Annotated in this window: 61 protein-coding genes, 2 pseudogenes and 1 riboswitch; of the genes and pseudogenes, 8 read left to right on the top strand and 55 right to left on the bottom strand. The window is 45.8% G+C overall.

What is annotated here, in order from left to right:
- The 13 genes from truB to CI597_RS07590 all read right to left on the bottom strand — a co-directional run bounded on the left by truB (position 1) and on the right by CI597_RS07590 (position 13,296).
- Positions 1-891, bottom strand: a complete 891-nt coding sequence (truB, locus tag CI597_RS07650; RefSeq protein ID WP_024727556.1) for a tRNA pseudouridine(55) synthase TruB — start codon at positions 889-891, stop codon at positions 1-3.
- Between the two features lie 8 nt (positions 892-899).
- On the bottom strand, positions 900-1,844 hold the full coding sequence (locus CI597_RS07645) for a DHH family phosphoesterase (protein WP_024727557.1): 945 nt from the start codon (positions 1,842-1,844) through the stop codon (positions 900-902).
- Between the two features lie 11 nt (positions 1,845-1,855).
- A complete protein-coding gene (rbfA, locus tag CI597_RS07640) occupies positions 1,856-2,206 on the bottom strand; it encodes a 30S ribosome-binding factor RbfA (protein WP_034549369.1) in 351 nt (116 codons plus the stop codon).
- A gap of 23 nt (positions 2,207-2,229) precedes the next feature.
- Positions 2,230-4,566 (bottom strand): translation initiation factor IF-2, encoded by a 2,337-nt coding sequence (gene infB, locus CI597_RS07635; protein ID WP_024727558.1) that lies wholly within the window; start codon positions 4,564-4,566, stop codon positions 2,230-2,232.
- 14 nt (positions 4,567-4,580) lie between these two features.
- The gene (locus CI597_RS07630) at positions 4,581-4,895 is read right to left on the bottom strand and encodes a L7Ae/L30e/S12e/Gadd45 family ribosomal protein (RefSeq protein ID WP_034549372.1); all 315 of its coding nucleotides are present in this window, start codon (positions 4,893-4,895) and stop codon (positions 4,581-4,583) included.
- Positions 4,885-5,154 (bottom strand): RNase P modulator RnpM, encoded by a 270-nt coding sequence (gene rnpM / locus CI597_RS07625; protein ID WP_024727560.1) that lies wholly within the window; start codon positions 5,152-5,154, stop codon positions 4,885-4,887. The genes CI597_RS07630 and rnpM overlap by 11 nt, the downstream gene beginning before the upstream one ends.
- Before the next feature lie 18 nt (positions 5,155-5,172).
- Positions 5,173-6,348, bottom strand: a complete 1,176-nt coding sequence (gene nusA, locus CI597_RS07620) for a transcription termination factor NusA (RefSeq protein ID WP_024727561.1) — start codon at positions 6,346-6,348, stop codon at positions 5,173-5,175.
- A gap of 18 nt (positions 6,349-6,366) precedes the next feature.
- Positions 6,367-6,831, bottom strand: coding sequence for a ribosome maturation factor RimP (gene rimP / locus CI597_RS07615; RefSeq protein WP_024727562.1), 465 nt, complete (start codon positions 6,829-6,831; stop codon positions 6,367-6,369).
- Positions 6,832-6,985: 154 nt separating this feature from the next.
- Complete coding sequence (locus CI597_RS07610; RefSeq protein WP_024727563.1) at positions 6,986-10,084, bottom strand: UvrD-helicase domain-containing protein; 3,099 nt, start codon at positions 10,082-10,084, stop codon at positions 6,986-6,988.
- A gap of 289 nt (positions 10,085-10,373) precedes the next feature.
- On the bottom strand, positions 10,374-10,769 hold the full coding sequence (locus CI597_RS07605; RefSeq protein ID WP_024727564.1) for a hypothetical protein: 396 nt from the start codon (positions 10,767-10,769) through the stop codon (positions 10,374-10,376).
- A 55-nt stretch (positions 10,770-10,824) separates the two neighbouring features.
- Positions 10,825-11,646 (bottom strand): metal ABC transporter permease, encoded by an 822-nt coding sequence (locus CI597_RS07600; protein WP_024727565.1) that lies wholly within the window; start codon positions 11,644-11,646, stop codon positions 10,825-10,827.
- A complete protein-coding gene (locus CI597_RS07595) occupies positions 11,633-12,346 on the bottom strand; it encodes a metal ABC transporter ATP-binding protein (RefSeq protein WP_024727566.1) in 714 nt (237 codons plus the stop codon). Before CI597_RS07595 ends, CI597_RS07600 begins: the two co-directional genes overlap by 14 nt.
- A complete protein-coding gene (locus CI597_RS07590) occupies positions 12,343-13,296 on the bottom strand; it encodes a metal ABC transporter substrate-binding protein (protein WP_081723832.1) in 954 nt (317 codons plus the stop codon). The genes CI597_RS07595 and CI597_RS07590 overlap by 4 nt, the downstream gene beginning before the upstream one ends.
- Before the next feature lie 138 nt (positions 13,297-13,434).
- Here CI597_RS07590 and CI597_RS07585 point away from each other — a divergent pair, with 138 nt between their 5' ends.
- The gene (locus CI597_RS07585) at positions 13,435-13,863 is read left to right on the top strand and encodes a hypothetical protein (protein ID WP_095142906.1); all 429 of its coding nucleotides are present in this window, start codon (positions 13,435-13,437) and stop codon (positions 13,861-13,863) included.
- A gap of 54 nt (positions 13,864-13,917) precedes the next feature.
- Here CI597_RS07585 and CI597_RS17760 read toward each other — a convergent pair whose 3' ends face one another.
- The 26 genes from CI597_RS17760 to CI597_RS07465 form a co-directional block, all read right to left on the bottom strand.
- On the bottom strand, positions 13,918-14,103 hold the full coding sequence (locus CI597_RS17760; RefSeq protein WP_024727570.1) for a hypothetical protein: 186 nt from the start codon (positions 14,101-14,103) through the stop codon (positions 13,918-13,920).
- A 76-nt stretch (positions 14,104-14,179) separates the two neighbouring features.
- Positions 14,180-14,719, bottom strand: a complete 540-nt coding sequence (locus CI597_RS07580; protein ID WP_024727571.1) for a DUF1697 domain-containing protein — start codon at positions 14,717-14,719, stop codon at positions 14,180-14,182.
- Between the two features lie 203 nt (positions 14,720-14,922).
- Positions 14,923-15,387, bottom strand: a complete 465-nt coding sequence (locus CI597_RS07575) for a VOC family protein (RefSeq protein ID WP_024727572.1) — start codon at positions 15,385-15,387, stop codon at positions 14,923-14,925.
- Positions 15,388-15,465: 78 nt separating this feature from the next.
- Positions 15,466-16,347 (bottom strand): class I SAM-dependent methyltransferase, encoded by an 882-nt coding sequence (locus CI597_RS07570; protein WP_235824572.1) that lies wholly within the window; start codon positions 16,345-16,347, stop codon positions 15,466-15,468.
- Positions 16,348-16,375: 28 nt separating this feature from the next.
- Positions 16,376-16,933, bottom strand: coding sequence for an IbrB-like domain-containing protein (locus CI597_RS07565; RefSeq protein WP_024727574.1), 558 nt, complete (start codon positions 16,931-16,933; stop codon positions 16,376-16,378).
- Entirely contained in the window at positions 16,908-18,203 is a 1,296-nt protein-coding gene (locus tag CI597_RS07560) for a phosphoadenosine phosphosulfate reductase (RefSeq protein WP_369882330.1), read from the bottom strand. Before CI597_RS07560 ends, CI597_RS07565 begins: the two co-directional genes overlap by 26 nt.
- Before the next feature lie 161 nt (positions 18,204-18,364).
- On the bottom strand, positions 18,365-18,610 hold the full coding sequence (locus tag CI597_RS07555; protein ID WP_051405207.1) for a hypothetical protein: 246 nt from the start codon (positions 18,608-18,610) through the stop codon (positions 18,365-18,367).
- Positions 18,611-18,634: 24 nt separating this feature from the next.
- A complete protein-coding gene (locus CI597_RS18125) occupies positions 18,635-18,889 on the bottom strand; it encodes a hypothetical protein (RefSeq protein ID WP_330607090.1) in 255 nt (84 codons plus the stop codon).
- Positions 18,795-19,007 (bottom strand): DUF3788 family protein, encoded by a 213-nt coding sequence (locus CI597_RS19705; RefSeq protein WP_420313786.1) that lies wholly within the window; start codon positions 19,005-19,007, stop codon positions 18,795-18,797. The genes CI597_RS18125 and CI597_RS19705 overlap by 95 nt, the downstream gene beginning before the upstream one ends.
- Positions 19,008-19,274: 267 nt before the next feature.
- Positions 19,275-19,622, bottom strand: coding sequence for a TIGR04076 family protein (locus tag CI597_RS07550; RefSeq protein WP_024727576.1), 348 nt, complete (start codon positions 19,620-19,622; stop codon positions 19,275-19,277).
- An 851-nt stretch (positions 19,623-20,473) separates the two neighbouring features.
- Complete coding sequence (locus tag CI597_RS07540) at positions 20,474-20,737, bottom strand: metal-sensing transcriptional repressor (RefSeq protein WP_024727577.1); 264 nt, start codon at positions 20,735-20,737, stop codon at positions 20,474-20,476.
- 9 nt (positions 20,738-20,746) lie between these two features.
- Positions 20,747-23,278, bottom strand: a complete 2,532-nt coding sequence (locus CI597_RS07535) for a heavy metal translocating P-type ATPase (RefSeq protein WP_186992442.1) — start codon at positions 23,276-23,278, stop codon at positions 20,747-20,749.
- A gap of 423 nt (positions 23,279-23,701) precedes the next feature.
- Entirely contained in the window at positions 23,702-28,129 is a 4,428-nt protein-coding gene (locus CI597_RS07530; protein ID WP_024727579.1) for a PolC-type DNA polymerase III, read from the bottom strand.
- Positions 28,116-29,192, bottom strand: a complete 1,077-nt coding sequence (gene ispG, locus CI597_RS07525; protein WP_024727580.1) for a flavodoxin-dependent (E)-4-hydroxy-3-methylbut-2-enyl-diphosphate synthase — start codon at positions 29,190-29,192, stop codon at positions 28,116-28,118. Before ispG ends, CI597_RS07530 begins: the two co-directional genes overlap by 14 nt.
- A gap of 12 nt (positions 29,193-29,204) precedes the next feature.
- Positions 29,205-30,236, bottom strand: a complete 1,032-nt coding sequence (gene rseP / locus CI597_RS07520; RefSeq protein ID WP_024727581.1) for an RIP metalloprotease RseP — start codon at positions 30,234-30,236, stop codon at positions 29,205-29,207.
- Positions 30,237-30,240: 4 nt separating this feature from the next.
- Positions 30,241-31,380: a 1-deoxy-D-xylulose-5-phosphate reductoisomerase gene (locus CI597_RS07515; RefSeq protein ID WP_024727582.1), complete on the bottom strand. Its 1,140-nt coding sequence runs from the start codon at positions 31,378-31,380 to the stop codon at positions 30,241-30,243.
- Positions 31,377-32,192 carry a phosphatidate cytidylyltransferase gene (locus tag CI597_RS07510; protein ID WP_024727583.1) on the bottom strand — a complete coding sequence of 272 codons (816 nt, stop codon included), beginning with the start codon at positions 32,190-32,192 and terminating at the stop codon, positions 31,377-31,379. The genes CI597_RS07515 and CI597_RS07510 overlap by 4 nt, the downstream gene beginning before the upstream one ends.
- A gap of 4 nt (positions 32,193-32,196) precedes the next feature.
- Positions 32,197-32,895, bottom strand: a complete 699-nt coding sequence (locus CI597_RS07505) for an isoprenyl transferase (protein ID WP_024727584.1) — start codon at positions 32,893-32,895, stop codon at positions 32,197-32,199.
- 78 nt (positions 32,896-32,973) lie between these two features.
- Positions 32,974-33,519: a ribosome recycling factor gene (gene frr / locus CI597_RS07500; RefSeq protein ID WP_024727585.1), complete on the bottom strand. Its 546-nt coding sequence runs from the start codon at positions 33,517-33,519 to the stop codon at positions 32,974-32,976.
- Positions 33,520-33,530: 11 nt separating this feature from the next.
- Complete coding sequence (gene pyrH, locus CI597_RS07495; protein WP_024727586.1) at positions 33,531-34,229, bottom strand: UMP kinase; 699 nt, start codon at positions 34,227-34,229, stop codon at positions 33,531-33,533.
- 97 nt (positions 34,230-34,326) lie between these two features.
- On the bottom strand, positions 34,327-34,773 hold the full coding sequence (gene dtd / locus CI597_RS07490; RefSeq protein ID WP_024727587.1) for a D-aminoacyl-tRNA deacylase: 447 nt from the start codon (positions 34,771-34,773) through the stop codon (positions 34,327-34,329).
- Positions 34,774-34,789: 16 nt separating this feature from the next.
- A complete protein-coding gene (locus CI597_RS07485) occupies positions 34,790-36,073 on the bottom strand; it encodes an amidohydrolase (protein ID WP_024727588.1) in 1,284 nt (427 codons plus the stop codon).
- 38 nt (positions 36,074-36,111) lie between these two features.
- Positions 36,112-36,945, bottom strand: a complete 834-nt coding sequence (locus tag CI597_RS07480) for a purine-nucleoside phosphorylase (protein ID WP_024727589.1) — start codon at positions 36,943-36,945, stop codon at positions 36,112-36,114.
- Between the two features lie 13 nt (positions 36,946-36,958).
- Positions 36,959-37,522, bottom strand: coding sequence for a M48 family metallopeptidase (locus tag CI597_RS07475; protein ID WP_024727590.1), 564 nt, complete (start codon positions 37,520-37,522; stop codon positions 36,959-36,961).
- Positions 37,507-38,109, bottom strand: coding sequence for a SanA/YdcF family protein (locus CI597_RS07470; RefSeq protein ID WP_024727591.1), 603 nt, complete (start codon positions 38,107-38,109; stop codon positions 37,507-37,509). The genes CI597_RS07475 and CI597_RS07470 overlap by 16 nt, the downstream gene beginning before the upstream one ends.
- 13 nt (positions 38,110-38,122) lie before the next feature.
- On the bottom strand, positions 38,123-38,524 hold the full coding sequence (locus CI597_RS07465) for a hypothetical protein (protein ID WP_024727592.1): 402 nt from the start codon (positions 38,522-38,524) through the stop codon (positions 38,123-38,125).
- A 249-nt stretch (positions 38,525-38,773) separates the two neighbouring features.
- Here CI597_RS07465 and CI597_RS07460 point away from each other — a divergent pair, with 249 nt between their 5' ends.
- Positions 38,774-39,970 (top strand): FprA family A-type flavoprotein, encoded by a 1,197-nt coding sequence (locus CI597_RS07460; protein ID WP_024727593.1) that lies wholly within the window; start codon positions 38,774-38,776, stop codon positions 39,968-39,970.
- Positions 39,971-40,034: 64 nt separating this feature from the next.
- On the opposite strand, the gene moaA is transcribed toward CI597_RS07460, so the two are convergent.
- From moaA to cobA, 16 genes and pseudogenes are all read right to left on the bottom strand, one after another.
- Positions 40,035-41,009, bottom strand: coding sequence for a GTP 3',8-cyclase MoaA (gene moaA, locus CI597_RS07455; RefSeq protein ID WP_024727594.1), 975 nt, complete (start codon positions 41,007-41,009; stop codon positions 40,035-40,037).
- A gap of 15 nt (positions 41,010-41,024) precedes the next feature.
- Positions 41,025-42,395: an aldehyde dehydrogenase gene (locus CI597_RS07450; protein WP_024727595.1), complete on the bottom strand. Its 1,371-nt coding sequence runs from the start codon at positions 42,393-42,395 to the stop codon at positions 41,025-41,027.
- Positions 42,392-43,000 carry an SOS response-associated peptidase gene (locus CI597_RS07445; protein ID WP_024727596.1) on the bottom strand — a complete coding sequence of 203 codons (609 nt, stop codon included), beginning with the start codon at positions 42,998-43,000 and terminating at the stop codon, positions 42,392-42,394. The genes CI597_RS07450 and CI597_RS07445 overlap by 4 nt, the downstream gene beginning before the upstream one ends.
- A gap of 16 nt (positions 43,001-43,016) precedes the next feature.
- A complete protein-coding gene (locus CI597_RS07440; protein ID WP_024727597.1) occupies positions 43,017-43,637 on the bottom strand; it encodes a V-type ATP synthase subunit D in 621 nt (206 codons plus the stop codon).
- 28 nt (positions 43,638-43,665) lie between these two features.
- Positions 43,666-44,814 (bottom strand): annotated as a pseudogene (locus CI597_RS19395) (V-type ATP synthase subunit B).
- Between the two features lie 45 nt (positions 44,815-44,859).
- Positions 44,860-46,512, bottom strand: a complete 1,653-nt coding sequence (locus CI597_RS07430; RefSeq protein ID WP_024727601.1) for a V-type ATP synthase subunit A — start codon at positions 46,510-46,512, stop codon at positions 44,860-44,862.
- Between the two features lie 25 nt (positions 46,513-46,537).
- Positions 46,538-46,663: pseudogene (locus CI597_RS07425) on the bottom strand (V-type ATP synthase subunit F); the annotation flags it as partial.
- Positions 46,664-46,818: 155 nt separating this feature from the next.
- Positions 46,819-47,241 (bottom strand): hypothetical protein, encoded by a 423-nt coding sequence (locus CI597_RS18430; protein ID WP_024727602.1) that lies wholly within the window; start codon positions 47,239-47,241, stop codon positions 46,819-46,821.
- Positions 47,242-47,243: 2 nt separating this feature from the next.
- Positions 47,244-47,498 carry a hypothetical protein gene (locus CI597_RS18425; protein WP_024727603.1) on the bottom strand — a complete coding sequence of 85 codons (255 nt, stop codon included), beginning with the start codon at positions 47,496-47,498 and terminating at the stop codon, positions 47,244-47,246.
- Positions 47,495-47,620 (bottom strand): V-type ATPase subunit, encoded by a 126-nt coding sequence (locus tag CI597_RS19390; RefSeq protein WP_243167425.1) that lies wholly within the window; start codon positions 47,618-47,620, stop codon positions 47,495-47,497. The genes CI597_RS18425 and CI597_RS19390 overlap by 4 nt, the downstream gene beginning before the upstream one ends.
- A gap of 144 nt (positions 47,621-47,764) precedes the next feature.
- Complete coding sequence (locus CI597_RS07410) at positions 47,765-48,427, bottom strand: HAD family hydrolase (protein ID WP_024727604.1); 663 nt, start codon at positions 48,425-48,427, stop codon at positions 47,765-47,767.
- Between the two features lie 8 nt (positions 48,428-48,435).
- Positions 48,436-49,095 (bottom strand): viroplasmin family protein, encoded by a 660-nt coding sequence (locus CI597_RS07405; RefSeq protein ID WP_024727605.1) that lies wholly within the window; start codon positions 49,093-49,095, stop codon positions 48,436-48,438.
- A gap of 114 nt (positions 49,096-49,209) precedes the next feature.
- On the bottom strand, positions 49,210-49,464 hold the full coding sequence (locus CI597_RS07400; protein ID WP_009289659.1) for a hypothetical protein: 255 nt from the start codon (positions 49,462-49,464) through the stop codon (positions 49,210-49,212).
- A gap of 110 nt (positions 49,465-49,574) precedes the next feature.
- Complete coding sequence (locus CI597_RS07395) at positions 49,575-49,913, bottom strand: helix-turn-helix domain-containing protein (RefSeq protein WP_024727606.1); 339 nt, start codon at positions 49,911-49,913, stop codon at positions 49,575-49,577.
- A 421-nt stretch (positions 49,914-50,334) separates the two neighbouring features.
- Positions 50,335-50,619: a cysteine-rich small domain-containing protein gene (locus CI597_RS07390; RefSeq protein WP_024727607.1), complete on the bottom strand. Its 285-nt coding sequence runs from the start codon at positions 50,617-50,619 to the stop codon at positions 50,335-50,337.
- Positions 50,616-52,130: a uroporphyrinogen-III C-methyltransferase gene (gene cobA, locus CI597_RS07385; protein ID WP_024727608.1), complete on the bottom strand. Its 1,515-nt coding sequence runs from the start codon at positions 52,128-52,130 to the stop codon at positions 50,616-50,618. Before cobA ends, CI597_RS07390 begins: the two co-directional genes overlap by 4 nt.
- Positions 52,131-52,197: 67 nt before the next feature.
- A riboswitch (cobalamin riboswitch) is annotated at positions 52,198-52,378 on the top strand.
- A gap of 148 nt (positions 52,379-52,526) precedes the next feature.
- Here cobA and CI597_RS07380 point away from each other — a divergent pair.
- From CI597_RS07380 to CI597_RS07355, 6 genes are all read left to right on the top strand, one after another.
- A complete protein-coding gene (locus tag CI597_RS07380; protein WP_024727609.1) occupies positions 52,527-53,288 on the top strand; it encodes an energy-coupling factor ABC transporter permease in 762 nt (253 codons plus the stop codon).
- Positions 53,278-53,610, top strand: a complete 333-nt coding sequence (locus CI597_RS07375; protein ID WP_024727610.1) for an energy-coupling factor ABC transporter substrate-binding protein — start codon at positions 53,278-53,280, stop codon at positions 53,608-53,610. The genes CI597_RS07380 and CI597_RS07375 overlap by 11 nt, the downstream gene beginning before the upstream one ends.
- Positions 53,600-54,373, top strand: a complete 774-nt coding sequence (gene cbiQ, locus CI597_RS07370) for a cobalt ECF transporter T component CbiQ (protein WP_081723837.1) — start codon at positions 53,600-53,602, stop codon at positions 54,371-54,373. Before CI597_RS07375 ends, cbiQ begins: the two co-directional genes overlap by 11 nt.
- A complete protein-coding gene (locus CI597_RS07365; RefSeq protein WP_024727612.1) occupies positions 54,370-55,212 on the top strand; it encodes an energy-coupling factor ABC transporter ATP-binding protein in 843 nt (280 codons plus the stop codon). Before cbiQ ends, CI597_RS07365 begins: the two co-directional genes overlap by 4 nt.
- A gap of 26 nt (positions 55,213-55,238) precedes the next feature.
- Complete coding sequence (locus CI597_RS07360; protein ID WP_024727613.1) at positions 55,239-56,024, top strand: sirohydrochlorin cobaltochelatase; 786 nt, start codon at positions 55,239-55,241, stop codon at positions 56,022-56,024.
- A gap of 176 nt (positions 56,025-56,200) precedes the next feature.
- Positions 56,201-57,535, top strand: coding sequence for an MATE family efflux transporter (locus tag CI597_RS07355; protein WP_186992537.1), 1,335 nt, complete (start codon positions 56,201-56,203; stop codon positions 57,533-57,535).
- Positions 57,536-57,671 lie beyond the last annotated feature (136 nt).

The raw sequence follows: 57,671 nt of genomic DNA, 5'->3' as shown, positions 1-57,671 counted from the left end.
TCAGTAAAATATTTTATCCGGAAAGTACATGCTCTTTTGGTCTTTCCAGTCATAAATCCCGATGAAATGGCCGTCCTCATCATAGATTTTAAGACGCTGTTCTGTGCTTACAGGCAGTGTAAAGCAATCCTTTTTCAGCGGATTTCCATTATACAAAATCTTGGCATACTGTTTTTTCACTGTGCGTTCAGGAAGATCTGAAAATATCTGGTCCGGAGGAATGACCACCTCCATGATCCTGTCCTCCCTCATGAGTTCTTCGATCTCTTCCAGTGTATGGCTGCCTGATTTATAAAAACCGCTGGCTGCTGTGCGCTCCAGTGCAGTCATGCAGGCTCCGCATTCAAGCTTTTCCCCTATATCGCGTCCGAGACTGCGGATATAGGTGCCTTTGCTGCAGACCACAGTCATGTGGATGTCCGGAAGATCGAGCCTTAAATCGTTGATCTCAAAAATGGTGACAGGGCGTGTCTTCCGCTCGATCACCTTGCCTTCTCTGGCAAGCTCATACAGCTTTTTACCGCCCACTTTCAGGGCAGAATACATAGGCGGCACCTGCTCATAGTCTCCCACAAACGAGAATACGGCGTCCTCAACCTGTTTTTCGGAAACATCGGCCTCTGACTCTTCGGTGACCGTCCCCCATATGTCTTCGGTGTCTGTTTTTAATCCGAGGCGGAACGACGCCCGGTACTCTTTTTTTGTGTCGGTGAGCATGTCGCAGAGCCTGGTTGCTTTGCCCAGACAGACGGGAAGCACACCGGTGGCCTGCGGATCCAGGGTACCGGTGTGTCCTATTTTCTTTTGTTTTATGATGCCTCTGAGCTTGGCCACCACATCGTGGGAGGTAAAGCCGGGCTCTTTGTATACATTTAAGATACCATTTATCATAAGCACCTCTATAATTGTTTTTGGATTCTTGAAAGAACGGTATCGGTCACTTCAGCCAGATCCGCTTTCATGCTGAAGCCGGCGGCACGGACATGTCCTCCGCCCTTAAATTCTTCGGAGATAGCAGCCACGTTTACCTTTCCGTTGGAACGCATGCTGACTTTATATGTGTCAGCATCCAGTGCATATAAAAAAACTGCGGCCTCCACGCCTTTTGTGACTCTGAGCTGGTCGATGATACCGTTGGTATCTCCGGAATCAGCTTCCAGCTGCTTCATCTCTTCGCCCGTAAGATAGGAAAGGATGACCTGTCCGTCTTCATACAGACAGCTGTTTAATAAAGCCTGTCCAAGAACCCTGTTTTGGGTAAATGTCTTTTGGTAAAAGGTCTCGTCGATCACTTTGGAAGTGTCGATCCCCCTGGAGATCAGATCTCCCGCATACTCCATCGTCTGTTTTGTCGTATTGGAATGTTTGAATACACCGGTGTCATGTACAATGCCCGTATACAGACAGTAAGCACAGTCCAGTGAGATGTGTTCAGGGTCAAACAATTCATACAGCACTTCGCAGGTGGCGCTGGCCTGGGGTTTTAAGATATATTCCTGTCCTATGCCTTTGCTGCTGATGTGATGATCAATACAAAACGTTTTTGTTGCATTTTCATACATGGAGATAAACGGTTCGATCCGATCCAGCGAACTGCAGTCTAAAACAAAGAACAAATCATAGCGGACCACTTCTGCCTCGTGTCTGACAGAACCGGCGCCGGAAAGAAACCGGAATTCCGGTGCCGGTGATTCAAGATAAACAGTCACAGATTTCCCGCGGAAATTATCTAAAATGTACTGCCGAAGCCCCAGACAGCTCCCAATGCAGTCACCGTCCGGGTGTATATGGCCGGTGATGGCAATGGAATCTGCAGCTTCGATGGATGATATGAATTCATTCATGATCGCTTCTCCTATTTGTTCAATTCGTCAATCTTTTTTGACATTTCCACTCCGTATTCAATGGAATCATCCAAAACAAAAGTGATTTCCGGGGTATTTCTGAGATTGATGGAATGAGCCAGTTCTCTTCGGATATAGCCGACAGCGCTGTTAAGGCCTGCTAGTGTATCGTCCTTTGCTTTTTGGTCACCGAGGACACTGATATAGGCTTTGCACTGTTTTAAGTCGGAAGTGACCACGGCATCCACTACGGAAGTCATAGGTGCGATGCGCGGATCTTTGATCTCCCGGCTGATGATGCGGCTTAACTCCCGCTGTACTTCCCCATTGATTCTAGTATTCTTAATGCTGTTCTTTCTCATTGTTTTCCTCCTGTCAAGAAGGCTTATCTAGGGATCTCTTCCATAATATAGGCTTCAATCTGATCGCCTTCCTTGATATCATTATAATTTTCAAGTACAAGTCCGCATTCAAATCCGGTCTTGACTTCTTTTACGTCGTCGTTAAAACGCTTAATGGATGCAAACTCACCCTCATGGAGGACGACTCCGTCACGGATAAGTCTTGCGGTGCTTCCTCTCTGGATCACACCGTCCAGGATATAAGAACCTGCAATAGTTCCAACTCCGGATGCTTTGAATGTCTGGCGTACCTCGGCATGGCCGATGACCTTCTCTACATATTCCGGCTCCAGCATACCCTTCATGGCTGCCTCGATATCTTCGATGGCATTGTAGATGACACGGTATAACCTGAGATCTACTTTTTCGCCCTCAGCGGCATCCTTTGCGGCAGGGTCCGGACGCACGTTGAATCCAATGATGATGGCGTTGGATGCAGATGCAAGCATAACGTCAGATTCTGTGATGGCACCGACTCCGCCGTGGATGACCTTGACTGCGACTTCCTCATTGGAAAGCTTGGAAAGGCTCTGTTTTACAGCCTCCACAGATCCCTGAACATCCGCTTTTACAATGATATTCAGATCTTTTACGCTTCCCGCCTGGATCTGGTCAAACAGATCATCCAGTGACAGCTGTGATTTTGTCTCAGAGAGCATTTTCTCACGGCCGTAGGCAATGAACTTCTCTGCAGTGGATCTGGCTTCTTTTTCATTTTCCATTGCCATGCAGACTTCCCCTGCAAACGGCACTTCACTCAATCCAAGGATCTCCACAGGAGTTGACGGTCCTGCCACTTTGACACGTTTTCCCTTATCATCGATCATGGCGCGGACTTTTCCGTGGGCGCTTCCTACCGCAATGGCATCTCCAACGTGGAGGGTACCCTTCTGTACCAGCACAGTTGCCACAGGGCCGCGTCCTTTGTCAAGCTCTGCCTCGATGACGATTCCTCTCGCTTTACGGTTTGGATTTGCTTTTAACTCCAGCACTTCCGCGGTCAGGGAGATCATGTCTAAGAGATCGTCGATTCCTTCTTTGCTATGTGCGGATACCGGACAGAAGATCGTTGTTCCGCCCCAGTCCTCAGGGATCAGTTCATATTCTGTAAGTTCCTGTTTTACGCGCTCAATATTGGCGCTTTCTTTATCAATTTTGTTGATGGCTACGATGATTTCAACACCTGCGGCTTTGGCATGATTGATCGCTTCAATTGTCTGTGGCATGACACCGTCATCTGCTGCTACAACAAGGATCGCGATATCGGTGGACTGGGCACCTCTCATACGCATGGATGTGAAAGCCTCATGTCCCGGTGTATCCAGGAAGGTGATGGTCCCATTGTCCGTCTGTACGGTATAAGCACCGATATGCTGTGTGATCCCGCCGGCTTCACCTGCGGTGACACGGGCAGAACGGATGGCATCCAAAAGGGATGTTTTACCGTGGTCAACGTGTCCCATAACGCACACAACCGGAGGTCTGGTCACAAGATTTTTTGTATCTTCTTCGTCATCATCCTTAAGCAGCTCTTCAATGACATCCACAGTTTCTTCTAATTCCACAATGCGGTCATACTCTAAAGCGATCTCTTCTGCACGCTCAAAATCCAATTCCGTGTTAAGGTTCACAAGGCCGCCTCCGGAGATCAGAAGCTTTTTAATGATATCGTTTGCAGGAATATGGATCGCTTCCGCAAACTCCTTTAAAGTGAGGAGCTCAGGAATCTTTACTGGCTCATTTGGATCATATTCTGGTTTCTTTACTGGATCCGGCTTGATGAAAGCACCTGGTCCTGTCTTTTTCTTCTTCTGTGTATTTTGGTTTTTATTATTGAATTTGTTGTTTCTGTTCTTTCTGTTCTTTTTGTTAAACTTATTGTTTTTATTCTTCCCATTCTGTCCGTTATTATTATTGGAGAATTTCTGAGAATTCTGAGGATTCTCTTTTTTCAGGACTTTCTTATGAGTTCCCTGATTCTGACCCACTTCTTTTTCCTTCGGCTGCCTTTCCGGTTTTTTACCGGCACGGTTCTGATTCTGAGTATTCTGAGGTCTCTGCTGCCCCCTGTTGCCGCGCTGCTGGTCTCTCCCCTGCTGATTCCTTGGCTTTTCCTGGCGGTTCTCTGGTTTATTCTCTTTTTTCGTCGTTTTTTCTTCCTTTTTTACTCCAAGAGCCTTTTCAATGACCGCGATCTGGGAATCTTCTACCGTACTCATATGGTTTTTTACTTCGACATTATTTTTTTTCAAAATTTCTATGATTTCTTTGCTTTGTTTTTTATATTTCTTTGCTATCTCATGGATTCTAGTTTTTGCCATAGATTGCACCTCCATTATTCAATTTTACTATTTTCGAGTTTCCCGCGAATGGCCTTTGCAAATCCCTGATCTTCTACAGCTACCGCCGCACGGAATTCTTTTCCGATGGCGTGGCCCAGTTCGCTTCTGTCACTGAAAAAATACAGCGGCACATGATAGTATTCGCACATATTCTGGTACATCTTTTTCGTATTTTCGGAAGCATCTTTGGCCGCAAGGACCAGATATGCATGGCCGGATTTCACAGATTTTTCTACCGCAAATTCTCCGCTTACCAGATTTCTCGATCGGGCTGCCAATCCGAGAAGAGACAGAATTTTATGAGTCAAGATCCATCATCTCCTTTTCCAGCGCGTCATAGACTTCCTCGGAAATCGACGTCTTAAAAGAACGGTCAAGACCCTTTGACTTTCTCGCTTTTTTCAGGCAGGAGAGAGAACGGCAGATATAAGCGCCGCGTCCGTTGGACTTTCCGGTGGGATCGATGAAGATATCTCCATCCTTGGGCTTCACCATTCTCACAAGGTCTTTTTTCGCTTTTGATTCCTGACATCCAATGCATTTTCTCATCGGAATTTTCTTGTTCATACGATCACATCCTAAATTTTATTCGTCAATATATTCAGATTCTTCTGAAAGGAGTTCTTCCTCCACAGCATTTTCATCATCATAAGCCATGGACTCATCTGCCATTTCCTCGGATTCGTACTCTTCGTAACCGCGGAGTTCCTCTTCCTCCTCAGCCTGAGATTCGCTCTTGATATCGATTTTATAGCCGGTCAGCCTTGCCGCGAGCCTTGCGTTCTGACCCTCTTTTCCGATAGCCAGTGATAACTGGTAATCCGGAACGACAACCTGAGCGCTTTTTTCTTCCATGTCTACCGATACAGATACAACCTTAGACGGACTCAGCGCATTTTCGATGTAGACACAAGGATCTTCATTCCAGTTGATGATATCAATCTTTTCGCCCTTTAAGTCATTAACAATCGCGTTGACTCTGGCACCGTTCATACCGACGCAGGCGCCGACAGGATCTACGTTTTGATCATTGGACCAGACGGCAAGCTTTGTTCTGGAACCGGCTTCGCGGACGATGTTCTTAATCTCTACGATGCCGTCCTGGATCTCGGCTACCTCTTTTTCAAAAAGGCGCTTTACAAGATCCGGATGTGTACGGGACACTAAGATCCGGGGTCCGCGGTTGGTATCTTTTACTTCTACGATATAAAGTTTGATCCGTTCCGTGGGCTGGAATACTTCGCCTCTGATCTGCTCGGACTTCATCAGGAGTGCATCTGTCTTGTCATCTAAGCTGACGCTGACATTCTCGCCGACATAGCGCTGTACCACGCCTGTGACAATGTCTTTTTCTTTGCAGTAAAAATGGTCAAAAACAACTCTTCTCTCTTCTTCTTTGATCTTCTGTACAATGACGCTTCTGGCGTGCATAGCAGCAATTCTTCCAAAATCTTTCGGAGTAATCTCCACGCGGACGATATCACCCAGCTCATATTTAGGGTCCATTGCTTTTGCTTTGGCAAGACTGATCTGGAGCGCCGGGTCAAAATCTTCCCCGTCTGCGGTTTCCACGACTTCTTTTTCTGCATATACGACAATATCTCCGGTCTCTCGGTCCATATTGACCACCACATTGTCTGCATTTCCAAAGTCTCTTTTGCATGCAGCAACCAGGGAATTTTCAATCGCTTCCATAATGACGTCTTTATCAATATGCTTTTCTTTTTCTAACTGGTTTAATGCATCAATTAATTCACTCATTTTTTCTGTTGTCCTCCTTTAAAAATCTAATGATAAACGGGCGGATGCCACACTTTTTGTTTCAAATTCCTGATCGGTGCCGTCGATCCAGAGAATTATTCTTTCCTTTGAATATTCTTTTAAAATACCGGTAAACTCTTTCTGTTTGTCGATGGCCTTATATAATTTAATGTCCACAGACTGCCCGATACTTCTCTGAAAGTCTTTTCCCTTTTTTAAAGGTCTTCCGAGTCCCGGGGAGCTGACTTCCAGAATATATGCGTCTTTGATGAAATCATCGGCGTCCAATTTGGCCTCCAGTGCCCGGCTGATCAGCACACAGTCATCGATACTGATGCCTCCCTCTTTATCCGCGTAAATCCGCAGATACCAGTTGGCACCTTCTTTTACATACTCCACATCAACAAGTTCAAAGTGGTTTTCATCGATGATCGGTGTCACAAGTTCTTCTGTTTTCTGTTCAATCTCTGCTTTTCCTGCCAAGTTGCCCTGCCTCCTTTTCTGCGCAAACAATAAGAGTGGACTTACGTCCACTCTTTAAGTTAAGCTTTATGTTATTGATAATTATAACACTTTCGTTTACAGAATACAAGGGTTTGTGTCGGAATCTTGTTTTTATCTTGAATCTTGAATGAAATCACAGATCAAACAGCGACAGCTGGGTAGCCTCAGGCTGTTCTTTTCCTGCGGTTTCTTTTGCCGTATACTTTTGCGGCAGGTCCGCAAGAAATTCAGAAGATTCTTTTCTCGTGAGCAGGATCAGTTCTTCTTCTGCCCTGGTCATCCCTACATAGAACAGACGCCTCTCCTCTTCCTTATCCGCAGGATAAACAGGTGATTCCAGCGGTATGCTGCTCTGTTTTGCGCCGGCGATGAACACGACCGGAAATTCCAGTCCTTTGGACCCGTGGAGAGTCATCAGGGTGACGGCATCCGACGTATATTCCTTTTCACCGCTTCTTTTTAAGTCTCCTTCTGTTCCCAGCAAAAGATTAGACAAAAAGGATGCCATATCGTTATAAAACAGAGTCATCTTGTACAGGCAGAGAAGGGATTCATCTTCCAAAAGACCGTTCTTTTCCATCCAGAGCTTTAAAATCTTTCCGGGGGACTCCTTTTTTAGAAGCTGTTTGAATTCTTTTTCCAGGCTTCCACAGTCAGGAAAAGCGCTCAGTGCGATCTGGAGAGCCTTCGTGTCCTTTTCATCGAGAAGAAACCGAAAGAATGAAGTCGTACCTTTTACCTTGTCCTCCTCAAGAAAACTGTCCCGCCCTGTGATGACGCATGGAATACTCTCCTGTCTGAGACATTTTTCTATGGCTCTGGCCTGATGGTGGGTTCTGTATAATACGGCAATTTCTCCAAAGCCTCTGGGATGTTCCGTTTTTACGGCATAATTCTGGGCATCCATCATATCCATGCCGCCGGTGAGCCTGTTAATTTCCTTTGCAATAAAAATGGCCTCGGACCAGTCATTTGAGACAGTGACCAGACGGACTGGTTTCCCGGGTTCACGGACGGCCGAAAGACAGCGTTTGTTTCCCGGATTCCGGCTAATCACCTGAAGAGCAGATTCCACGATCTCAGGTGTTGACCGGTAGTTTTTCTTAAGATAAATTTCATACAGGTCCGGAACTTCTTCTTTCAGCCGTGCAAAACATCTGGAATCAGAACCCCGGAAGCCATAGATAGACTGGTCCGGATCTCCGATGACAAATAATTCTTTTCCGTTTTGGTTCCAGGAAAGCACCAGACGGAATTGAATGTCGTTAATATCCTGAAATTCATCTACGAGAAGATAAGAAAACTGTGAGTTTTGTAAAACCGGTGATTCTGTCTGTGAAAGCACATTCAGGAGCAGGTCGTCAAAATCTGTAAGACCCATCTCACTCATAATTTCCTGAAAACAGACTGCCTCCTCTTTCGTCAGGCATTCTTCCATTTGTACATTGTTCTTAAAATTGGATATCTGTTTTAAAAAGTCCTTTGGCTTTTTGTCTGAATCTAAACGGGTCAGTGTTTCTTTGGCGGCTTCGAGGAGTTCTGCTTCATCGGCAAGAATAATGTCCTCACCCTGCTGTTTCAGCAGCTGAAGACAGATAGAATGAAAGGTTCCGATGGTCATGTCTTTGACAGCACGTTTTCCTCCAAGCCTCTTGGCAAGCCGCTCTCTCATCTCTGCTGCCGCCTGGTTTGTAAATGTGACAGCTGTAATCTGAGCCGGAGACACGTTCCGCTCCTTCACAAGATAAGCTATTTTGTCTACCAGGGTTTTCGTTTTTCCTGTTCCCGGTCCTGCGATGACCGCAACAGGCCTGTTTTCAGCAGCGACCGCCTCCTGCTGTTCTTCGTTGATCCCTGTATCTCTGACGTTAAGGACGTCTGCATCCATGACTGGTTCTTTTTTCATAGGCCTGATTTTTTTCTTCTTTTTCTCATGCTCGGCTGCAGCGGTAATTCCCAGAGAATCAAAAAACGTCATCTGGCCGTTAATGATGTCCATCTCGCCCTTTTCGATGAGATGGATTTTTCCGTATTCTCCGTCATATCCGGGGTCGCGACGGACTTCTCCCCGTCTTAAACGTCGGATTCCTTCCTCTACACAGGCTCCCGCACTGTGCCGGATATCCTCAAGCGGTACTTCTCTTAAAATAGAAAACTCCGGGCCAAGCTCCGAGAGCATTTTTTCAAACTGGGCATTCACTTTTTTTCCGCCGGCTGACATTCCCGTAGATGCCGCAATGACTTCCGGAAGTGGTACAAGGCTCTCAAAGGGCTTCGCATCAGGCCGGAGATAATCTTCCGGCCTGTCCGCCAGCTGCTCTACCCGGTGCTGGACTCCGATGGTGATCTTTTTTTTGCAGACCGGACAGATCCCGCCATATTCCTTTGTCTCTGACGGAGTCAGCACAAGACCGCATTTCCGGTGTCCGTCAAAGTGATATTTTCCTTCTTCCGGGAAAAACTCGATCGTTCCGTACAGCCCCTGTCCGGTCTGGATGGCTCTCGTGAGGTCCGAATAGGAAAGTTCAATGTTCAGGAGATTGGCTTCCCGGCCGAGTTTTGCCGGAGAGTGGGCGTCTGAGTTTGAGATCAGCTGGAAGGAGTCCAGTGCCGAAAGCCTCCAGTTCATAGGAGGATCGGAGGACAGACCTGTCTCTAACGCATGGATATGAGGCGTTAAGTCTTCAAAACACTCCTCGATCGTATCAAACCCTGAAAAGGCTCCGAACAGTGAAAAATGAGGAGTCCATATATGGGCAGGCACCAGTACCGCATCCGGAGAAATGTCCAGAAGAATCTCCAGGAGATCCCGGCTGTCCAGACCGAGGATCGGCCTGCCGTCGGAATGAATGTTGCCGATGGTCTCGAGCTTTGCGGAAATTTTATCTGCGGCTTCAAGTCCCGGAAGAAGGATCAGATTATGGACCTTTCTTGTCTTTCCGTTCTTTTTATAGATAGAGCTGATCTCTCCGGTGATGACAAAGCGCGGATTCTGGCCGTCCGGAGCGATCCCGTCTTTTATCCGGAATTCATCTTTCAGGATATACAGGCCTTCTTCCGCAGGCACCAATTTTTCCTGTAACTCGTCCCTCCATGCCTGATGAGTAAAATCACCGGTTCCTACAATATGAATCCCTTTTCTTCTGGCCCAGAGATCCAGATGTTCCGGATCACACTCTTTGCTTGTAGCCCTGGAATATCTGGAGTGGATATGTAAATCTGCAATGTACATCGTATTCTCCTTCTTTCGTAGTGTTTTATTCTTACATAGAACGCACTTTCCTATGGAACAAAGCGGACAAGTCCGCTTCAACTCCCTAAATCCCTCAATCATGAGGGACTCGTTCCGCTTTGTGCGCCAAATGCGATTTGACGCAGTCAAATGATTTCCTTACGCATTTGTGTGCATACTTGCCCGCAGGGCTTTTTTATTCCATAGGGAGGTTCGAAGAACTTTCCTATGGAATAAGAACAAAACAGATAATCTGCTGATCATCTGTTTTTAGTGACTGCTTATGAAATTATTTGCAGAATCTGATGGAATAAAGATAAAGCAGCGGGAAAACAAAGCCTCCCAGGTTTGTAGCCGTAAATTCATTTACAAAGAGATTAAAAATAAATATGAATACAGCGGCGGCTACCAGTGCGATGGCAAGCTGGAAGCAGGTTTCTCCAAATTCAAAATGTTTGGCTGCTTTTAAGCCGTAAACTCCGCACACTATTTCAAGCATCCCGAAGATAATGCAGACTACAAGGTACACGGTTAAGATCGCACCGCTCAGCCTGACCTGCTCCATGGCCATCTTCATCAGATTGCGGCTTGTCATCAGAGTGACATTGGTCAAAAGGTTTAAGATCCCGGCTAATAACAGAATGATGCTCATGATCGTCAGCATCACATTCCTCTTTTTGTTCATATGTTTCTCCTAACTTGTAATAATGAAATTATTCTATCACAGAATGTTTTGAAAATCAAACATTCTGTCTGACAACCATTCTCAGCAAACGAAATACGAGAAATCCTATAAGGTTCGCAATGACGATGCTTGCACCGGCCGGTGCAGAAAAGAGATAAGACCCCGACAGGCCGATACAAAAACATATGACGGAGAGGAAGCCGGAACAGATCACGACTCCCCGGAAGCTTTTAAACATCTGCATGGCCGTCAGCGCCGGAAAGATGACCAGGCTGGAAATGAGCATGGCCCCCATCATTCTCATGCCGATAACAATCGTGACAGCGGTCAGGATCGCAAGAAGCGAATTGTAAAAGGAAACATCTACTCCCGATGCCCGCGCAAAGCTTTCATCAAAGGTGACAGCAAAAATTTTATGATAACAAAAGAGAAACAAAATAAGGACTGCGGCACTCAGCAAAACACTCAGGCGTACATCTTCTCTGCTCATGGCCAGGATGCTTCCAAACATATAGCTGTATACATCCATATTCATACCGGTAGTAAAGGAAGTCACCAAGACCCCGGCAGCCAAAGCCGATGCCGACATGACAGCAATGGCCGCATCGCTGCTGATCCGGCTGCTCTCAGTAAGCTTCAGGAGAAAAAATGCCGCAATGACAACGACCGGAATCGAGAGTTTCAAAGGAGCGATCCCGAAGGCTATTGCAATGGAAAGTGCTCCGAAGGACACATGGGACAGTCCGTCCCCGATCATGGAAAATTTTTTCAGCACAAGACTCACACCGAGCAGGGCTGCACAGAGGGAAATCAAAATTCCCACGATAAAAGCACGGATAATAAAAGGATATGATACCATTTCTTTAAATAGTTCCATGGACAGCACCTCCATTCATTTCATGGAAATGTTCAGAACTGCGGTAATCTGAGACACTGCCGAAAAAGTAATCCTCATGCCGGATGTGAAGGATCTCATCTGCATCCTTTAAGGCGTTGGACAAATCGTGTGAAACCATCAAAATTGCGATGCCCTCATTTTTGTTGAGTTCCTTCAGCAAGACATAGAGTTCTTTTGCGGCACCAGGGTCCAGACCTGTCACCGGCTCGTCCAGGACCAGCAGCTGATCGGTTGCGCATAAGGCTCTTGCCAGCAGGACTCTCTGCTGCTGGCCGCCGGAAAGCTCCCGGTAGCATGTTTTTGAAAGCTCCGGGATTCCAAGCTTCTTTAGCTGTTCCATGGCGGTAAATTTTTCTTTTCTCATATAAAAAGGCCTGCGCTGTTTTCGGCTTAAAAAACCTGACAGAACCACTTCCAGGGCAGTTGCAGGAAAGTTTTTCTGCATTTCCGTCTGCTGGGGGAGATATCCGATGCCCTTTCCAGAAAGACTGCGCCGGATTTTCCCGGAGACAGGGCGCACAAGACCTAACATCGTCTTGATAAACGTGCTCTTACCGGAGCCATTTTGTCCGATGACAGAAATATAAGCCCCCTGTTCTATTTCCATATTTAAGTCTTTTACGATGACATGTCCGTCATATCCAAGATCCACATGACTGCATGAAATAATGGATGTCATTCTCTCAGTCCTTTCTCCAGATTTTTCACATTTTTCTCCATCAGATCCAGGTATGTGACGCCCTGGTCAAACTGACGTTTTGTCACGGTGTGGCAGGAATAAAACGTCATATTTTCGGCACCGGATGCTTCACAGATCACATCCGCGATCTTACTGCTTCCAAAGTCCATATGATAGATGACCGGTATTTCTTCTTTCTTTACTAAGTCAATCAGATAGGAAAGCGTCCGGGAGCTGGGCTCCGATTCCTCGCTGCATCCCGGGAATGCCGCCCTGTAAGAGAGGCCGTATTCCTCGGTAAAATAGCGCATGGGGAATTTATCTCCGAAAACTATGAGCTTGCGTTTTCCGTGTTTTACTGTTTCTCTGAACTCCTGGTCCAATTTTTTGAGCTTTTTCAAATAATTCATTGTATTCTTTTCATAAAAATGGGCGTTGCCGGGATCTTCCTTTGATAAGACGGCGCAGATTTTTTTCACGACTTTCTGCGCATTCACAGGAGATGTCCAAATATGTTCGTCATATTCTGTTTCCCCTTCTTCTTCCTTAGGAAGGCTCATCCCCTCTGTCACCTCTTCTTCCACTGGATTGACCGAATCCATGAAGGCATAAGAAACCTGTCCGCTGTTTTCCTGGGATTTTTGTATTTTTTGGACCCAATATTCCATCGCTCCGCCGTTATAGAAAAAAATATCTGCCTTCTGTATGCTGATCAGATCGGCCGGAGTCGGTTCAAATGTATGGCTGTCTTTGCCCGCGGTGACGATCATTTTGAGTTTTACTTTATCTTTCCCAATTTGACGCACAAAATCATAGTAAGGGAAAATAGTGGTAACAACATTTAGTTTTTTTGAACTGCTGTCGGAATATTTACCGGTGCCGCATCCGGATAATGCGGACAGGCAGACAGTAAGGCACAGCAGAAAGACAATCCATCGTTTCACAGGCATTTTCCTTTCTGTATATTATCTAATTGAATATAATAGCAGGAAAAAATTTGAATTGCAAATATGGAAATTTTCTTGTGGTTGAATATTTTGTCGAATTATCATATACTTATACTTCATAGGAGAAAGGGGAATGAGTTTATGAGTCAGTATACGTCTACAAAAAAACAGCTGAAAGCGCGTGAAAATGCGTTGTTGCACGGGATTCTCTTAATGTCTGTGCTTTTGCTTGCGGACACTTATTTAAGAACCAGGAGCTATATTCTGATTGATGGAATATGGAATAATATCTTTATTATTGTCGCTGCTTTTACTTTGATTTTTTTGGAAATGATCATAAAAGGGGCCTTCGATCTGAGCGATCCGGTCTGGACTGTGTTGGCCGGAGCCGTTGGCATCGGGAGCCTGGCAGCCTTTGTCAGTCAGGCATATCTCATATTTTTCAGCAAAGACAGTTTCTTTCTCATCACAGAATCAATATCCAGCAATGGATTCTTTTTAATCTGTTCCGTGCTGGGAATGCTTGTGGTTGCAGCTTATTTTATAAAGAGGAAATGTTTTTTGAGATAAAAGATCACTATAAAAAGGACAGGGAACATGAACTGCTTCCCGTCAGGTAGATAATTAAAATAATAATACTTTTTCTGCCAGTAGGTAATACCTGCTGGTAAATCTTTTCCCATAATAGCGTTCACTTTTCATGATTCCCCAAAAACCTTCCATTGGCCCATTGTCAAAAGCATGATAGACGGTAAATATATAATCTATGCAATCATTGTCAGCTTTACCTGATTTTACGACTAATCCCAAAACGCATCCTATACTCAGCGAAACGATAACAAAGACAGCAAGCCCTCTCTTTTCAAACTCCGATTTAGGAAAGCAATTACATTCCGACTATCTTCCTGACGGTGTTTGCCGTTCTTATTGTCAATTTGCCGCTGATGCCCGCACTTGCCGTCTTTGGCCACCAGTTTGTCTTTTGATAATCTTTTCGATTGAAAGACCAGAATACCGCTTCCTTATATTCCTTTATCTTCTCTAATTCTTCCCTCGGTTCTCCGATCTCGTCCCATACTTCAGCAAATGTAGCTGGAGGCATAATAAAAATCAAATTATCATAGATTTCCTTATTTTCGGTTCCCCACCAGTCAGGTGCATGATGCAAAATGTCTTTGAGATCTTCTTTTGATGTGACGAAAACCGGAATATCCAAACCAAACTGATTTTTTATCATTGTTTCAATCTGGCCTGTAAGACTCCCTATATTATTTTTCTCACTTGAAAAAATCACATTTCCACTGTTCAGATATGTCTTTACCTCTGTAAACCCAAGTTCTTCAAAAACTTTCTTTAATTCTGCCATTGGCACCTTATTTTTTCCGCTTATATTGATACCACGCAAAAGCGCAACATATCTTTTCATATTCGTTGATTCTTCCATACAAACCCCATTTGTCCTCCTTATATCTTCAATTCATTCACTCAAACGGGCAAACCAAATTTGCATTATCATCAGTCAGCATAAACATATTCCGATATTCATCTATATTTCTGTCCCATGGCACGACATTGACTAATTTGAAAGCCATATTATTCACCTCAACAAACCCTTATTTTCTTTCCTGCTCAGCTATTTAGCAGCTTTTCCATATCCCCGATGGAAACGTCCATTCTTTCGGACACTTCTTCCATAGACATTCCGGTATTCAGAAAACGCTTGATCACCATTTTCATATCCTCGCCGACCTCTATGAGATGCCCGTCTAAGTCGTAGAACCGGATCACACGCTGTCCCCAGCTATGCTCGATGACTTCTCCCAGATATTCAATGTCCGGGTACTCTTTCAGCTTATTCAGGAAACCGTCAAAATTCTGTTCCTCAAAAACGACTTCTGCATTGTTGGATTTCTTCAATACCTTTTCTTTTGGTATGTTTACCAGCCAGTCAAAATCCTGCTGTAATGCCAGACCGCAGGTAAAAGCGATGTTCCTTCCGTAATCCTGATAGACCTCTAACCCGAATAGATCCTCATAAAACTTTCTTGCGGCGTTGATATCCGCTACCGAAATAACCACACATACATACTTCATATAAATACTCCATTCAATCCTCTTTAGCTGTTCTTTATTTCTGATAAAGCCTTTTGTATAGCACACAACTAAATGATATTATACTGCTTTAAAAATGCCGCAGATAGTTTCTGATTTTCCTGTAAAATCTGCTCCTGTCACATCATCAAAAACACCAATTTCTGAAAATCCACCGCTTCTAAGTTCATCAATGAATGTTTCTTTGGAATAAATTTGATTCCATATATTGAAACATTCACAATTATCATCCGTTAATATCAAATACTGCTCTAATGTATTAGCGGTTTCTTCAAAATACTTATTTCTTTGAATAATTACATAAGGCTCCGCAGACCAAAATCCACCGTTTTCGTACCGTATGCTTTGTATTGGCTGAAACGAATCCAAGTATGGCCTGTTAAATGCATCTAATATCAGAATTCCATCTTTCTTCAGTGCTTTCTGGATTTTTTTCAGCAAAGCACTTCTGTCTTGCGGAGGAAGTACACCAAAGTCACAATAAATCAGGATAATAACATCAAACTCGTTTTCATAATCCATTTCCAGGTAGTTCTGATAGTAATACCGGATTTTACGACATGTTTCTTTCGCATGATTTTGGGCATATTCTATGGAACGTTTGGAGAAATCAATTCCTGTAACTGAAAATCCCTTATCATATAACAATTCGGAATAAATACCAGGTCCACACCCCAAATCCAAAAGCTGTTTACCCTGACCGTTTTTACAATAGCTGACAATCCATTCGACGGAATTTTGAATGGTGCTAAGCCTTCTTGATGCTCCATCGTTTTCCGTGTTTAAATGAGCTTCTAACATACTTTTAGAAATATGCTCATCATCCCAAAACGCTTTAGAGCTTTCATGATAAACGGGCGGCTCTTCTTTCAGGTAATTTATCAATTCACGATTCAAGCACACGAATTCAATCAGGTGTGGATTGGTTTTCATATGATCCATTGCAAATTATACCTCCATAAAATATCGCTTATTTTTCTGCCAAGGGGTCTTTATTATCTTTTGCCGTCTCTTCCTCTACAGGACGCCATGCCTCTCCAAACTTTATATCCTTAAATAATGCGGCAAGACCGGTAATCTGCTTGAGACGTAAAATTTCATCTCTATCCATTCCCAAATGCTTTGAAATCCATGCGTCTGATCTCCCAAATTCATGAAGTTCTTTTACGATGTTACTCATCAAGTCCACATCGTGAGAGCCTCGTGCCCTGTTATGGCGCACGGTGCTGGCCATACGTTTGTCAATCGGTTTCTCAATGACAGAAACCGGCAGCAACCCCTGTTCTCTTTCATAGATATCCGGGTGGTCCATCATGACCTGGTACCGATGGAACCCATCAACAATCAGATAAAAATCCTGCGCTTTTGAGTAGTAACATACGACTGGCATCGTATATCCGTCCTCTTTAATGCTTTCATATAACAGCTTCATTTCAGGCGGTGCAACTTTATTCGGGTTATAGTTATTCGGCCGTACCTTCTCTATCGGAACAGCAATGATACTATAAACTGGGCTTTTGTACTTCATACTCAAACTCCTCTATGCTTTTGTATTTACGGCGTATAATGTCCAGCTGCTTCTGCTGCTGCCGTGTCATCCCAAACCCCATGAAACGGCAGATATGGTCATTTTTCAAAATGCAGTAACACATTCGTTTCCAGCTGGGAATATCCTTTGTGGATTTGATATCGTCCGTGTGGTCTGGTATTTCCCCCACAAATACAATGCGTGATTTTTTGTTCAATGTATAATTGGAGACGCCGTTTCGTTTTATTTGATATCCCTTTTCCTGAAGCTCTTGAATCACTTCCTCGTCCAACCCGCCTCCTGTCTCATGCCAAAATTGGATAGATGTATTGAATTTTTTTATATAGTTATTCCGCAGTCTTTTTGGCAACGTTTCCAATAAAAACTTCGTGTAGGATTTCCACGTATATCCCTCCGGCAAAGAAATATTCCGGTAGCCCATCGCTTTGGTCTTTCCATAAATGGAAGCAAAATTTGCCCCCTGTACACGTCCCACAAGCTTGCACCAAATCTCCGGGTCTATGACGCGGTATAGATTCAGTGCGTCCTTCGCATAGTCGTTGAACGGGGAGGCCACGCGCATTTGCGAGGGCTTCAGGCCAGCCATATAATAAAGATCATACAGGCGGTTATACTCGTAACCAAATAAATAGTTGGCGTGCCAGACATCATTGGTAGACCAATCATATAAAGGGGAGGCACACCAGACATCTTTAAATTGCTTGCTGATCCAGCAGGTATCTTTATACCCGTATTTTTTATTCAGAAATCCGCTATACCGCTGTAAAGATTCATCTGCCCGCATCCCAAGCAGGCATACGGTTTTTCCGCCGTCATGGGCGTTCCGGTACCATCGCCCGAACTGTTTTGCCAAATCTTCCTGATGCATCCGGTAACGGTATGTAGTCATAATGTTATTTTCCAGATTGATGACGTATTCTTTTTGGGGCATCTCCCGTATCCAGATATCCTTTTTTGTGTCATCCCATGGATACCAATACATCTCGTAACTGCTTAACGCGGTTCTGGTTGCCATGGGCAGGCAAACCCAATAAGACTCCACCTGGTCCTTGATCCGTTCAAAGGTGCGTTCTACATACTTTGTCGTCATCGTATATTGCGCCTCAAAATCCTGATGAAATACACCAATGGTTCTTTCCGGATAATGCTGATTCCGGTAATCCAGAACCAGATTGAGCAGCAAACCACTGTCTTTGCCTCCGGAAAAAGAGACATAGATATTACCAAACTCTTCAAAAAGAAAATGCATTCGTTCTAAAAACGCATCATAAACATTCAAATGTAAATACTCCCTTATCAAAAAGACACCTCTCTTCTGTTCCTTCTAAAGATAGATTTCTTTCTGCAGGAGCTCACTTCGGTTCTCTACCTTTCTCAATGCTTTATTGAATGATTACAGTATTCAAATCATCACTTCTTCTTGCGTAGCTTCAAGTTTATATTGTTCTTTGCTGCCGCAGCCTGCAGTAATCCCGCGGCAAAAGCACTCTTTTCTTTGAGCGTCAACATTTCCAAATCGGATCTGTTCTCAATTTGTCTAAGTACCTCCCGCAGCTCTTGCAAGTCTAAAAGAGTTACTGCTGTACAAAACAGGGGCTTTTTGCGCCCGTCATTAAAGCCGGACAGAAGAATGTCCAGTATTTTTGTCTTTTCCATCTGCTCCGCATTGGAAGCAGTATTCTACACCATCATGCTCCATGCGATTTTACACGACTGATTTCCTTCACCGCCACCGCATCCGGGGCAATATTTATATAAAAAATGCATGAAATCCCCAAACAATGAAGTGTCAACAGGTTCATATATCAGCCATTTCCCATCGTGATAAGTTTTTGTTTCATCATACCTTATCGCGCGGAGCGCGTCCACCCGAAGGGTATAAAATACGGTGTGCCCTGTGGGTATAGATTTTCCGGACGCTCTCAGAATACTCATTTCGGCCTGCTTCAAATTTTTCCCGCTCATCTTTTCCCAGGATTACCATAAAGCCAATGCAGTTCTCCCTTGCGTATAGGGCGCAAAGTGTTTTTCCACCTCTTCGGTATTTTATCAAGCATAGTGAACCTCCTACAATTTGAATATTTACATCATAAACATATTTATTGTTCCATGAACGAAAGCCGGGGTCAAAGCCATCAACAGTGCAACTATTATAGTAAGAATAATATACACCTTTAAAAAAGGAGTTGGAAAAACCAGAATCTCTACTTTTCGGATACAACCATAAGCAGGACCATTTTCAATAGCATAAGCATTTTAGAATTTGTTTCCATATTCATTTCAGAAACACTTCACCTCTTTGCTTTGCCAATCTGAAAAGCTAATTAAAAAACTTTCCCTTAAAGAAATTCTCATTTCCAAGTTTTTTCGCTGTCAGTCGGAACATCACACATCCGTCCGGGCATACGATATCCTTGCTGTACTTACCGCTGCCGCCAATGTTCTCTAAATCCCCGCCGCTTCTGACTGCCTCCATAACAGGGAACAGTATCGTCATTACTTTAGAACAGATCCCTTGTCCGTCTGCATTTACAGGGCAACCATATGTACAGGTATATTTATCTCCGATTTCCTCTCCGTTACGGCAATATCGCTCTGTGTGATCGCCGCGAAGAAACCCTGTTACCTCAATTTCAAATTCATATTCTTCGTCATACCATTTTTTCATCATTGACCTCCAGCCTATGACTCCGCCTCGCCATTTTTACATAATATTCATTCTTAAAGGTTTTATTATATCATACCCGCAGGGCATCCTGTGTTTCATACCCTTCGGGCGGACGTGCTTCGCACGATAAGGTATACCCACAGGGCACACCGTATTTTATACCCTTCGGGTGGACGCGCTCCGCGCGATTAGGTATACCCACAGGGCACACCGTATTTTATACCCTTCGGGTGGACGCGCTCCGCGCGATTAGGTATAGAATTGCCTGCAACTCCACTTTCACTCTACGCGGTCTGAATCCTCGACCATATAGCGGTTACGATGTCAATTTCCTCCTGGATTACTGTCATCCGGGTACAGGCATTCAGAAAACACTGGTTCATTTCTTTACGCAGAGCCCTTTATGCTACTAATCCCTTCACCTGGCATATCCCTGTGACCAGTAACACAACAGGTCTTTCTTCCCAATTTAACTTCTCCAGTCGATAGTTTTATTTTTTTATATTATCTAATTATAATAAATTTGTTTTTTTAAGTCAATGTAAACACCCCTTTTATATCTGTAATCTTTGTTGCCAATTAAAACGAAACTTGATGAAATAGAATTCTTTTTATATTCAGCTAAAAATAAATGGATAAGCCCACAAATGGAATTGGCTATGAATTTGATGAAAGAGCATTTAGGAAAAGAAAATTTTAAAGTACGCCTGTTGGGGAATGATAATGTATACCCACAGGGCACACCGTATTTCATACCCATCAAACAAATGGAATGATCCAACGATAGTTTTTTCAATTGTCGGAAGGAGGCCTTTCCAGAGCCGACTGAAGACAATGAAGAAAAACTTATTTTATTTGGCGAACTTATCGATGAGTTCTACCAGTTCATCAATTTTTTCATCGCCTTTGTTTTCAGCCAGGGCATCGGCAATGCAGCCTTTCATATGTGCCCGTAAGATTTCTTTATTGGTCTTTCGTATAATGGCCTCCGTAGACATGAGCTGGTTGGAGATATCCATACAGTACCGGTCGTCTTCCACCATTTTTAAGATCCCGTCGATCTGTCCCCTGGCGGTCTTCAGAAGTCTTGTGATCTGAGTCTTGTCTGCCTGCATGGCCCCTCCTTACTGAATACCGGTCACTTGATAGCCTGCATCTTCTACTGCCTGTTTCAGTGATTCGTCGCTGACCTCTTTTTCTAAGTTCACAACGGCGCTTTTATTTGAAAGGCTGACCTCTGCGGCCACCCCGTCCAGCTTATTGAGTGCATCTGTCACGTGTTTTACACAGTGCTTACACATCATTCCTTCAATCGAGATCGTCTTTTTCATGTTTGTTTCCTCCTCTCTTTGGACCGGCTCATTTACTCTTACCGGCGTTTCTTTGTTTCTTATAAAGTCTGGCCGGAAAAACTTCAGGCGCAGGGCATTGCTCACGACAAATACAGAACTTAAACTCATGGCTGCGGCACCGAACATAGGATTAAGCTTTAATCCGAAAAACGGATACAGACACCCGGCGGCCAGGGGAATTCCGATCACATTATAGAAAAAGGCCCAGAAGAGATTTTCTTTGATGTTTTTGATCACCGCTTTGCTGAGCTGGACTGCCGCCACTCCGTCCAGCAGATCACTCTTCATCAGGACGATATCTGCGGATTCGATGGCAATATCGGTGCCGGCTCCTATGGCAATTCCCACATCGGCTCTGGCAAGGGCCGGAGCATCATTGATGCCGTCCCCGATCATGGCCACTTTCTTGCCTTCCTCCTGAATTTCCCGGATCTTGGCCTCTTTGTCCTGTGGAAGCACTTCTGCGATCACCCGTCTGATGCCCAGCTGTTTTTGGATTGCCGCTGCTGTTTTTTTGTTATCTCCGGTCAGCATGACCACTTCGATGTCCATCTTCTCAAATTCCTGAATGGCCTGTCTGCTGGTCGGTTTTACCACATCGGCTACAGAGATCAGCCCAAGCAGTCTGCCCTCTTTTGCAAAGAAAAGAGGTGTCTTGCCCTGTGAGGCAAAAACAGTACTTTTTTCTTCCAGGTCTCCAAGAGAAACTCCAATCCGTTCCATCATTTTGAGGTTGCCGGCATATACCCTATCACCTTCTATGGAACCCTCGATCCCTTCTCCTGGCACAGACTCAAATCCGGATACCTCACAGAAGCCGGCATTGATCTCTTCGCCATAGAAGACAATGGCATCCGCCAGAGGATGCTCCGAAGGTTTCTCCATACTGGCGGCAAGCTTGACCAGTTCTTTTTCTTCAATGCCGCCGGAGGTTACGATGTCCGTCACCTGTGGCCGTCCTTCCGTGACAGTTCCGGTCTTGTCCAAAACGACGGTTTTTATCTCATGTGCCGTCTCAAGACTCTCCGCAGACTTGATCAGGATGCCGTTTTCCGCGCCTTTTCCAGTTCCGACCATGATTGCCGTCGGTGTGGCAAGACCAAGTGCACACGGGCAGGAAATGACCAGGACGGCAATAGCCGTGGACAGTGCGAACTCAAATGTCTGCCCGGAAAGGAGCCATACTATCCCGGAAGCCAGGGCAATGACAATAACAACGGGAACGAAAATGCCGGCAATTTTATCTGCAAGCTTTGCGATCGGGGCTTTGGAACCGGATGCATCTTCCACCAGCTGTATGATCTGGGCAAGCGTCGTATCATCCCCTACCTTTGTAGCCCTGAATTTAATAAATCCCCCTTTATTAATGGATGCGCTGATGACTTTATCTCCGGAGGATTTCTCCACAGGGATGCTTTCCCCGGTCAGAGCGCTCTCATCCACGGAAGTCATGCCTTCAAGGATGACTCCGTCAACCGGAATGCTGGCTCCGGGGCGCACTATCACCGTATCTCCCTCATTCAGCTCCTCCACAGGGATCTCAATCTCTTCCCCGCCCCGTTCTACGGTGGCGGTCTTCGGAGCCAGATCTAAGAGTTTGCTGATAGCCTCAGAAGTCTTCCCTTTGGACCTGGCCTCCAGATATTTTCCGACCGTGATCAGTGTCAGGATCATCGATGCAGATTCAAAATATAAATCCATGTGGTACTGATGTACCAGCTGAAGATTCTGCACACCGAGGCCGTATCCCATGCGGTAAATGGCAAATACTCCATAGACAAAGGCGGCGCCGGACCCGATGGCGATCAGGGAATCCATATTCGGAGAGCCCTTAAATAAGGTCTTAAATCCCACCTGATAAAACTTCCGGTTAATGTACATGACCGGGAGAACCAGCAGCATCTGGGTCAGCCCGAAAGAAACCGCATTGTGGGTTCCGCTCAGAAAAAATGGAAGCGGAAGATTCACCATATGTCCCATGGAAATGTACATGAGCGGTATCATAAACAGGATAGATACCCAAAGTCTTCTCTTCATGCCGGTGATCTCATCGTCTACGCCAATATCCCGGTTCCTGCCTGCTTCCTCTTGCTTATCATGGACAAAGGCACCGTAGCCTCCATCGATGACAGCTCGGATAATCTGATCATCGTTTACTTCTGACTCATCATACTCCACGGTCATGGTGTTTTGGAGCAGATTTACATTAACTTCAGCGACACCATCTAATTTTCGGACACTTTTATCTACATGGGCACTGCATGCGCTGCATGTCATGCCTGTCACATCAAATTTTTGTTTCATAATACGCCTCCTTACCACCCCCAGGGGGTATGGGTCTATTATATGTCTCACCTTAATTTCTGTCAACGATAACATTTCTCAAATAGTATTTCCCAATCCGCTTATAATATCGCCGCAGACAGAGAAAGGCAGAAAAAGCAGCTTATTTCTGCTTTTTTCTGCCTTCCATCCATTCGATGAATTTTTTTGTTAAAAGGGGTCAAACTGTCTTCCTGACCAGCGATTTAATTCCTTTATGATTTCTTTTTCAGAAAGGCGGTACCTTCCGAATAGTGCATATTTCATCCGGTCATAGCATTGAGGATCACATCTAATGTCCCGGATTTTTTTACGGCGTTGTTAAAACAAAAACTCCCCGCAGTCTGCCGATGCCTTCTGGCAGACATGAAATTATTATATGAGCGGTTCTATTATTTCGGGGTATCAAAAGAAATTGAAACTGAGCTGGTCGCTTTCTTCCAGATCTCCCATCAACCCCAATTCTTTCATCTTATCTACGACAGATTTAGGCGCCTTTGTCCGGTCACGGAAATTTTCCATGGAAGTAAAAGGTTCTCCCTTGGACGCCTCTGCGGCTTCCTTGGCAGCTTTATCTCCCATGCCGTCGATCGCGGAGTAAGGAGGCATGATCTTTCCGTCGATGATCTGAAAATCCTTTGCCTTTGCCCGGTAGATATCAAGGGGCATGAACTCAAATCCACGGGCATACATCTCGTCTGCAATCTTCATTTCCCGCAGAAGATCCAGGTCTGCATTTTTCACCTCAAACTTCGGCGTGTTTTGTATCTCCCTCATCCGGTTGTTCAGTTTTTCTTTTCCCATGCACATGTCTTCATAGGAAAATGACTTGGCGCGGATACTGAAATAGGCGGCATAGTAGGCAAGGGGGTGAAAAACCTTAAACCAGGCGATCCTCCATGCCATCATGACATAGGCTACTGCATGTGCTTTCGGGAACATGTATTTAATCTGTTTACAGGACCAGATATACCATTCCGGCACATCTTTTTCCCTCATTGCCTCTTCCTGTTCCGGTTTCAGCCCTTTTCCCTTCCGGACGCTCTCCATGATCGTAAAGGACAAGGCCTCATCCAGACCCTGATTGATCAGATAGACCATAATATCATCTCTCGTACAGATGGAAGTCGAAATCGTGGCATCCCCCTCCTCGATCAGTTTCTGGGCATTGCCGAGCCAGACGTCCGTACCGTGGGACAGGCCTGAAATGCGGACCAAATCGGAAAAACTCTGAGGATTTGTGTCCAGAAGCATCTGAATAACGAAATCGGTTCCGAATTCCGGTATCCCGAGAGACCCAAGCTTCGTGCCTCCGATCTGTTCCGGAGTAATTCCCAGAACCTCTGTTCCGTGAAACAAAGACATGACGGATTCATCGTCCAGAGGTATATTCTGAGCGTTGACGCCGGTCAGATCTTCCAGCCTGCGGATCATGGAGGGATCATCGTGTCCCAGGATATCCAGCTTTAACAGGTTGGAATCGATAGAATGGTACTCATAATGGGTTGTGATGATCGGTGATCTTACGTCATTGGCCGGCCGCTGGACGGCAGTAAAGTCGTAGATCTCTTTGTCATGAGGCACAACGATGATGCCTCCTGGGTGCTGGCCGGTCGTTCTCTTAACTCCGGTGCACCCTTTCGCCAGCCGTTCGATCTCACATTTTCTTTTAGATATTTCTCTCTCCTCCAGATATTTTAGAACATATCCATAGGCAGTCTTCTCCGCCAGTGTACCGATCGTACCTGCACGGTAGGCCTTTCCTTTGCCAAAGATCACTTCCACATATGCGTGGGCCTTACTTTGATATTCTCCTGAAAAATTAAGGTCAATATCAGGTTCCTTGTCCCCCTTAAATCCGAGGAATGTCTCGAACGGGATATCGTGGCCTTCTTTGTTCATTTTTGCACCGCATTTCGGACACACCGCATCCGGCATATCACATCCGGACATACCCATCCTGGCATATTTTTTTACTTCAGGAGAGTCAAAATCCACATAATAACACTCAGGACAGATGTAGTGGGCGGGCAGAGGATTTACTTCCGTGATCCCGGACATGGTCGCCGCAAAAGACGACCCCACAGACCCCCTTGATCCTACCAGATAACCGTGGTCCAGGGAATCCCATACCAGCTTCTGTGCGATGATATACATAACCGCATAGCCGTTTCCGATGATGGAATTCAGCTCTTTGTCAAGTCTGGTGGTTACGATGTCCGGCAGATTCGGACCGTAGATATCGTGTGCTTTCTTGTAACAAATATCCCGAAGATCCCGGTCCGAGTTCTCGATGACCGGCGGGCATTTATCCGGATGAATCGGGGAAATATTTTCAATCTGGTCATTGATCATATTTGGATTTGTTATGACAACTTCTCTGGCTTTATCGCTTCCCAGATATTCAAATTCATGGAGCATTTCCTCCGTCGTCCGGAAGTAGAGAGGCGGCTGGCTGTCCGCATCTTTAAATCCCTTTCCGGCCATCAGAATCGCCCGGTAAATGGAGTCATCCGGATCTAAAAAATGCACATCGCAGGTAGCGGCCACAGGTTTGTGGAAGGTTTCACCCAGTTCCACGATCTTCCGGTTAAAATTTCTGATATCTTCAAAAGAATTGACATTCTCATGGCGCGCGGATTCGATCATAAACTGGTTATTGCCCTCCGGCTGAATTTCCAGGTAATCATAAAATTCAACAATCTTTGCGATCTCTTCCTCAGACCGCTGGTCCACGATGGCGCTGTACAGTTCGCCGGCTTCACATGCAGATCCGATGATCAGTCCTTCCCGGTACTTATTGATCAGGGATTTGGGCATTCTCGGGCGCCGGTTAAAGTACCGGACGTGGGATTCCGACACCAGACGGTTTAAGTTGACTCTTCCGGTGTTGTTTTTGACGAGAATGATACCGTGATAGGTGCGGCCTTTTTTAATGAAGTCTTCGGAGCCTGCGACAAACTCGTTTACCTGATCCAGGTCAAAGATTTCTTTTTCCTCCAGAATCTGAACAAATTTTATGAAGATTTTCCCCGTAGCTGTGGCGTCATCCACTGCCCGGTGGTGAGTCTCCAGTTTGATGTTTAAATTTTTGCACAGATTATCCAGTGTAAATTTTGCCAGGTGGGTCATCAGGCTCCTTGAGAGACCGAGCGTATCCACAATGGTAGGATGAAAATCAAGCCCCAGGCGTTTCGTATTTTCATGGATAAATCCGGTGTCGAACCCGGCATTGTGGGCCACTAAGACAGAATCCCCGCAGAACTCAAGAAATCTTGGCAGAACGGCCTCGATCGTATCTGCGTCCATGACCATCTCATCTGTAATCGTAGTAAGCTGTGTGATCTTAAATGGAATCGGGATCTGCGGATTGATGAATTCACTGAAGGTTTCCGTGATCTCACCGTCTATGACCTTTACGGCCCCGATTTCTATGATGCGGTCTGTATGGCTGTTGAACCCTGTGGTCTCAATGTCGAATACCACAAAGTCTCCCCGGAGGGACTGGCCTCTGGAGCGGATTGCCAAATCTCCCAGGTCATCCACAAAGTAAGCCTCCACCCCATAGATGATCTTAAACGGATCGTCTTTTGGAAGCCTTAAATCCTCATAGGCGTGCCTTGCAATCGGAAAGGCCTGAAGCACGCCGTGATCCGTGATGGCAACGGCAGGATGTCCCCACTCGTAGGCGCGTTTTACGATGTCATTGATCTGAACAACACTGTCGTTGTCGCTCATAACCGTATGTAAATGGAGTTCCACCCTTTTATCCATGGACGTGTCCTGGCGTTTCTCCCTGAAATCAGAGACTGCTTTGATGCCCACGACAGAACCAAGAGATATCTCATGATCAAATTTATCATACATGGCGACCGCCTTAATCCGGTAGAAGCCTCCTTTTTTCAGATCGCTGAGAACCTCCGGGAGCTGTTCATTTCTGACAAATATTTTACAGGAGATTGTATCCGTAAAGTCAGTGATATGAAAAATGATGATCGTTTTTTCGTTTCGAATTTCTCTCGTATCAAGGCTTGTAACCTGTCCGTGGATCACGACTTCGCCGATCTCATCGAAAATATCCTTGATCTCAATGAGCTCCCCTTCACAGTTGCGGCCGTAAAGAAGGGTCGGATCGTCTTTGAATTTAGGCTTTCTTTTAAACTTGAAATCGTAGGAAAAATTGGATTCTTTTTTCTTTTTTCTCGCCTTTTTCTCTTCTGCCTGTTCTTTACAGAGAAGATCGGCCTGTTCGACAATTCCCTCAATCTCTTTTTGAAGTTTATACTGGCTTTCTTTTTTCAGAGACCGGTCTGTCGTCTTAGAAAAATCAAAGCCTACCTTGATCTCCATACCAAATTTGTCTTTAAGCGTTGTCTCGAAATACTCTTTGATCTCTTCTGACTTGCTCTTGTTGACAAAAGTATTTTCAAAGATAAAGGTAACGACATCTCCGTCAATGGCATAGTCTCCTTTTCTGACCACATTAAAAATAACCTCCCCTTTGCCTTTTAACTCAAAGAGGAAGCTTTTCATATAGTGTTCAAATAAATAGTCCAGATCATACTGAGCAGAAAGACGGAAAAACTCCTGAAAACGTATTTTGACATAACGTTTTGAAAACAGCTGCTCTCTGATCTGCTGTTCCATCCGCCAGGTGTCGATCCTTGGGATCAGATGGTCGCTTGTAAAAGAAATGAAAAGTGTATTTTTTGATTTCTTGAATACGACCTGGCGGATACACACAGTCCGGAACAGTTCTTCTACATCTCTAGACACTTTCAGGTCAGGAAACACCTGAAAAAATTCTTTTGTATGCTCTTTAGCAGCCTGCATCTGATTCACCCCAATGTTCTAATTCATAACGCAGAGTACTTAAAAGATCCTCCTCCGGAACTTTCCGTATGACCTGTCCTTTTTTCATCAGAAGGCCTTCACCGATTCCGCCTGCGATCCCGATATCCGCTTCCTTTGCCTCACCGGGGCCGTTGACGACACAGCCCATGACGGCAACCTTGATATTCAAATGTTCGAAATCTGCGGCCATCGTCTCTACCTGTCCGGCAAGACTGATCAGATCAATGTTGGTCCTTCCGCATGTAGGACAGGAAACCACTTCGATCCCGCCGCTTCTGAGCCCCAAAGTCTTTAAAATCAGTTTGGCACTTGCGATTTCATTAACAGGATCTCCGGTCAGTGAGACGCGAATCGTGTCTCCGAGCCCCTGATGAAGGATAATGCCAAGTCCGACTGCGGACTTGATATTCCCGCTGTACACGGTTCCTGACTCTGTAATGCCGACATGGAGCGGATAGTCGATCTGCTTTGCTACCAGTTCATATGCTCTGGCACACATAAGAACATCGGAGGATTTGATGCTGACTGCCAGATTGTCATAGTCAAATGCCTCGATCATGCGGACTTTGTCAACGGCACTCTCCACCAGTCCCTCGGCCGTCACTCCGTGATACTTTTCCACCAGCTCTTTTTCCAGTGAACCGCTGTTGACGCCTACCCGGATCGGAACGCCGTACTCTTTGGCATTTTCAATGACTGCCCGGATACGGTCCTCTCCTCCGATATTGCCCGGATTGATGCGGATTTTATCCGCGCCGTTCTCCATAGCCGCGATGGCGAGCTTATAGTTGAAATGTATATCTGCCACCAGCGGAATGTGTATCCTTTTTTTGATCTCGCCCAGGGCGTCCGCCGCTTCGGGAGTCGGGACCGTACATCTTACGATGTCGCATCCGGCTTTCTCAAGGCTTAATATCTGTGATACGGTAGACTCCACGTCTTCTGTCTTCGTATTGGTCATGGACTGGATCAGCACAGGGTTGCCCCCGCCGATCTTTTTATCTCCGATCCGGATGACTTTTGTATTATTTCTTGTAACCATACTAAGACTCCTTTACAACATAATCTTATAGATATCCTGGAACATGACAAAGATCATAAGCCCCAGCAGCAAAAACAGACCGACCGTATGGACGGTGGCTTCCACATTTTTGGAAACAGGCTTTCTTCTGACCGCTTCCACGATGAGAAAGCAAAGTCTGCCTCCGTCCAGTGCGGGAAGCGGCAGAAGATTCATGACTCCTAGGTTTGCGCTGATCAGGACCGCAATACTCAGCATCGTGGAAAGAAGGACTGTGAAACCGTAAGTGGCTGCCTGGTTATACGTATCCCCTACCTGTTTTACAATGCCCACAGGCCCTGACAGATCATTCAGCGTCAGCTGTCCCGTAGCCAGTTTCACGACACTCTTTACCGTCACACGAATTTGAAATCCTACCTCATGAAATCCATATTCTATGGTCCTGAGGGGATTTAATTTTTGATATGGTTCCCAGCCTATGCCGATCATATATCTTTTGGCTTCCTTGTTAAACTTCGGGGTCACAGAGAGGTTTTTCTCTATTCCGTCCCGCTTTATCACGATAGGCACTTCTCCGCCTTTATAGTCCAGAAGGAAATAATAAGACAGTTCGCGGTTATTGTAGATCTTTTTTCCATCAATCTTCAAGACCTGGTCCCCGGCTTTCAATCCTGCTTCCTGAGCAGGAGACTTTGTCTCCACTCTGGCGATATCGGGCAGGTCAGCTCCTGATATACCGATCATAATAAAGGCAAGGATCAGGGCAAAAATAAAATTGAAAAACGGTCCGGCAAAAATGACTGCCATTCTGGCCCAGACAGATTTATTTCCAAAAGCGTCCGCCTCCGGCCGGTCTTCGTCTTCACCCATCATACAGGCTCCGCCGAAAGGAAGGAGTTTTACAGAATAATAAGTTTCTCCCACCTGTTTTCCGAACAGAGTCGGACCAAGCCCTATACAGAATTCGTCCACACGGATGCCGTTCTTTTTGGCGACTGAAAAATGTCCCAATTCATGTACGATGATAATAATGCCAAAGATTAAGATTGCAATAATAATGTTCAAGTAATTACCTGCTTTCTATGAATTCATATACCCACTGTTCTGTTTCCAGTACCTCCGTAAGAGATGGATTCTCTATCACATGATGTGCATTCATTGCATCTTCAATCAGATCATAAATCTCTGTAAAAGATATTTTCTCCTGCAAAAACAGAGCCACTGCTTTTTCGTTGGCTGCGTTCAGCACGGCCGGCATGGATCCGCCGGTCCTTCCTGCATCATATGCATATGAAAGACCTTTTAGAACATCAACAGGCGGCTCTTCAAAAGAGATACTTCCCAATGCAGCAAAATCTAAACGATCACCCGGAAGAAATCTGCGCTCCGGATAGTAGAGGGCGTATTGGATCGGAAGCTTCATATCCGGGGTTCCCAGCTGGGCCTTTACCCCGCCGTCCTTGAACTGCACCATAGAATGAATGATGCTCTGAGGCTGTACGACCACCTTGATCCGGTCAAAATCCATGTCAAAGAGCCAGCGTGCCTCGATCACTTCCAGCCCCTTATTGACCAGCGTTGCGGAATCTATGGTGATCTTTTTGCCCATAGACCAGTTTGGATGATTTAAAGCATCTTTTAATGTGACCGTTTTGAGTTCTTCTTTTGTCCTGGTACGAAATGGTCCGCCGGATGCCGTGATGATCAGGGAATCCACATCTCTTTCAGCCTCTCCCTGAAGGCACTGAAAAATTGCGGAGTGTTCGCTGTCCACCGGATAAATCGAAACTCCGTATTCTTTTGCCATGGGCATGATCAGATGGCCTGCGGTCACCAGCGTCTCCTTATTTGCGAGAGCGATATCTTTCTTTGCCCTTATGGCAGCCATCGTCGGCTTTATGCCGATCATCCCGACGACTGCAGTGACGACCAGCGAACAGGATGGCTCAGAAGCCGCCTCGATGAGGCCTTCCGGTCCGGAAAGCACCTTCACTTCAAGATCCTTTACACGCAGCCGCAGTTCCTCTGCTCTTTGTTTGTCATAGAGAACTGCTGTATGCGGATGAAATTCCCGTATCTGCCGTTCTAAAAGATCCACATTGCTTCCGGCTGCCAGAGTCGTCACTGCAAGGTCTTCATTTGCACGTACAAGCTCCAGCGTCTGGGTTCCGATCGAACCGGTAGAGCCAATGATGGAAATATACTTCACTGCATCGCGCCTCCTGAGATCATCATTGTAAGATAATAAATAACCGGAGCGATCAATATAATGCTGTCAAACCGGTCTAGAATACCGCCGTGTCCCGGGATCAGAGTACCGAAATCCTTAATCCTGGAATCTCTTTTGATCGCTGAAGCAGCCAGGTCACCGATCACGGATATAGCCGCACCGATTCCACAGATAATCCCGAACATCATCATTGGATTAAAATTAAACCGTATCCTTGTCTTTAAATAGATACCATATGCTGCTCCTAAGATCACCGCCCCAATAATACCGCCGATCAGGCCTTCTATGCTCTTTTTCGGACTCAGTTTCGGGGTCATCTTGTGCTTTCCAATCAACATGCCGGTGCAGTAAGCCAGTGTATCATTGCCCCATGCGGCCAGGAACAGGAGCACGATAAATTCGCCTCCGTTCTGAGCGATCCTCAGCCGATAAATATAGGAAATCATGACGCTCACATAGACAAATCCAAAAAAACAAGCCATCACCTGGTTCATGTGATACTTTGGAAAGCGGATCACATAACATCCGAGCAGGAAGATCATAAACAAAATAATGATCGATGTGGACCACTGACCCAGGTCAAAAAACAATGCGGCATAGTAAAGAATCGTTCCTGTGTATCCAAGGACCGCCAGAGATGATTTCTCTATTTTGAAAATCTTCAGTATTTCATTGTATCCGATCAGGGCAACGATCGCCGTTAAGAGTAAAGTTACGATACCGCCCAGGTAAAGGCCAAGGACGGTAACTGCCACTAAAGCAATCCCGCTGATAAGTCTCTGTTTAAACATAAGTCTATATTCCTCCAAATCTCCGTTCTCTTCCGTTATAGTACTCCACAGCTTTTTTCAATTCTTTTTTGTTGAAATCCGGCCAGAGCACATCGGTAAAATAAAATTCTGTGTAGGCCAGCTGCCAGAGCATGAAATTCGACAGCCGCTGTTCTCCGCTTGTGCGGATCATCAGGTCAGGCTCGGGAAGTCCCTTTGTATCCAGATATCCTGCAAACAGATCTTCTGTGATCTCCTCTTTTTTCAGAGTGCCTGCCAGCAGATCACCGGCCATTTTTTTCATGGCGCGGATCATTTCATCGCGGCTGCCGTAATTCAGGGCGATAGTAAAATTGATTCCTGTGTTGCCCTTGGATGCTTCTTCAAGCTGTTCGATCTTTTCCCTGAGATCCTCTGAAAGCCCGGTCACATCTCCGATGACGCGGACTCGCATATTATTTTTATTTGCCCGTTTGATGCATGTCTTTAAGTAGTCCCTTAAAAGCTTCATCAAGGCATCCACTTCATCCTTCGGACGTCTCCAGTTTTCGGTTGAAAATGCGTATACCGTCAGGTATTTGATGCCCATGTCAAATGCATCCTCAATGATTCTCTCCACCGTCTTGCTGCCCTGTGCATGCCCCATATTCCTGGGAAGGAATCTTTTTTTTGCCCATCTGCCGTTGCCGTCCAAGATTATCGCAACATGCTCCGGCACTCTCATTGACTCCATAGAACACCTCCGTCAAATCATCGAAAAAACAGGGCTGACTCAAACCAGCCCTGCAGCTTTTCTTTATTGTTATACTGTCATGATCTCTTTTGACTTTGCCTCCACCGCATCATCAATTTTTTTGATATATGCATCCGTAAGCTTTTGAACTTCAGATTCCTGGTCTTTTAACTGGTCGTCGTTCAGCTCATTGGCTTTGTTCATCTTTTTCAGTTCATCGTTGGCATCCCGGCGGATATTCCGGACTGCAACTTTTGTTGTCTCTCCTCTTTTTTTGATATCCTTTGCCAGATCCTTTCTGCGTTCTTCCGTGAGTTCCGGGAAATTCAAGCGGATCGCAGTTCCGTCATTGTTGGGAGTGATTCCGATGTCAGACATCATGATCGCTTTCTCGATCTCTCCTAGCAGATTCGGCTCCCACGGCTGGATCAGGATCGTGCGGGCTTCGGGAACAGAGACATTTCCCACCTGCTGGATCGGAGTAGGCACTCCGTAATAGTCTACGGTAACTTTGTCCAGAACGTGAGGATTGGCGCGTCCTGCACGTATCGCCATAAATTCTGATGTCATGTTCTCATAAGATTTCTGCATCTTATCTTCAAATTTCTTTAACATTTTTCTTCCTCCTATTTTACGGTAACATATGTACCATTGAATTTTCCTTTTAATAAATCGGCTATGCTGTCCGGCTCATTAAGCCCGAACACTGCAAGGGGCATCTTGTTTTCCAGACACATGATCGTAGCTGTCAAATCCACGACTGCAAGCTTTTGATCCAATACATCATCTAAACTGATAGTATCGTATTTCTTTGCATCGGGGTTGACCGCGGGATCGCTGTCGTAAACACCGTCAATAGACTTGGCGAGCAGAATAGCATCTGCCTCGATCTCCACAGCGCGAAGAGCTGTTGCCGTATCGGTAGAAAAATACGGATGTCCGGTTCCGCCTGCAAAAAAAGCGATCTTTCCGTCTTCCATGGCTTTTACCGCCTTGTCTTTGGAAAACAGTTCTGTAAACGAGCCGCACACAAATGGGGTGAATACTTCGGTCTCAAGCCCTGCGGTGCGGAAAGCGTCCGCAACATAAATACAGTTCATTACCGTAGCCAGCATGCCGATCTGGTCTGCTTTCGTCCGTTCCATATTCTCGCTTGTGCGTCCTCTCCAGAAATTACCGCCTCCGATGACAATGGAGATCTGGAGTCCCCGGTCGGCTAAAACCTTGACCTGTCTTGCCACATCCATACAGGTGGCTTCGTCAAAACCAGTCTTTTTATCTCCCGCGAGTGCTTCGCCGCTCAGCTTCAAAAGAATCCTTTTCATATCCTTTATATCTTTCATGAACTTACCTCATCTATCGTATTTTTCTGTTTCTCTCTGATGAATTATAGCATAAACCATACCAAAGGACAACTGAAATTCAGCTGTCCTCACTGTCCAGTATGATCGTGAACGGTCCGTCGTTTGTAAGCCTCACTTCCATCTCCGCACCGAAGATTCCGGTCTCGACTTTCGGAACTTTTTTTCTGCACTCTGATATGATATATTCATACAATTCTTCTGCCAGGTCCGGTTTTCCTGCATTGATGAAAGAAGGCCGGTTGCCCTTTCTGCAGTCTGCATAGAGGGTAAACTGGGAGACGAGCAGGAGACTGCCGTCCACATCCTTCAGTGCAAGATTCGTCTTCCCATTTTCATCGTCAAATATTCTTAACCCTGCCATTTTTTTAATCAGTTTATCCGCTGTCTCTCTCGTGTCGTTCTGACCGACACCGATCAGTACTAAAAATCCCCGGTCAATGCTCCCGACCGTTTTGTGGTCCGCATCCACCTCGGCATGGCTGACTCTTTGAATTACAAATTTCATATGCTCTCTCTTTCTTTTAATATCCAAAAATTCTTCCCGTGATCTCTTCCGCTTTCCTGTAAACGTAATCAGGTTCTTCTCCGATAAAGAATTCTCCATCCTCATAGAGGATCTTCCCCGCAACCATAGTGAACCGGACATTTTGTTTGCTTCCGCTGTAAACTAAATTCTTTGTCAGATTATGGAGCGGCCGCATGTTTGGCTGATTCAGGTCGATCAGGATCAGGTCTGCCTGCTTCCCTTCTGCGAGAATATCACAGTCAGAGAGTCCCATTGCCGCTGCGCCGCCCAACGCAGCCATTTTGAGCACAGCGTCCGCATCTGTGGCCGAGGCGTCGTTTTCCCGGTACTTGGAGAGCCCTGTGACCAAAAACATTTCACGGAACATGTCCAGACAGTTGTTGCTCGCTGGGCCGTCGGTCCCGATGGCCAGATTGATCCCCATATCCATCATCTGCTTTATCGGCGCAATGCCGCTTGCCAGCTTCAAATTAGATGCCGGATTTGTAATCACAGACACCCGCCGTTTTTTCAAAATCCGGAGATCTTTTGGTTCCATATGAACACAGTGAAAACACCCGCCTCCATTCTCGAACAGGCCCAGTCGGTCCATGTAAGCCGTCGGCGTCAGCCCGGTGCGTTCTTTGCAGGAAATGACTTCCGGGAGGCCCTCTGAACTGTGGGTATAAACCGGAGCATGATACTGATCCGCCAGCTCTTTTAGAGCGCGAAGTTTCTCCTCGGATGTGGTATACTCTGCATGAAAGCCAAGCCGAAAGCTGATCAGACTGTCTTTTTTGTTATATTTTTGATACCATTCGTCCAACTGTTCGACAGACTGTGAAAAATCGTTCAGGGCACCGCAAAGCACCGTCCTGAATCCGCAGTCTTCGGATGCCTGAGCGATCGTATCAGGTGTTAAGTACATATCAAAATTGGCCGTCATCCCGCTTGTCAGATATTCCATAACCGCAAGCTTGGAGAGATGATAGATATCGTCGGGAGTGAGCCTTGCCTCCCATGGAAAAACCTGCCGGTTCAGCCATTCAAGCAGCGGCAGGTCATCTGCATGGGACCTTAAAAAGGTCATGCCAGAATGAGTGTGGGCATTTTTAAAACCCGGCATTAAAAGACCACCCCGGGCGTCAATCTCTCTTTCAAACTGCCCGTCTGCTCCGGAAAAAGCGGAGATTTTCTCACCGACATATGAAATCCGGGACCCGTCAATTTGGATTTCTCCGTCAAACGGCTGCATACCGTTTTCCATTGTAAGAATTTTGGCATTATAGATCCTTATCATGAGACTCTCCTTTGAATATATTGCCGGAACTGCTTTTCTCAGAGCAGCTCCGCTATCTTTATGATCCCTTCTTTGAGCAATGCCTTAAACACAGGAGCGGCTTTATCTGCGGTCTCCTGAACTTCTGCATGGCTTAACGGCTTCATTGTGATGCCTGCGCCCGGATTGGTGATGCAGGAAATACCGCAGGTCTTCATTCCCATATGCTTTGCGGCTACGGCTTCGCAGGCCGTACTCATGCCGACCGCATCTGCACCCAGTATTCTGCACATTTTGATCTCCTGTGGAGATTCAAAATTCGGTCCGCTGAGCTGCACATAGACGCCTTCCTTCAAATCGATTTCAAGTGTCCTGGCGATTCTGCGAAAAATGTCCTGGAATCTGTCATTATAAATGCCTGTCATATCACAGAAACGTTCTCCCAGCTTTTCCAGGTTCGGTCCGATCAGCGGAGAAGGAACGAAGGTAGAAATCTGGTCAGTGATCATCATGAGATCACCGGCGTCAAATTCGTCGTTGACGCCTCCTGCCGCATTGGTAAGGATCAGGGCTTTGGCACCCATCATTTTCATCAGACGGATTGGCAGGACCACATCTGTCATGTCATAACCTTCATAGTAATGGACTCTTCCCTGCATGATCACCACGGGTACCTTTTCTACATAACCAAAGATAAATCTTCCTTTATGGCCTTCCACTGTGGACACCGGAAAATCCGGCAGATCCTTATAGTCTACGGTTGTCTCGATCTGAATATCCTCTGCAAAATCGCCGAGTCCTGATCCAAGTACAATGGCTATCAGCGGCTTAAAATCTGTTTTTTCCTGCATGCTCTCATAGCATATCTGTAATTTTTCATAAACCGCATTCATTACGGTCCCTCCTTTATGAAATCAACTGAACTTTATATTCTGCACCATGTTTCGACAGCCATGTTTTCGGCTGTTCATAATCCGGCATATACTGTGCGACTGCCTGATAAAATGCCGGGGAATGGTTCATGACTTTTAAGTGGGCAAGTTCATGTACCACCACATATTCAAGAACTTTTCGCGGCATCAGTATCAGCTTCCAGTTAAAATTTAAGTTTCCTTTGCTGCTTGCGCTGCCCCAGCGTGTCTTCTGTTCACGGATCGTTATTTTCCCGTAAGCAACTCCCATCTGTCCTGCATATATCCGACAGAGCCGTGTGATCACAGTTTTCGCCTCCTGTATATAGGCTTCCCGTTCTTCGGCCGTCATACGGATATTTTTCTGATTACTTTTTCTCTCCTCTGAAAGCTTCACGTGGTGTCTGATCCAGTCTTGTTTATCTTCGATAAATCTGCGGATCTCACTTTTTGGAAATCGTTCGGGCGCTCTGATAATCACCTGTCCGTCCGCAGTCACTGTGACGGCCAGAGTTTTTCTGCTGCTGTAAATCACTCTATAGTCTAACGCCTGATCCACTGATAAACCACTCCCTCCAGCAGTGCCTTGGATGCGGCAAAATATTCCCGTACTCTGTCTTTGTGTCTGCTTTGATAGATCATCGTATCTGCGATAACCGCATGGGCGTTAAGTCCTGCGGCTTCTGCCAGATAATCTGTCCTTGGGACGTACAGCTTCTGCGTGCACACATAAAATGATTTTCCGCGAAACGCGGAACTTGTATTCTTCATTGTGCGGAATGTATCGAATCCTTCTCGGTCTTCATATAGATTTTCCTTTGGAATTCCTCTTAAAAGCAGGTACATTTGCATGAACTTTACTTCCTTTTTCGTTCCTGAGATCAGAATAAACCTGCAGACACCGGCCCGGTAAAGCCTCAGCGCCCCGTCCAGACGGTCCTTAAGCTGTGCGCCTATGACACCGTTTTTTACGAGGGCGCCCGGAACTAAAATGCCGTCCCTCCTTTTGAGCGCCTCACAGAAGAATACATCCGGCACTGCCCTCTTTTGTTTTCCATGCAGCCTTCTATATGAAAACAGAGAAAAACCTGCGGCCAGGATTTCCGGAAGAAACCAGAGCCAAATATGTCTTTTTTTGCCTTTCATCTCTCATAACTCCTTATTGAACGTTATCTTCAGTTTGTTCCTGCTGCTGTTCCGTTGTGGCCGGCTGTTCCGTCGTGGCAGGTTTTGGTGCCTCGGTCTTTTGTTGTGTGGCTGTTGTCGTTTTCTGCCGTTCGGCCGTAGTCCTCTTCTGTCTGCGCGTCGCCGTACTCCTGTGGGTTGCGGTCGTACTCTGTTTTCCGGACCTGGTGCTTTCTGTGCCGCGTTCCGGCGTCTGATGATCTTCGGAAGATCCGGTATCTTCCAACGTTGTCTCTTCCGAGGATGTCTCAGTTACTGCTGAGTCTTCTTTATCCTTTTTAAATCCGCCGGAAAACATTACTACAATGACCATGCAAATGATCACAGCAACTGTCCCGAAGATCAGTGCGATCATATTTTTTTTACTGATCTGCATTGTCTTATCTCCTGTTCTTATATAAATTTTTGTTTTATTTTCCTTCTCTATGCCGTCTCCATTATAAAAGAGGAATGGAAATGTGTCAATTTTTACTAACAAAGAATTTATATAATAAAAACATGCTGGAAATTATGTAGAATCTTTTTCAGTTGGTATATTTGACTTGTAAAATGCATTTTGGGACATTATACTAGTATTGATATAATATTGACAAAAAATAATCAAACAAGCTAAGGGGATGAAAACATGTATTGTACAAAAAATATTACAGACGACTTATATTGGATCGGAGGAAACGACAGGAGACTCGCCCTGTTTGAAAACATTTTTCCGGTGCCAAACGGTGTTTCTTACAATTCTTATGTGCTGTTAGATGAAAAGACAGTGCTTTTCGATACGGTGGACAAGGCTGTCAGCGAGCAGTTTTTTGAAAACCTTGTCCATGCGCTCGGAGAACGCACACTGGATTATGTGATTATCAACCACATGGAACCTGATCACTGTGCCATGCTCAAAGAAGTAATCATGCGATATCCGGATGTTCAGATCGTATGCAATGCAAAGACGGCGGACATTATCAAACAGTTCTTTAAGATCGAGACAGACGCTGTCATCGTGAAGGAAAACGATACCCTCTGTACCGGAAAACATACTTTCACATTCCTTATGGCACCTATGGTACATTGGCCGGAAGTTATGGTCACATATGATACGACGGACAAAATATTATTTTCTGCAGATGCCTTCGGAACTTTCGGGGCGATCAACGGAAATCTGTTTGCCGATGAGATTGAATTTGAGCACAAATGGCTGGATGATGCCAGAAGATATTATACGAATATCGTAGGAAAATACGGAGCTCAGGTACAGGCTCTGTTAAAGAAGGCTTCCAATGTGGAAATCGGAATGATATGTCCGCTCCATGGTCCGGTGTGGAGAAAAGACCTTGAGTGGTTCATTGAAAAGTATCAGAAATGGAGCACTTACGAGCCGGAAGACCAGGGTGTCATGATCGCTTATGCATCTATTTACGGCAACACGGAAAATGCAGCCAATGTACTGGCTTCCCGCCTTGCTGACAAAGGTCTTAAAAATATTGCCATGTACGATGTGTCTGTAACCCATCCGTCTGTGGTTGTTTCCGAAGCATTCCGCGCAAGCCATCTGGTATTTGCGTCTCCGACATACAACGGCGGTATTTTCCCGAATATGGAGACCGTGCTGCTTGATCTGAAAGCACATAATCTTCAGAAACGTACCATAGCGTTCATGCAGAACGGAACGTGGGCGGCAACTTCCGGCAGACAGATGAACGAGTTGGTGTCAGGTATGAAAGAAATGACTGTCCTGGAACCAACCATAACGATCAAATCTGCGCTGAACGACAGCCAGTCAGAGGAAATCGACGCAATGGTTGATGCAATTTTGGAATCTATGAACTAAATAATATATATGCTAAAAGACGCTTTTAAAGGCCACCTCAATAGGCCATTTAAAAGCGTCTTTTTTATCCTCCGATCTGTGACATTTTCCGGCTGTCTGCTTTACCGTTCGGGTCTCTCTCAGAAAATCGGTGTCCTTCAGGCTTATCCAGGACAGTCTGGCATATGAGTTGTGAAAGCTCTTCTCTTGATATTCCGGATCTTAATTTTTCTCTCAGAGGTATGCCGCGGCTGTAATACAGACAAGGCTTTAAGAAACCTTCTGAGGTGAGCCGGATTCTGTTGCACTTTCCGCAGAATTTACAGTGGACCGCATCGATGAACCCCACGGCTCCGCAAAAACCGGGGATTTTTAAATATCTGGCAGGTCCGTTTCCCCTGACCTGTTCTTCTTTTTTGATGCCGGGATATTTTTCACGGAGCAGAGACATGATCTCATCCGAATCCATTCCGGTGAATTGTTTTCCAAAGCCGATGGGCATTATCTCAATGAAACGGATATCAACGGCATCTTTTCTGCCTATATCCAGCAGATCAAAGATTTCCCCGTCGTTGATACCCTTCATAATCACACAATTTATTTTGGTGTTCAGTCCCATGCAGGCGGATTTTCTGACGGCCGACAAAACCGTCTGTACTCCTGTTTTCCCGGTAACAGCTTTATACTTTTTCTCGTCCAGTGTGTCCAGGCTGACGTTAATGCCGTCGATCCCTGCCTCTTTCAGCCGTTCAAGATATGGTTTTAGGAGGAGGCCGTTGCTGGTCAGGGTGACCTGCCTGACTCCGGGAAGCTGTTTCAGCCTTTCTATAAAGCCAACACATCCTTTCCTCACCAGAGGCTCTCCTCCCGTGATCTTAAACTTACAGATGCCCAGATCTGCGGCGCTCTCACATATGCTTAACAGTTCTTCGTAGCTTAAAATATCTGCATGTTCCACAGATTGAATATCTTCCGGCATACAATACCGGCACCTTAAATTACAACAGTCAGTGACGGAAATCCTCATGTAATCAATTGTGCGTCCGTAGATATCTTTCATCACTGTGTGTCCTTTCTATCTCAAAAACAGATGAAGCAGCCTGTTTTTTCTCTCGTGGTATGGGTGGTACCGGATGGGAAGATCCATCCATGTTGATTTCTTTACAATACTCTTTCTGTGACTGAATGTCCGAAAACCATATTCGCCGTGATAGGACCCCATGCCGCTCTCACCGACTCCTCCGAATCCCAGGTGTGATGTGGCGAGATGTATGACGGTATCATTGATACATCCGCCTCCGAAAGCCAGATTGTTAAGAGTCCATTGTTCCATTTTCTTATTTCTTGTAAACAGATAGAGAGCCAGAGGCTTCTCCATCTGTCTGATATGCCGTACCGCATCTGAAAATCTTCGGTAGGAAATCACAGGCAGCACAGGACCAAAGATCTCTTCCTGCATGACGGGGGAATCCCACGATACCTCTGGAAGGATGGACGGTGCTATTTTCAGTGTTTCTTCACAGCCGTACCCCCCGAAGGCGGCAGTCTCTCCTTCGATCAGCTTCATAATCCTGTGATATTGCTTTTCATTGATAATCTTTGGGTATTCACCGTTTAAGAGAGGCTCCTTTCCGAGCATACGGCAGGTCCAGTAGATCAGTTCTTTTATCAAAGCCTCTTTTACAGATGCATGTACGAGGATGTAGTCCGGTGCCACACAAGTCTGGCCGCTGTTTAACAATTTTCCGAACACAATCCTCTTGGCAGCCAGAGAAAGATCTGCCGTCTTGTCAACGATACAGGGACTCTTTCCGCCAAGCTCCAGGGTTACGGGTGTCAGACGGCGGGCCGCATGTTCCATGACAATTTTTCCTACTGTCTTGCTGCCGGTAAAGAAAATATGATCAAACTTCTGGCTGAGAAGCTGTTGGTTCTCCTCTCTTCCGCCTTCCACAACAGCGATATAGCCTGCGGGAAAAGTCTCTTCTACGATGTGCCGGATCAGAGCGGATGTGTTGGATGCGTCCCTGGACGGCTTTAAGATACAGCAGTTTCCGGCAGCCACGGCTCCGATCAGAGGGGCAGACGTCAGCAAAAAAGGATAGTTCCACGGAGCCATGATCAAAACCACACCCAGAGGCTCGGAGATTTCAAAGCTTTTTGCGTGAAACTGGCTAACCGGCGTGGGCTTTCTCTGCGGTTTCATCCAATCTTTTAAATGTTTTTTTGCATAGTTTATTTCACTGTAAAACAATCCGACTTCTGTCATATATGATTCAAAGCCGGATTTATTCAAATCTTTTTTCAAAGCACGTATCAGCTGTTTTTCATGGCTTTTTACTGCCTGTTCTAAACGGCACAGAGCTTCCATCCGAAAAGTATATGATTGTGAAGCACCTGTATAATAAAAATTTCTCTGAAGTTTTACTAATCGGTCAATGGTCATAAAGGTTCCTCCTTATGGAATAAAAAAGAAAAAGTCATCTGTTCATAGTCAGACTTTTTTTCCAGTGGGCCGGGTATTTTCTGTAATATGAATTCGGTCTGTCTGTCATCCATAAGCCATATCCATGCATCTTCCGGGTCCAGGATGAGAGGCATTCTGTGGTGGACACTCTTCACAGATTCATTTGCTTCTGTGGTAAGGATCACGAAACGCTGACAGGCGCCAAACTGATTCCAGCATCCTGCCATCAGGAGCGGTTTTTTGTCTGTACGTTGAAAAGTATATTTCGTCTTTTTGCTGTCCCACTCATAAAAACCGCGGGAAGGCACGAGGATTCTTTTGGTACGGACGCTGTCCCGGAACATCCTTTTTTCGAGTGCGCCCTCCGCCCTCGCATTGAAGATCAGCTGATTTTTTTCAAAACCGGGAAATCCCCATCTCATCCTTTCAAGTCCGATTCCTGCCGGTGTGCGTACCAGAACATCCGCAGTGTCCGCGGGATGAACGTCCTCTGCCGCCGGGACAACATCTTCTGTCCCGGGAATCCTGAATGTATCATAGAGTTCTTCTGCCACTGAAGGGTCTGTAAAATATCTTCCGCACATAGTACTCTCCTGTCCGTTAAGCTTTATTTTTTCTCCGTTTGATCACTTTAAGCCTGGTGAATTCCTCTCTCTCCTTCTCTTCCAGGGCATTGGATATCTCGGTCACAAGACTCCTATAAGAAGGAATCGTAATATTTTTTAAGGCATTTGTACGCTTCTGCGTCTTTTTGATGCTGGCCGCCAGCCGATAGGCAGAGTTTTCGGCCATGGAAAGCCGGATGGTCAGATCTTTGACCTTCCGGAAAGCCTCTCTTGCTTTGTCTATGGATTCCCCTGTGGTGCTGAAGGAATAGGTCGGAATGTTTTGATCCGGTGTATAAGTCACCAGAGGGATCTCTGTTCCCATGATACTGCGGCTTTTTATTTGAATAGAATCCTCGATGGGCACCGTATAGGCCAGCTGGTCTGTCTCGCTGATGCCGTGTTCGATATTTGCGGCCTGAAGACATTGATAGGCGTAAGTAAAGGTCACATCGATCTGTTTCTGAATATCCTTCGCCTGGTCAATCAGGTTCATAAGCTCTCTGATCAGAATGTTTCGTTTCTTGTCCATCAGATCATATCCCTGTATAGCCAGGGCGAGAGAGTTTTTAGCGATCATCAGATTACCCTTAGTCGGAAAAGTCCTTGGATCCATACGTCCCCCTCCTTTCTTTCAGCTTGGGCTAAAACATCAAAGAATCTGTTGCCGCCGGAGGCCTGCTGTCCTCCGGTTTTTTGGAATAAGTATCCTTATCCCCGGTCTTTCGATAATAACGGTCCAGAAGTTTCGTATTAACACGGTCCAGTTCCTCTCTCGGAAGAATAGTGAGAAGTTCCCAGCCGAGATCGAGGGTCTCTGTCATCGTGCGGTTTTCCTCACTTCCCTGTTCGATATACCGTTCCTCAAACTCTTTTCCAAACTCTAAATACTTTTTGTCGATCAAAGACAGCTCGTCTTCCCCGATGACAGAGGCCAGATTTCTGGCGTTCCCCACTTTTGCATATGCGGAGAACAGCTGGTTTGCCAGGTCCTGATGATCTTCCCTTGTATAGCCCTCTCATAGATCATTGCCAGTTCACTGTATAAATAACCGGGAAATCCTTTTCTGCTTGGAATCTCTCCTTTGGAGGAGGAAACTTCCCTCATGGCCTCCGCAAAGGCCGTCATGTCGGTCAGAATGACCAAAATATGCATATGATGTTCAAAGGCCAGATATTCTGCCGCAGTCAGCGCCACCTTGGGCGTGATCAGCCTCTCAGCTACCGGGTCGTTAGCCATATTTAAAAACATCGCCACATGGCTTAAGGCACCGCTCTCCTCAAATGTCCTGCGGAAAAAATCCGCGTCGTCGTGTTTGACACCCATGGCGGCAAACACGATGCCGAAGTTATCCATGCTGTCCCCGGATCAGTGTCATCAGGCCGTCGATTGCCGAAATCCCTGTGCATATAAAATTCCTTGGATACTCCCTGCGGACCGGATTCAGAGGCAGTCCGTTGACATTGCGTTTTACGTTCGACGCAATGGGCCCCAGTCCATCGATAGGTTTTCCAAGGCCGTTTAATGTCCTTCCAAGGATGTCGGGGGAGAGAGAAATTTCCATGGGATGTCCCGTAAGCCTTGTATGAGTATTGGAAAGCCCCATATTATCTGTCGTGTCAAACACCTGGATGATCGCCTTGTCCTCATAAAGCTCGATGATCTTACCAAGTTTTTTCCTGTTTCCCTCTATGACAAACTCTACTATTTCCTCATAAAAAGCATCTCTGCAGCCCTCCAGTACCACTAAAGGACCATTGATCCTGTCAAGTCCCAAATATTCAATCGGCATGTTAAACACTCCTTTCAGGTACAATCCTTTTACACTGCAGACAATTTAACCGTTTTTCTCGATTATCTTCCGGTAAAAATCATCCACCGCTTTTCGATATTCATCAAACATCTTCAGCCTGTCATTGGGCACATCATATTTCATGGATATCACAGCTTCAAAGATTGTATCGTCTTTATGAAAGGCATTCTGCTGCAAAAATCCAAGACGGATCACTCTGGCGATCTCCAGGATCAGCTTCTGATCATCAGGGAGCACATCGCTTCCGATCAGCTTGACGATTTCCATCAGGCCGCTTTCCTGATTTAAGAGAGCCATGATGCGATTCCTGTGGTCCACAAACTCCATGGAGACGTGTTCGCCATACCAGGGAGCCAGATCTTTTAAGTATTCGCTGTAACTGGTCAGCCAGTGGATAGCGGGGAAATGTCTGGAATATGCAAGACTTTTGTCCAGTCCCCAAAAGCACCGCACAAACCTCTTTGTATTCTGGGTCACCGGCTCTGAAAAGTCGCCTCCCTGGGGCGATACCGCGCCGATGATCGATACGGAGCCTTCCGTGCCGTTTAAATTCATCATCGTTCCCGCCCTCTCATAAAAGGCCGACAGTCTTGAGGCAAGATAGGCCGGAAAGCCTTCCTCCGCCGGCATCTCCTCCAGCCTCCCGGAAAGTTCTCTCAGCGCTTCTGCCCAGCGGGACGTAGAATCTGCCATGACTGCCACGTCATATCCCATATCTCTGTAATACTCGGCCAGGGTCAGTCCGGTGTAAATGCTTGCTTCCCTGGCGGCAACAGGCATATTGGACGTATTGGCGATCAGAACTGTGCGGTACATCAAAGGATTCCCGTTCCTCGGGTCCACCAGTTTTGAAAACTCCTCCAACACCTGTGTCATCTCATTTCCGCGCTCTCCGCATCCGATATAAATGATAATGTCGGCATCCGACCACTTGGCGATCTGGTGCTGGGTCATAGTCTTGCCGGTTCCAAAACCGCCCGGGATGCAGGCCGTACCGCCTTTTGCAATGGGGAACATCGTATCCAGAATTCTCTGACCGGTGATAAGAGGCCTGGAGGCCGGATAGCGCAGACTGACCGGTCTCGGAACTCTGATGGGCCACTGCTGCATCATAGAAAGTTCCCTGAGATCACCATTTTCCTGCCTTACTGTGACCAACGGTTCATCGATGGTATAACTTCCGTCGCAGACAGTCTTTTCAACGACACCCTGAACACCGGGAGGCACCATGCACCGGTGGGTGATGGCGGCCGTCTCCGGCACCCTGGCTATCACATCCCCCGGTTTTATCTGCTCTCCCGCTGCTACGGCAATATGTGTTTCCCAGCGTTTTTGAAAATCCAGGGAATCCACCTGGGTTCCCCGTCTGATAAATTTGCCTGACTGAGCAGCGATCTGTTCAAGAGGGCGTTCAATTCCATCAAAAATATTGTGGAGAATCCCCGGTGCCAGTGACACAGAAAACGGATATCCGGAGGCCTCTGCCTGGTCTCCGGGACGGATGCCGGTCGTATCTTCAAAAACCTGTACTGTAGCCGCATTCTTGTCCAGAGAGATCACTTCTCCAACCAGTTTTTCCGGTCCCACATAGACCATCTCGGACATTTTAAACCCGATATCCCCCTTCACGTAGACCACCGGTCCGTTGATTCCGTATATACGGCCTGCCTCAGACATTTTTCTCACCTCCCCGGAACAGAAAATCCGCGTATTCCTTCTCAAGTGCGCGGGAGAGTTCCTCTTTTTCGTGGACAACGATTCCATCCACGCCAGCAAGCCGCATTCCTGTGCAAGTGTCGACATTATCACTGATCAAAAACATTTTCATGGCTCACAGCTTTCCCAGGATCATAAAGGCGATGACCAGCCCATAAAGGCAGATTCCTTCCGCCGATAGTATCCGAACGGTATTAAAACGCTTAAAATCAAGGCTGCAATCAGCACAAGCTTTGTTAATGTATTCATAGTGAAGACCTCCTTCCATCAGACAGACAAAAAGGTTTCCCTGGCAGCATAAATCTTATCCGCATTTTCGTTCAGTGTCTGTGTCATCTTATTATCCAGAGTCTTCTTTTTTTCTGTGAGAATAGAAAGTTTTCGGTTAAGGTCGTCATAAGCCTCCTCCGGAGTTCCGATGAACTCGTCCGGGATGAAAATCCTTTCAAAGTGAAGAGACTTGAAAATGGCATCGATCTGTTCCGATTTGGACCTGGACGTAAAATAGACCCCATACCCGTAGCTGTTATTTCGTACCCCCTCTACAAAGATCACATCCTGATTGTGTTCGATGAACTCCAGCATCTTTTCAAAGTATTCCAAAGGTGCCCGTCCGAAGCGGAATTTCACGAATTGAAAGTGGAACACTTCTCTCAGGACAAACTGCATGGGGCGGAATGGTTCAATCATTTTTATTTGTTCAGTGAGATGCTTTTCCTCAAGCTCCAGTGCTTCTTTTTGAGCCTGAATACTGCGGCTTTATCGACCCGTTCCAGAGGCTTTTTATAAGGGTTCGTATCCGTGAACGGCTGCAGGTTATCAACCGTCTTTAATTCCGACAAAGCATTTTCAAGCTGAATCTCGTATTTTGACAGATAATCGTTGGTGACTCTGTCGATGTCGCGCTTTGGGCCCGTGAGAGTTATAAACTTCATCTTAACAATCATACCCCGATAACTCCTTTCATATAACCTGCCGTCTGTTCAGGAGGCAGGCCGTAACGGACGCGTTCCATAATGGTGATCAGTCTCTGTATCTCCTCTTCCTTATAGAAGAGATATGCGGTCAGGCTTGCGATAGAGCCAGCCTGTTTACAATCGCATCCATCCTCACACCCCCTTCTGAAGTCAAAATGTTTTTTTCATTATACACCTAATGCATAAAAAAAGCATCTGAAAACCCAGAGATGTTTCCCTGTTTCCAGATGCATATTTCAGTCGGACCATTTTGAGTGCAGGATGTTAAACAGACCTTTTTCATCTGACACCGTATAGTCTGGAGATACTTTGCCGTCCGGCAGAATATCCTGTCTCCGGTTCAGCCAAATGCTATTCCAGCCGGCATTTATAGCTCCGCTTATATCTGTGGCATATGTATCCCCTATAAACCATGTATCCTTCCTGTCAAGTCCAAATCTCTGCTCCGCGAGTTTGAAAATCCCGGGGTCCGGCTTGCGGACTCCCTCGTCCCCGGATACAATGATCCGGCTGTCAGGTATCCATGCTTCCAGGTGAAGATTCTTTACTTTGTTCCACTGAGCACGGGAGAACCCATTTGTTATGACTCCGGTGAAAATTCCTTTTTGTCTGCAAAACTCCAGAATGTTTTTCATTCCTTCTGTCAGCGTGATCTTTGTCTGTTCTATCCGGTATACCTCATGAAATTCCATCACCTCTGACTCTGTAATCTGAATCCCGAATTTCCTGAAAGCTTTGCGGATTCTTTCAATAACAGGGACGTCATGAATTCTTCCCGCCAGAAACAGGTCCATAGAAGGAATGGAATATCTCTCTTTAAAAACCTTCTCGCATGCGCTGCAAAAAGGTATGGACACATCATAGAGTGTATCATCCACATCGAACAGTATAGCCAACATCCTCCACCTCACTTTTTCTCTTGATTATTTTGCGGCATCCACCGGTCTGATCCGTCTGAGACAAAGCTTCCGTCACCGATGCCAAGCGCAGACTTTGCAAGCATATCTGCCCTGTCATTGTACTCATCATTGGAATGGCCTTTTACCTTTACAAACCGTACCTGAAGCCGATCCTTCACACCATTGTAGAAGGAACGGTAGGCCTTCGTCCCCTCTTTCTTTGCGGCCCACTCCCCGGTGCACCATTTTGCGATTCCCTCATAATCATAGTAAATGGCCAGCTTTTGATAGCCTCTGTCCACAGCATACTGCATTGCCTTTTGAGCGCCCTTGATCTCGCCGGCCACATTTCTCATAGAGGCTAACGCAGGATCTGCATATTTTTCGGCAAAATACAATTCTCCCTCTTTTTTTCTGATGACCATGCCATATGAAAATTCTTTTTTTCGATGGTCATAGCTCCCGTCTACATAGGCTGTCAGGGTCTGGCCGTCGATCTCCATATCCTGCCCGGCCGAAGAGTTAAGAAATGCCTCGGCCTCGGACAATGCAGGAAAGCTTTTAAACTGAGCACACGGAAATCCGGAAACCTGTGCCTGACAATCCTTCCATGTGCGATAAATCCCCGGGTTACGTCCTTGTCTGACTGCGTAAAATTTGTTTGCCACGATGTAAATCCTCCATATTTTTTCCGCTTTTTATTATAACAGAAACAGGAAGTATCTGAAAGTACAGATACCCCCTGCCTGATTGCCGCTATTTCAATGATAAAAGATGAAGTTTTAGTTATTCGACAAATTTACAGAAAAACTGTATGTAGCATTTGCTTTGGCAAGGACCTTCTGTTTTACAGAACAATCGTCGATCAGATAGGAAAATTCTTTCATGACATCCCATAAGTCCCTTGCCTCCTGACCGCTTAATTCGGTTGTACGGTCATTCAGTAATTTCCCTACGGCGGCAGCGGTCTGCCTCACATTCTCTGTACTAAAATCATTTCCAAGCAACTCTAAAAAAACTTCAGACATATATTTCATATTTGCTCCTTTTATTATCTTAAAAGTAACACTGCTCATGCTTATAGAGTAAAGCAAAATTCTGAAAAAGTCTATTCTTTTCGACAGACATAAAATGAAGGAATCCGTCTCTATTCGACAGAATCTCCGTTCATACTTTTCTGAAAAGTATCCAGCAAATCTGATAATATACGTTTTTGTTTGGGAGTCAAACTTTCTACTTTCAGGAGAAGTTTATTTTCACTCTCAATTATTTCCGGATCAAATTGATCTTTTAATATTTCATTTGGTGCTGTTTTTAATGCCTGACATATTCTGATGAACAGAGGCAGACTTGGAAGCCTGATCCCTGATTCTATCTGCCTGATGTGTCCGGCATTTACATCACAAATTTCTGAAAGAGCTTCGGAAGTCAGCCCTCTTTCTTTCCGAATCTGGTTAATCCTCTTACCCAACAATCTGCGTTCCATGTGCATGGCTCCAATCGGTATTATTTTCTCTCTCTCATATCCTTTCACAGCCTTATCTATAAGGTTTTAACATACATGTATTTCATTATATACAAAAGGTTTCCCGTTTCACTAGATGCGTAGACGTATGTATTGTCATCTCTCTGCACACAAAAAGATGGATTTGAAAATGCTTCTTCTTTTATGTCGAATTTTGTCATCCATTTTCTATTTATATGATTCATAAGAAAGCCGTCTTTCAAACGTGACAGGAACAGGATATCAAAATGAAAATAAATTTATGAGTCATCGGGAGTGCAGCTTTTGCAGCCATCGCTGCAGAGCAGGACACTATTATGGAACTAATGCGGAAGGATATGTCAGATATATCGGCTTCATAAGAGAAAATCGGAACAATGAATGCGGAACTGAAAAGGAAGGATTATTTCTGCTGCTGATCTCCGGAAGCTCTCATTGCAGCGGCAATCTCAGAAAATTTTCCGGTGATATAGCCATAATTTTTTCTTTTATGAGGGATCATGCACTGACTGCAGTCTTTCACGCCGTTTTTTAATCTAAAGCTGCCGCCGCAGTTCTCCCCAAGCATATAAAGCGGACAGTAACAAAAAAGGCAATTAAAGTTATCGATATCATCCGTTTCATGGCAGGGGAAATACTCACAGTCTCTGTGCCGGAAAAATTGATAGTTTTTTTTCTCTTTCTTCATAATTTACTTCCTGTCTGATGTTCTAAAATAAGGCGGACGAGACTTTCGACCGATGCCTGCTCTGCAGTATATACATTCATCTCAAATTCTTTCGCCGCCTGGGCGGTCTGCTCTCCGATACATGCTGCCTTCATCCCTTTGATGCACGTATCCGCCAGGGCGGCCGCAAATCCCCGAACTGTGGAGGCGCTTGTAAAGACTGCCCAATCGATCTCTCCCGATTCGATCATTTCTTTTACAGGGACCAGCTGCCAGTTCTCACATCGAGTCTCATAGATTCCTATATCATCTGTCTGAATCCCGGGCTTTTTCTGAAGAATCCGTACAATTTCCTGATTTCCCGAAGCTGCCCGCGGCATCAGGATATGCTCCGTACCTGAAAGTCTGTCCGCGAGTGCCCTGGAAAGAGAAACTCCGTCATAATGTTCGGGTACCAGATCACAGAACAGGCCTTTCTCTTCCAATGTCTTTTTCGTACCCGCACCGATGGCGGCAATCCTGCAGGAACCAAGGCTCCTGATATCTTTTTTCTGCTTTTTCATTTCTTCGAAGAAAATCCTGACTCCATTGATACTTGTGAACACGATCCAGTCATAAAAATCGATCTTTTCAAGAGCCATGGAAAGTTTCCTCTGGTCTCTTGCCGGCTCTATGCTGATAGAAGGCATTTCCAGGACTTCGGCCCCTTGTTCCCTGAACATGGCAGCCGTCTTTGAGATAAGCTCTTTCGGGCGGGTCAGTAAAATGCGGCATCCCGCCAGAGGAAGATCTTCATACCAGGCAAAATCTTTTGAAAGTCTGCACACCTGTCCGACGACAATGACCGCAGGAGTCTTTATCCGGCTTTTGCACACGGCCTCAGGAAGTTCACAAAGCGGCGCAGAAACTCTTTTCTGTCCTGCCGTGGTTCCCCTGGAAAGCACTGCCGCCGGCATCTGAGGGTTCATTCCCGCAGAGATCAGGGAGTTTGCGATATCTGGAAGTGATGAAATACCCATCAAAAACACCAGAGTACCTTTTGTCCTCACGAGAGCTTCAAAGTCGATATCATATTCTGCTCCTGCTTTTTTGTGTCCGGTTATGATATGCACGGAAGAACTAAAGTCCCGGTGAGTCACAGGGATACCGTTATATTCCGGCACCGCAACCGGTGAGGTGATGCCCGGAACGATCTCAAATGGAATATAGTGTTCTTTTAATAGTTCCAGTTCTTCTCCTCCTCTGCCGAACAGGAAGGGATCTCCTCCCTTCAGCCGCACGACAAAACGGCCTTTTTGAGCTTCATTAAGAAGCAGCAGATTGATTTCTTCCTGAGGCATCGTGTGCTGTCCGGAACGTTTTCCGACATAAATGTAATCAGCCTGTTTTGGAAGTGCCGATAATATTTCGGTGCCGATCAGGTTGTCGTAAATGATCACATCCGCCTTCTTCAGCACTTCCGCTGCTTTTATCGTCAAAAGGCCGATGGACCCGGGCCCTGCGCCCACCAGCCATACTTTTCCAGTCTTCATCGGTAATTTCTCCTTTTTATTTCCATCATAGCATATTGACAAGGTTCTAACAACTCGATAAAATGGGAGAAATTGAATGTTTACAGGTGCCTTTGATAAAGGAGAATAGGAAAGCGGGTGAGATTCCCGCACGGTCCCGCCGCTGTATAGGAAGAGCCGCATTTCAATTATGTCACTGGGAAACTGGGAAGGCGGAATGCGGCAGTGAAGCCTGAGTCAGAAGACCTGCCGTGAACATGCGATTTACACCGGTCTGCGAAAGACAGCCGGTGTAGAATATACCGTCGAAGGAGCCGCGCCCTTCTGCGCCTATATTCGATGCACCAGTATATCTGGCGCTTTTGGTGTTGCAGTTTTTACACCGAAACACAGTTAAGTGAATCGAAAGGAGCAAACATGAAAAACAATCAAAAAATCATTGTAACCGCTGTACTGGCGGCGGCTGTCATCTTCGGCTTCGGCCGCACAGCCAGCGCCATGCACATCATGGAGGGGTATCTTCCTCCACAGCTCTGTATCTCCTGGGGAGCTCTGAGCCTTCCGTTTTTAGCCGCAGGATTTTTCTCCATCAAAAAGACGGTCAGCAAAGACCGGCGTCTGATGACGATACTGGCTATGTCAGGAGCATTTATCTTCGTTATCTCTTCTTTAAAAATCCCCTCTGTCACAGGAAGCTGTTCTCATATGACCGGCACCGGACTCGGAGCCATTTTGTTCGGCCCTTTGGCTGTGAGCATTCTGGGCATCATTGTGCTGATCTTCCAGGCAGTCCTCTTGGCCCACGGGGGATTGACGACCCTTGGCGCCAATACTTTTTCTATGGCAATTGCAGGGCCATTTTTATCCTTCGCAGTGTATAAGGTCTGTCAAAAATGCCGGCTGAACCGCCGGATCAGCGTATTTTTGGCCGCAATGCTTGGAGACATTTTTACATACTGCATCACCAGCGTCCAGCTGGCACTTGCGTATCCATCAGAGCAGGGTGGCTTTCTGGCCTCCGCGGCAAAATTTCTCGGAGTTTTTGCTCCAACCCAGCTCCCTCTCGCCATCGTAGAAGGAATTCTGACCGTTGTAATCATCATCTCGCTTGAGTCCTATGCCCGCCCGGAACTCAAGATTCTTGACTTCATCAAGGAGGGACATGCATATGAAAAGTGATAAGAAAAAAGTCATCATCCTGCTTTTAGTGGCCGCCTTTATTGCTGTGGTCCCTCTGTTTACCCTAAAGGGCGCCGAGTTCGGAGGCTCTGACGATGCGGGCAGTGTCATGATATCAAAGATAGAGGGAAGGGAATATCAGCCATGGTTCACTCCCGTCCTGGAAACTTTCATTGACGGAGAGCTTCCGGGCGAAGTGGAAAGCCTTCTGTTCTGTGTACAGACCGGGATCGGTGTCGGGATCATTGCCTATAACCTGGGACGTTTAAGGGAACGGAAACGTCTCCTTGCTTCGGCAGAGGCGGCAAATGATGCTGATTGATCAATACGGTTACCGGTCCGGGCTCAGAAAAGTAAACGTCATGGAAAAGTTCTGCTTTTCTGTGACGACGCTTCTGCTCTGTATCCTGAGCAGATCTTTTTCTGTTTCCATTCTGGTTCTTTTAAGCCTTGGATGGCTGACAATAAGAAAAGGAGGTATCCCCGTCCGCCGGTATATAAAGCTAATGCGTATCCCCGCAGTCTTCCTGCTCTTGAGCACGCTGGCGATCCTCGTCAATATTTCCAAAACTCCTCTGGATGCCTATGCAGTGCCGGCAGGTCCCTACTATATAACAGGAAGCACCGAATCGGTCATCTTTGGTCTCAGACTGATCCTGTCATCCCTTTCCGCGGTGTCCTGCCTATATTTTTTGTCCCTGTCAACCCCGGTAACCGATCTGATCGGCATTTTAAAGAAACTTAGATGTCCGGCACTGCTCATAGAATTGTTTCTGCTCATTTACCGGTTTATTTTTGTCTTAATGTCAGAGGCTTCTGCTGTAAGGATTTCCCAGGAGTCCAGGCTTTCCTGCCGGAATTTTAAGACGGCAGTCCGTGCATTCGGAGGTATGGCCTCTGCTCTGTTCATTCGGGCAGTGATGCGCTCCGGCAGATTATACGATGCCATGGAATCCAGATGCTACGACGGGACCATACGGGTCCTTTTGGAAGAATATCCGCCGAAGAAGAAAGAAATCATTTGCATGATATTGTTTGAACTTCTTCTGCTGTCTATCACGATAGGAAGGAATATTTACATATGAAAACAGAGTCTATGATAACAGCTGATAATCTGTGGTTTACTTATGACGGAGAGGATATCCCGGCCTTACAGGGGCTTTCTCTGGATATTAAGAGGGGGAGCAAAACTGCGGTTATGGGAGCAAACGGTTCCGGAAAGTCCACGTTTTTTCTCTGCCTGAACGGTATTTTGCGTCCCCAGAAAGGCGCCCTGTCTTTTTGCGGAGCCCCTTATTCCTATGATAAGAAAAGCCTGTTAAATTTGAGAAGCAGGATCGGCATCGTATTTCAGGACCCCGATAACCAGCTGTTTTCAGCCAGTGTCCGGCAGGAGATTTCTTTTGGCATTTTAAATCTTGGGGCAGACAATGAGACAGCCCTGAGAGAGACGGAAAAAATCATGGATGCGCTGGATATTACAGAATTAAAAGACCGCCCTACACATGCCCTAAGCGGAGGACAGAAAAAACAGGTGGCTGTCGCCGATATCCTTGTCATGCATCCTGATATTGTGATTCTGGATGAACCTGCCGCGGCCCTTGACCCGAAGCATACAGACATGTTAAATAAAATCATCGATCAGATGACAGAATCCGGTATTACGGTTCTGATCTCAACTCATGATCCGGACTATGCTTTTTCATGGGCAGATCAGATCATCTTGTTTCATCAGGGCAAAGTTCTCAAAGCCGGATCACCCCTGGAAGTATTTTCTGACAGGCCGGCTCTTAACCTCACCAATTTGTCTCAGCCGGCTGTACTCTCTATATATGAAAGTCTTTGCCGGAAAAAGATGATCAATGAGAAATTTCCGGCTCCCAGAAGTCTCATGGAGCTTTTACATTTCATCGAAGGAATCTGAAGATTCCCTGTCTGCGGAGGAGAATAATGAACGATACTAGAAAAAAAGCAATATTAGCGGTCAGTTTTGGGACCAGCTATGAAGATACACGAAAAAAAACGATCGAAGCAATCGAAGATACATTAAAAGAACATTTTCCGGATCACAAAATGTACCGTGCCTGGACCAGCCGGATGATCCTTGAAAAAATAAAAAAGAGAGACGGAATCCATATTGACTCTGTTCCCGAAGCCATGGAGCGCATGAAAGCCGACGGCATTGCAGATGTGATCATCCAGCCCACCCATGTGATCAACGGCGTGGAAAACGATCAGATGAAAACAGACGCTCTTTCCTTCCGGGACTCTTTTCATTCTATTGTCTTCGGGGCACCTCTTCTCTCATCGGAATCCGACAATGAAACGGTTGTGAATGCGGTGGCATCGGAGTTTTCGTGGATCTCTGACAAAGATGTCCTGGTTCTGATGGGACACGGCACTACTCACTATGCCAATACTGTCTATGCTGCCCTTGACTACCGGTTCAAGGATATGGGGTTTAAAAATATCTTTCTGGGTACAGTAGAAGCCTTCCCGAATATGCATTCCCTGATGCGTATGGTAAAAGAATTCCATCCGAAGAAAGTCATTCTTGCGCCTTTTATGATCGTGGCCGGAGATCATGCAAGACATGATATGGCGGGAGACGACCCGGATTCCTGGTACTCTCAGTTTGTGTCGGCGGGATATCAAGTAGAATGTGTAATGAAAGGACTCGGGGAATATGACGGGGTCAGGGAGCTGTTTGCAGAACACGCGAAATCCTGTACCTAGATATTGACTTTCTCAGTCAATATGATATTCTATAAAAAATAGCATAAATGTTCATTACCGCCGGGTAACGTCTTATTCATTCCAGTAGGCCTTTGTTGGAATGAGTAAGACGTTTTTTATGCCATAGGAAAGTCCTGCGGAGATGTACACAAATGCATAAGGAAGGTATATACCATATGAAAGAGATCTCATGTTTTAAAGTTTTTTTGAAGTATTCTTCGCTCAATGTACTGGGTATGTTAGGGTTGTCCTTTTATATCCTGGCAGATACCTTTTTTGTCTCCAGGGCATTAGGCGCTGATGGACTGACCTCCTTAAACCTTGCAATTCCGGTTTACAGCTTTATAAACGGCAGCGGATTAATGCTCGGAATCGGAGGAGGAACAAAATATTCAATTCTAAGAAGCCAGAAAAATAAAGTCAAAGCGAATCAGGTATTTACAAATGCTGTGGTTTTGACCGGAATCATCGCAGGTATCTTCTTCCTGCTTGGTATTTTCTGCTCCGGCCCTATGGTCAGTATGTTGGGAGCCAACGAATCTGTGTTCAAAATGACAAAAACTTATTTACAGGTTATTCTGTTGTTTGCCCCAATTTTTATGACAAATAATCTTTTGCTGTGTTTCATAAGAAATGACGGAAATCCCCAGTTATCCATGACAGCCATGATCTGCGGCAGTCTGTCTAATGTTATTTTGGATTATATATTTATATTTCCGCTCGGAATGGGATTGTTCGGGGCAGCGTTTGCCACCGGACTGGCACCGGTAATCAGCATTTTGATTCTGTCCCCTTATCTGATAAATAAAAGAAATCAGTTTCATTTAAAGAAATGCAGACTTTCGGCAAACCTTCTGCTTGATATTTTTTCAAGCGGACTTCCGTCTTTGATCACAGAAGTTTCTTCCGGTATCGTGATCATTGTATTTAATGTGATCCTGCTGCACATTGCGGGGAACATCGGCGTTGCGGCCTATGGTGTCATCGCGAATCTGTCACTGGTCGTCATGGCAGTCTATACAGGCATCGCACAGGGGATACAGCCTGTCTTAAGCAGCAATTACGGTGCCGGAAACCATAAAAATGTTACTGCGATTTTACGTTACGCTGTCACCGCGGTTATTGTAATCTCCGCCTGCGTTTATCTGTGTATGTTTTTCGGTGCGGAACCGATTACCGGAATCTTTAACAGCAATCACAATAAGACACTTCAGGATATCGCAGCCGCAGGACTGAAAATATACTTTACAGCCTCTGTATTTGCTGGTTTCAATATTGTGGCTGCCGTTTACTTCACTTCAACGGAATACCCCCGGCCGGCACACATGATATCGATCCTCCGGGGATTTGTCATTATCATTCCTATGGCTTTTATATTGTCTGCCCTGGGAGGCATTACAGGAGTCTGGGCAGCCTTTCCCATGACCGAACTGCTTGTCAGTCTGATTGGAATGATCCTGCTTTTTAGGTTTATTACAAAAACACAGAAGCAATCGAGTAGGGGAGATTAAATCTCCCCTCTCACACCACCGTACATGCCGTTCGGCATACGGCGGTTCAACATAACTTCAAAGCATGACGTTCCATGTAATAATCGTAGCAACTCACAAGCCCTGCCTGTTTCAGCTTTTCTTTTGAGATTGCCCT

Origin of the sequence: Anaerostipes hominis (ex Lee et al. 2021), assembly GCF_002270485.1 — a bacterium.
GTDB classification, from domain to species: Bacteria; Bacillota; Clostridia; order Lachnospirales; family Lachnospiraceae; genus Anaerostipes; species Anaerostipes hominis.
This window is presented reverse-complemented; position numbering and strand designations above follow the sequence as displayed.

Coding starts and splice junctions, on each gene's coding strand:
- truB (WP_024727556.1), bottom strand. CDS start 891: ATGATAAATGGTATCTTAAATGTATACAAAGAGCCCGGCTTTACCTCC.
- CI597_RS07645 (WP_024727557.1), bottom strand. CDS start 1,844: ATGAATGAATTCATATCATCCATCGAAGCTGCAGATTCCATTGCCATC.
- rbfA (WP_034549369.1), bottom strand. CDS start 2,206: ATGAGAAAGAACAGCATTAAGAATACTAGAATCAATGGGGAAGTACAG.
- infB (WP_024727558.1), bottom strand. CDS start 4,566: ATGGCAAAAACTAGAATCCATGAGATAGCAAAGAAATATAAAAAACAA.
- rnpM (WP_024727560.1), bottom strand. CDS start 5,154: ATGAACAAGAAAATTCCGATGAGAAAATGCATTGGATGTCAGGAATCA.
- nusA (WP_024727561.1), bottom strand. CDS start 6,348: ATGAGTGAATTAATTGATGCATTAAACCAGTTAGAAAAAGAAAAGCAT.
- CI597_RS07610 (WP_024727563.1), bottom strand. CDS start 10,084: ATGTACATTGCAGATTTACATATCCACTCCAGATATTCCAGGGCTACA.
- CI597_RS07605 (WP_024727564.1), bottom strand. CDS start 10,769: ATGAACAAAAAGAGGAATGTGATGCTGACGATCATGAGCATCATTCTG.
- CI597_RS07600 (WP_024727565.1), bottom strand. CDS start 11,646: ATGGAACTATTTAAAGAAATGGTATCATATCCTTTTATTATCCGTGCT.
- CI597_RS07595 (WP_024727566.1), bottom strand. CDS start 12,346: ATGACATCCATTATTTCATGCAGTCATGTGGATCTTGGATATGACGGA.
- CI597_RS07590 (WP_081723832.1), bottom strand. CDS start 13,296: ATGCCTGTGAAACGATGGATTGTCTTTCTGCTGTGCCTTACTGTCTGC.
- CI597_RS07585 (WP_095142906.1), top strand. CDS start 13,435: ATGAGTCAGTATACGTCTACAAAAAAACAGCTGAAAGCGCGTGAAAAT.
- CI597_RS07580 (WP_024727571.1), bottom strand. CDS start 14,719: ATGAAAAGATATGTTGCGCTTTTGCGTGGTATCAATATAAGCGGAAAA.
- CI597_RS07575 (WP_024727572.1), bottom strand. CDS start 15,387: ATGAAGTATGTATGTGTGGTTATTTCGGTAGCGGATATCAACGCCGCA.
- CI597_RS07570 (WP_235824572.1), bottom strand. CDS start 16,347: ATGGATCATATGAAAACCAATCCACACCTGATTGAATTCGTGTGCTTG.
- CI597_RS07565 (WP_024727574.1), bottom strand. CDS start 16,933: ATGAAGTACAAAAGCCCAGTTTATAGTATCATTGCTGTTCCGATAGAG.
- CI597_RS07560 (WP_369882330.1), bottom strand. CDS start 18,203: ATGCATTTTCTTTTTGAAGAGTTTGGTAATATCTATGTCTCTTTTTCC.
- CI597_RS07555 (WP_051405207.1), bottom strand. CDS start 18,610: ATGGAAAAGACAAAAATACTGGACATTCTTCTGTCCGGCTTTAATGAC.
- CI597_RS18125 (WP_330607090.1), bottom strand. CDS start 18,889: ATGAGTATTCTGAGAGCGTCCGGAAAATCTATACCCACAGGGCACACC.
- CI597_RS07550 (WP_024727576.1), bottom strand. CDS start 19,622: ATGAAAAAATGGTATGACGAAGAATATGAATTTGAAATTGAGGTAACA.
- CI597_RS07540 (WP_024727577.1), bottom strand. CDS start 20,737: ATGCAGGCAGACAAGACTCAGATCACAAGACTTCTGAAGACCGCCAGG.
- CI597_RS07535 (WP_186992442.1), bottom strand. CDS start 23,278: ATGAAACAAAAATTTGATGTGACAGGCATGACATGCAGCGCATGCAGT.
- CI597_RS07530 (WP_024727579.1), bottom strand. CDS start 28,129: ATGCAGGCTGCTAAAGAGCATACAAAAGAATTTTTTCAGGTGTTTCCT.
- ispG (WP_024727580.1), bottom strand. CDS start 29,192: ATGGTTACAAGAAATAATACAAAAGTCATCCGGATCGGAGATAAAAAG.
- CI597_RS07510 (WP_024727583.1), bottom strand. CDS start 32,192: ATGTTTAAACAGAGACTTATCAGCGGGATTGCTTTAGTGGCAGTTACC.
- CI597_RS07505 (WP_024727584.1), bottom strand. CDS start 32,895: ATGAGAGTGCCGGAGCATGTTGCGATAATCTTGGACGGCAACGGCAGA.
- frr (WP_024727585.1), bottom strand. CDS start 33,519: ATGTTAAAGAAATTTGAAGATAAGATGCAGAAATCTTATGAGAACATG.
- pyrH (WP_024727586.1), bottom strand. CDS start 34,229: ATGAAAAGGATTCTTTTGAAGCTGAGCGGCGAAGCACTCGCGGGAGAT.
- dtd (WP_024727587.1), bottom strand. CDS start 34,773: ATGAAATTTGTAATTCAAAGAGTCAGCCATGCCGAGGTGGATGCGGAC.
- CI597_RS07485 (WP_024727588.1), bottom strand. CDS start 36,073: ATGATAAGGATCTATAATGCCAAAATTCTTACAATGGAAAACGGTATG.
- CI597_RS07480 (WP_024727589.1), bottom strand. CDS start 36,945: ATGAATGCGGTTTATGAAAAATTACAGATATGCTATGAGAGCATGCAG.
- CI597_RS07470 (WP_024727591.1), bottom strand. CDS start 38,109: ATGAAAGGCAAAAAAAGACATATTTGGCTCTGGTTTCTTCCGGAAATC.
- CI597_RS07465 (WP_024727592.1), bottom strand. CDS start 38,524: ATGCAGATCAGTAAAAAAAATATGATCGCACTGATCTTCGGGACAGTT.
- CI597_RS07460 (WP_024727593.1), top strand. CDS start 38,774: ATGTATTGTACAAAAAATATTACAGACGACTTATATTGGATCGGAGGA.
- moaA (WP_024727594.1), bottom strand. CDS start 41,009: ATGAAAGATATCTACGGACGCACAATTGATTACATGAGGATTTCCGTC.
- CI597_RS07450 (WP_024727595.1), bottom strand. CDS start 42,395: ATGACCATTGACCGATTAGTAAAACTTCAGAGAAATTTTTATTATACA.
- CI597_RS07445 (WP_024727596.1), bottom strand. CDS start 43,000: ATGTGCGGAAGATATTTTACAGACCCTTCAGTGGCAGAAGAACTCTAT.
- CI597_RS07440 (WP_024727597.1), bottom strand. CDS start 43,637: ATGGATCCAAGGACTTTTCCGACTAAGGGTAATCTGATGATCGCTAAA.
- CI597_RS07430 (WP_024727601.1), bottom strand. CDS start 46,512: ATGTCTGAGGCAGGCCGTATATACGGAATCAACGGACCGGTGGTCTAC.
- CI597_RS18430 (WP_024727602.1), bottom strand. CDS start 47,241: ATGATTGAACCATTCCGCCCCATGCAGTTTGTCCTGAGAGAAGTGTTC.
- CI597_RS18425 (WP_024727603.1), bottom strand. CDS start 47,498: ATGATTGTTAAGATGAAGTTTATAACTCTCACGGGCCCAAAGCGCGAC.
- CI597_RS07410 (WP_024727604.1), bottom strand. CDS start 48,427: ATGTTGGCTATACTGTTCGATGTGGATGATACACTCTATGATGTGTCC.
- CI597_RS07400 (WP_009289659.1), bottom strand. CDS start 49,464: ATGAAATATATGTCTGAAGTTTTTTTAGAGTTGCTTGGAAATGATTTT.
- CI597_RS07395 (WP_024727606.1), bottom strand. CDS start 49,913: ATGGAACGCAGATTGTTGGGTAAGAGGATTAACCAGATTCGGAAAGAA.
- CI597_RS07390 (WP_024727607.1), bottom strand. CDS start 50,619: ATGAAGAAAGAGAAAAAAAACTATCAATTTTTCCGGCACAGAGACTGT.
- cobA (WP_024727608.1), bottom strand. CDS start 52,130: ATGAAGACTGGAAAAGTATGGCTGGTGGGCGCAGGGCCCGGGTCCATC.
- CI597_RS07380 (WP_024727609.1), top strand. CDS start 52,527: ATGAAAAACAATCAAAAAATCATTGTAACCGCTGTACTGGCGGCGGCT.
- CI597_RS07375 (WP_024727610.1), top strand. CDS start 53,278: ATGAAAAGTGATAAGAAAAAAGTCATCATCCTGCTTTTAGTGGCCGCC.
- cbiQ (WP_081723837.1), top strand. CDS start 53,600: ATGCTGATTGATCAATACGGTTACCGGTCCGGGCTCAGAAAAGTAAAC.
- CI597_RS07365 (WP_024727612.1), top strand. CDS start 54,370: ATGAAAACAGAGTCTATGATAACAGCTGATAATCTGTGGTTTACTTAT.
- CI597_RS07360 (WP_024727613.1), top strand. CDS start 55,239: ATGAACGATACTAGAAAAAAAGCAATATTAGCGGTCAGTTTTGGGACC.
- CI597_RS07355 (WP_186992537.1), top strand. CDS start 56,201: ATGAAAGAGATCTCATGTTTTAAAGTTTTTTTGAAGTATTCTTCGCTC.